General features: G+C 53.4%; 45 protein-coding genes and 3 pseudogenes (2 of these 48 only partly in view). 24 read left to right on the top strand and 24 right to left on the bottom strand.

The window, feature by feature from the left end:
- The 6 genes in view from ACQG1K_RS23725 to ACQG1K_RS23700 are tightly spaced (at most 10 nt apart) and all read right to left on the bottom strand, a layout consistent with a single transcriptional unit that may run on beyond the window.
- Positions 1–13, bottom strand: the start of a protein-coding gene (locus tag ACQG1K_RS23725; RefSeq protein ID WP_000506888.1) for a DUF4236 domain-containing protein. 1196 nt of this gene lie to the left of the window's left edge; the window shows 13 of its 1209 coding nt (coding positions 1–13); its start codon is at positions 11–13; the stop codon falls past the left edge of the window.
- Between the two features lie 10 nt (positions 14–23).
- Complete coding sequence (locus ACQG1K_RS23720) at positions 24–980, bottom strand: HpcH/HpaI aldolase/citrate lyase family protein (protein ID WP_015062984.1); 957 nt, start codon at positions 978–980, stop codon at positions 24–26.
- Positions 980–2059: a cysteine protease StiP family protein gene (locus ACQG1K_RS23715; protein ID WP_426759511.1), complete on the bottom strand. Its 1080-nt coding sequence runs from the start codon at positions 2057–2059 to the stop codon at positions 980–982. Before ACQG1K_RS23715 ends, ACQG1K_RS23720 begins: the two co-directional genes overlap by 1 nt.
- Before the next feature lies 1 nt (position 2060).
- Positions 2061–2834 carry a hypothetical protein gene (locus tag ACQG1K_RS23710; RefSeq protein ID WP_032610456.1) on the bottom strand — a complete coding sequence of 258 codons (774 nt, stop codon included), beginning with the start codon at positions 2832–2834 and terminating at the stop codon, positions 2061–2063.
- Positions 2827–3969 carry a phosphoribosyltransferase domain-containing protein gene (locus tag ACQG1K_RS23705; RefSeq protein WP_032610455.1) on the bottom strand — a complete coding sequence of 381 codons (1143 nt, stop codon included), beginning with the start codon at positions 3967–3969 and terminating at the stop codon, positions 2827–2829. The genes ACQG1K_RS23710 and ACQG1K_RS23705 overlap by 8 nt, the downstream gene beginning before the upstream one ends.
- Positions 3970–3978: 9 nt before the next feature.
- The gene (locus ACQG1K_RS23700; protein ID WP_015062980.1) at positions 3979–5037 is read right to left on the bottom strand and encodes an ATP-grasp domain-containing protein; all 1059 of its coding nucleotides are present in this window, start codon (positions 5035–5037) and stop codon (positions 3979–3981) included.
- Between the two features lie 322 nt (positions 5038–5359).
- On the opposite strand from ACQG1K_RS23700, the gene ACQG1K_RS23695 reads away from it, so the two are divergent.
- The 8 genes from ACQG1K_RS23695 to ACQG1K_RS23660 all read left to right on the top strand — a co-directional run bounded on the left by ACQG1K_RS23695 (position 5360) and on the right by ACQG1K_RS23660 (position 11877).
- A complete protein-coding gene (locus ACQG1K_RS23695; protein WP_015062979.1) occupies positions 5360–5941 on the top strand; it encodes a TerD family protein in 582 nt (193 codons plus the stop codon).
- Positions 5941–7098 (top strand): TerD family protein, encoded by a 1158-nt coding sequence (locus ACQG1K_RS23690; protein ID WP_015062978.1) that lies wholly within the window; start codon positions 5941–5943, stop codon positions 7096–7098. Before ACQG1K_RS23695 ends, ACQG1K_RS23690 begins: the two co-directional genes overlap by 1 nt.
- Before the next feature lie 22 nt (positions 7099–7120).
- Positions 7121–7576, top strand: a complete 456-nt coding sequence (locus tag ACQG1K_RS23685; RefSeq protein WP_000007448.1) for a tellurite resistance TerB family protein — start codon at positions 7121–7123, stop codon at positions 7574–7576.
- A gap of 22 nt (positions 7577–7598) precedes the next feature.
- Positions 7599–8639, top strand: coding sequence for a tellurium resistance membrane protein TerC (gene terC / locus ACQG1K_RS23680; RefSeq protein ID WP_000255079.1), 1041 nt, complete (start codon positions 7599–7601; stop codon positions 8637–8639).
- A 48-nt stretch (positions 8640–8687) separates the two neighbouring features.
- A complete protein-coding gene (gene terD / locus ACQG1K_RS23675; protein ID WP_015062976.1) occupies positions 8688–9266 on the top strand; it encodes a tellurium resistance membrane protein TerD in 579 nt (192 codons plus the stop codon).
- A 69-nt stretch (positions 9267–9335) separates the two neighbouring features.
- Entirely contained in the window at positions 9336–9911 is a 576-nt protein-coding gene (locus ACQG1K_RS23670) for a TerD family protein (protein ID WP_015062975.1), read from the top strand.
- A 58-nt stretch (positions 9912–9969) separates the two neighbouring features.
- Positions 9970–10620: a hypothetical protein gene (locus ACQG1K_RS23665; RefSeq protein ID WP_032610453.1), complete on the top strand. Its 651-nt coding sequence runs from the start codon at positions 9970–9972 to the stop codon at positions 10618–10620.
- Positions 10621–10635: 15 nt separating this feature from the next.
- The gene (locus tag ACQG1K_RS23660) at positions 10636–11877 is read left to right on the top strand and encodes a vWA domain-containing protein (RefSeq protein ID WP_015062974.1); all 1242 of its coding nucleotides are present in this window, start codon (positions 10636–10638) and stop codon (positions 11875–11877) included.
- 147 nt (positions 11878–12024) lie between these two features.
- On the opposite strand, the gene ACQG1K_RS23655 is transcribed toward ACQG1K_RS23660, so the two are convergent.
- Entirely contained in the window at positions 12025–12705 is a 681-nt protein-coding gene (locus ACQG1K_RS23655; RefSeq protein WP_032610522.1) for an HAD family hydrolase, read from the bottom strand.
- Between the two features lie 313 nt (positions 12706–13018).
- On the opposite strand from ACQG1K_RS23655, the gene ACQG1K_RS23650 reads away from it, so the two are divergent.
- The 3 genes from ACQG1K_RS23650 (at position 13019) to ACQG1K_RS23640 (ending at position 15498) form a co-directional block, all read left to right on the top strand.
- Entirely contained in the window at positions 13019–13648 is a 630-nt protein-coding gene (locus tag ACQG1K_RS23650; RefSeq protein ID WP_032610449.1) for a hypothetical protein, read from the top strand.
- Positions 13649–13730: 82 nt separating this feature from the next.
- Entirely contained in the window at positions 13731–14150 is a 420-nt protein-coding gene (locus ACQG1K_RS23645; RefSeq protein ID WP_015062971.1) for a hypothetical protein, read from the top strand.
- Between the two features lie 367 nt (positions 14151–14517).
- Positions 14518–15498, top strand: a complete 981-nt coding sequence (locus ACQG1K_RS23640) for an IS5-like element ISKpn26 family transposase (protein WP_426741893.1) — start codon at positions 14518–14520, stop codon at positions 15496–15498.
- A gap of 148 nt (positions 15499–15646) precedes the next feature.
- On the opposite strand, the pseudogene ACQG1K_RS23635 reads toward ACQG1K_RS23640, so the two are convergent.
- The 8 genes and pseudogenes from ACQG1K_RS23635 to ACQG1K_RS23600 all read right to left on the bottom strand — a co-directional run.
- Positions 15647–15937: pseudogene (locus tag ACQG1K_RS23635) on the bottom strand (Tn3 family transposase); the annotation flags it as partial.
- A gap of 378 nt (positions 15938–16315) precedes the next feature.
- Positions 16316–18448: an HlyD family efflux transporter periplasmic adaptor subunit gene (locus ACQG1K_RS23630; RefSeq protein WP_117249906.1), complete on the bottom strand. Its 2133-nt coding sequence runs from the start codon at positions 18446–18448 to the stop codon at positions 16316–16318.
- Position 18449: 1 nt separating this feature from the next.
- Positions 18450–19799: an efflux RND transporter periplasmic adaptor subunit gene (locus ACQG1K_RS23625; RefSeq protein WP_001548176.1), complete on the bottom strand. Its 1350-nt coding sequence runs from the start codon at positions 19797–19799 to the stop codon at positions 18450–18452.
- Complete coding sequence (locus tag ACQG1K_RS23620) at positions 19796–20677, bottom strand: efflux RND transporter periplasmic adaptor subunit (RefSeq protein WP_117249905.1); 882 nt, start codon at positions 20675–20677, stop codon at positions 19796–19798. The genes ACQG1K_RS23625 and ACQG1K_RS23620 overlap by 4 nt, the downstream gene beginning before the upstream one ends.
- A 14-nt stretch (positions 20678–20691) precedes the next feature.
- Entirely contained in the window at positions 20692–22611 is a 1920-nt protein-coding gene (locus ACQG1K_RS23615) for a TolC family protein (RefSeq protein WP_000989158.1), read from the bottom strand.
- Between the two features lie 76 nt (positions 22612–22687).
- Complete coding sequence (locus ACQG1K_RS23610) at positions 22688–36085, bottom strand: Ig-like domain-containing protein (protein WP_117249904.1); 13398 nt, start codon at positions 36083–36085, stop codon at positions 22688–22690.
- Positions 36086–36225: 140 nt separating this feature from the next.
- A protein-coding gene (locus ACQG1K_RS23605; RefSeq protein ID WP_095033700.1) for an IS1-like element IS1B family transposase occupies positions 36226–36923 on the bottom strand; the annotation gives its coding sequence in 2 pieces (ribosomal slippage) (positions 36226–36674 and positions 36674–36923; 699 coding nt in all).
- Between the two features lie 56 nt (positions 36924–36979).
- Positions 36980–37225: pseudogene (locus ACQG1K_RS23600) on the bottom strand (EAL domain-containing protein); the annotation flags it as partial.
- Between the two features lie 436 nt (positions 37226–37661).
- Between ACQG1K_RS23600 and ACQG1K_RS23595 the strand changes: the two are divergent.
- The 9 genes and pseudogenes from ACQG1K_RS23595 to ACQG1K_RS23555 all read left to right on the top strand — a co-directional run.
- Positions 37662–38287: pseudogene (locus ACQG1K_RS23595) on the top strand (transposase); the annotation flags it as partial.
- A gap of 396 nt (positions 38288–38683) precedes the next feature.
- Positions 38684–39664 carry an IS5-like element IS5 family transposase gene (locus tag ACQG1K_RS23590; RefSeq protein WP_064877437.1) on the top strand — a complete coding sequence of 327 codons (981 nt, stop codon included), beginning with the start codon at positions 38684–38686 and terminating at the stop codon, positions 39662–39664.
- A 491-nt stretch (positions 39665–40155) separates the two neighbouring features.
- Positions 40156–40413 (top strand): hypothetical protein, encoded by a 258-nt coding sequence (locus ACQG1K_RS23585; protein ID WP_103216141.1) that lies wholly within the window; start codon positions 40156–40158, stop codon positions 40411–40413.
- Positions 40414–40681: 268 nt separating this feature from the next.
- Entirely contained in the window at positions 40682–42028 is a 1347-nt protein-coding gene (locus ACQG1K_RS23580; protein WP_076611902.1) for an ISNCY-like element ISLad2 family transposase, read from the top strand.
- Positions 42029–42086: 58 nt separating this feature from the next.
- Complete coding sequence (locus ACQG1K_RS23575) at positions 42087–42890, top strand: hypothetical protein (RefSeq protein WP_000589340.1); 804 nt, start codon at positions 42087–42089, stop codon at positions 42888–42890.
- Between the two features lie 13 nt (positions 42891–42903).
- On the top strand, positions 42904–44265 hold the full coding sequence (locus ACQG1K_RS23570; RefSeq protein WP_000482601.1) for an FRG domain-containing protein: 1362 nt from the start codon (positions 42904–42906) through the stop codon (positions 44263–44265).
- Between the two features lie 152 nt (positions 44266–44417).
- The gene (locus ACQG1K_RS23565; RefSeq protein ID WP_016239970.1) at positions 44418–44858 is read left to right on the top strand and encodes a hypothetical protein; all 441 of its coding nucleotides are present in this window, start codon (positions 44418–44420) and stop codon (positions 44856–44858) included.
- Positions 44859–44875: 17 nt separating this feature from the next.
- Entirely contained in the window at positions 44876–45682 is an 807-nt protein-coding gene (locus ACQG1K_RS23560) for a hypothetical protein (protein ID WP_016239971.1), read from the top strand.
- Between the two features lie 294 nt (positions 45683–45976).
- Positions 45977–47380: an ISNCY family transposase gene (locus ACQG1K_RS23555; protein WP_000125668.1), complete on the top strand. Its 1404-nt coding sequence runs from the start codon at positions 45977–45979 to the stop codon at positions 47378–47380.
- 32 nt (positions 47381–47412) lie between these two features.
- On the opposite strand, the gene arsH is transcribed toward ACQG1K_RS23555, so the two are convergent.
- Positions 47413–48117 carry an arsenical resistance protein ArsH gene (gene arsH / locus ACQG1K_RS23550; RefSeq protein ID WP_000130816.1) on the bottom strand — a complete coding sequence of 235 codons (705 nt, stop codon included), beginning with the start codon at positions 48115–48117 and terminating at the stop codon, positions 47413–47415.
- Positions 48118–48203: 86 nt separating this feature from the next.
- Between arsH and ACQG1K_RS23545 the strand changes: the two genes are divergently transcribed.
- The 3 genes from ACQG1K_RS23545 to arsC are packed head-to-tail and all read left to right on the top strand — an operon-like array spanning position 48204 to position 50297.
- A complete protein-coding gene (locus tag ACQG1K_RS23545) occupies positions 48204–48524 on the top strand; it encodes a transcriptional regulator (RefSeq protein WP_000941305.1) in 321 nt (106 codons plus the stop codon).
- A gap of 45 nt (positions 48525–48569) precedes the next feature.
- On the top strand, positions 48570–49859 hold the full coding sequence (locus ACQG1K_RS23540) for an arsenic transporter (RefSeq protein ID WP_000922628.1): 1290 nt from the start codon (positions 48570–48572) through the stop codon (positions 49857–49859).
- A gap of 12 nt (positions 49860–49871) precedes the next feature.
- Positions 49872–50297: a glutaredoxin-dependent arsenate reductase gene (gene arsC, locus ACQG1K_RS23535; RefSeq protein ID WP_000065802.1), complete on the top strand. Its 426-nt coding sequence runs from the start codon at positions 49872–49874 to the stop codon at positions 50295–50297.
- A gap of 59 nt (positions 50298–50356) precedes the next feature.
- On the opposite strand, the gene ACQG1K_RS23530 is transcribed toward arsC, so the two are convergent.
- The 8 genes from ACQG1K_RS23530 to ACQG1K_RS23495 all read right to left on the bottom strand — a co-directional run bounded on the left by ACQG1K_RS23530 (position 50357) and on the right by ACQG1K_RS23495 (position 56880).
- A complete protein-coding gene (locus ACQG1K_RS23530; RefSeq protein ID WP_001066652.1) occupies positions 50357–51184 on the bottom strand; it encodes a universal stress protein in 828 nt (275 codons plus the stop codon).
- Positions 51185–51202: 18 nt separating this feature from the next.
- Positions 51203–52681 (bottom strand): SulP family inorganic anion transporter, encoded by a 1479-nt coding sequence (locus ACQG1K_RS23525; protein WP_000927306.1) that lies wholly within the window; start codon positions 52679–52681, stop codon positions 51203–51205.
- A gap of 491 nt (positions 52682–53172) precedes the next feature.
- On the bottom strand, positions 53173–53448 hold the full coding sequence (locus ACQG1K_RS23520; RefSeq protein WP_000864986.1) for a hypothetical protein: 276 nt from the start codon (positions 53446–53448) through the stop codon (positions 53173–53175).
- Positions 53449–53588: 140 nt separating this feature from the next.
- A complete protein-coding gene (locus ACQG1K_RS23515; RefSeq protein ID WP_001371914.1) occupies positions 53589–53786 on the bottom strand; it encodes a hypothetical protein in 198 nt (65 codons plus the stop codon).
- 986 nt (positions 53787–54772) lie between these two features.
- Positions 54773–55030, bottom strand: coding sequence for a hypothetical protein (locus tag ACQG1K_RS23510; protein WP_000637193.1), 258 nt, complete (start codon positions 55028–55030; stop codon positions 54773–54775).
- 73 nt (positions 55031–55103) lie between these two features.
- Positions 55104–55418 carry a hypothetical protein gene (locus ACQG1K_RS23505; RefSeq protein WP_001005009.1) on the bottom strand — a complete coding sequence of 105 codons (315 nt, stop codon included), beginning with the start codon at positions 55416–55418 and terminating at the stop codon, positions 55104–55106.
- A gap of 47 nt (positions 55419–55465) precedes the next feature.
- Positions 55466–56362 carry a hypothetical protein gene (locus tag ACQG1K_RS23500; RefSeq protein WP_000975181.1) on the bottom strand — a complete coding sequence of 299 codons (897 nt, stop codon included), beginning with the start codon at positions 56360–56362 and terminating at the stop codon, positions 55466–55468.
- Between the two features lie 2 nt (positions 56363–56364).
- Positions 56365–56880, bottom strand: a complete 516-nt coding sequence (locus tag ACQG1K_RS23495) for a thermonuclease family protein (protein ID WP_031942328.1) — start codon at positions 56878–56880, stop codon at positions 56365–56367.
- A 214-nt stretch (positions 56881–57094) separates the two neighbouring features.
- Here ACQG1K_RS23495 and ACQG1K_RS23490 point away from each other — a divergent pair, with 214 nt between their 5' ends.
- On the top strand, positions 57095–57671 hold the 5' end (the start) of the coding sequence (locus tag ACQG1K_RS23490) for a DNA cytosine methyltransferase (protein ID WP_000833382.1). It continues 851 nt past the right edge of the window; 577 of the gene's 1428 nt are visible here — the first part of the coding sequence; the start codon lies at positions 57095–57097; the stop codon falls past the right edge of the window.

Here is a 57671-nt window from a genome sequence, read left to right as displayed (position 1 = left end):
ACCTGAACCCCATTATGATTTCCTTAATGATGCTGGGTCACGGTAAGTAATCTGATTCCATCAGCGCTTTGCTCGTTCTGTAACCCATAAAAACGAGCTCTGTCCAGAATGCCAGCCGCCCAGCGGCGATGTGTGGCGGGTTCACACATTGCTCCCTGCGACTTAAACACGGCCTGGGTAGAGTTCAGGATCCGCAGAGCGTCAGAATGCTCACCCTGAGTGACCATCAGCGCGTTTTGAATGACCTCTATCTGACCCGGGTGAATGGCCGTTTTCCCAACAAGCCCATGTGCCATATCAAGAGCCAGCTCTCTGGCCATTACGGCATGATCGTCAATATGCTCACATACGGGCGCGGTCAGGGCAAAATCACGCGGGCCGAAGACCGAAACGAGCATTTTGATGACGTAGCCCATCGGGCTGTCATACAGCGTCAGGTCCCGGGGACGGCGAAGCGACACAACGTTCATAAGATCGTTGCCGCCGATTCGAAGCGCAATAATGCGGTCGTGGCAGGGATGTTCCACCAGACGGGTGGCCAGCTCCCGCATCTGAGCCACGTCAAAGACGTCTTCTGTTTCCAGCGTTGGCATCATGCACAGGTGAGTCCCGCCCATGATATCCCACCATTCAGCTAACGAACTGAGGGTAAATTTCGGCAACACAAACCCGTCGACAGCGGAAAGATCATAATGCGCTTTTAACCATCTGCCCATGTCGGCATGCCGGGGGCGAATGAACACCAGAGGCCAGTCATTTTTACCCAGGCTACGCATGCTGTTACTGAGCTCGTGCAGCAGGTGCTCCAGATTTTTGAGGGCGATGGGGATGTCTGCTTCACTGACAGCATCCTCAAGGCAAATTACCAGAGAGCGCAAACCCGGGATTTTCCCATGCAGGACGGCATCAGCAATATCTTCCCGTGTTGCAGGCATGTATAGCGTGGCTCCCAGATTCCAGGGAGAAAGACGATTTTTCATCAGAGTACCTTCTTGATAATGGTTACAGCCCGATACTGGCCGAGGGTTCCCCCCATTTCTGTAACAACTATTCCCTTTTCACGAGCAAGCCCTACAAGCAAGGCAACGTCCGGGTCGTCAATAGAACGCACAAATATATGGTCCGGTACCCGACGCAATACAGCCCGGGTTGCTTCAGCAATACCGGGTTTAATACGATTGACGCTGTCCACTTTAAATTCATCGGCCAGGAACGCGATAACGTCGCGACTTGTCTGCCATAAGATCCGGGCTGACTCCGTATTCCAGCTCAGGGGAGCGAGGGATGTCGGTGTTAACTTCTTACGGAAATGAGCGACGGTATCGACAAGCATCCGGCTGCATTCGAATTCACTGAGATGCTCGCAAACCATGCACCCATGTAATCCTTCAGAGGACCATACTGACCGGGAGATCAGGCCTGATACCGGCGCACCCATGATGCCAAAAGGAATGAGCCAGTCATCATCACTGGCAGCAAGCCAGGAGCAGCCACAGGGATCCGCCAGGACAACCAGTCGCGGCTGCTCAGGATAGCCCGGGCGATCTTTCAGTGCGCGTACAAGCTCTCCGGTAATTGCACCTTTACCTGTCCATCCGTCAACAAACACAATACCGCTGGTACCGTGTCGCTCTTCAATGACGTCAAGTGCTGTACTGTCAATTCCGCGATCCCGGATGATACTGATGCCGTAATGCCATGAGGTTTTCCCCATATCACGCAGGGTCTGGTGCAGCATAACGCCGAGGGGCACACCTGCCCTGACAAGACTGGCCAGAATGATGGGCTCATCACCGAAGCGTTCGACCAGAGCAATAGCGAGCTGCGTGACTTCTTTTGCAAGCCGGTCTGCCCCCCGATCCAGCGCCCGGTGAAACAAATCAAGATGCCATTGTGTGGGTGCTGGCTCCTGGCTGAGCATGTCCGAATAATGTTTCTTTCCGGACTGAATCAGCTCTTCTTTTTGCTCAACCGGCGTCATCTCAATGACTACCGGCTTTAGCAGAAACTCCACGTCACCGGGCTGGTATGAGCCAGCGAATGTTTCATGTGGCTGCATTTTATTCTTCTCCAAAAATTCGCTGTGAAATGGCCTCTGCAAACTGACTCTGTCGCGGAATGCCAAACCAGCTGCACAGTTTCATAAAACGGTGATCGCTCAGGCTGTCACCCAGACCTATTACGGGGAAAACCCCGCGCTCAGCGCGAAGCTTTTCGAGCAGCCAACTGACAGCTCGCCCCTTCTCAACCGGCGTGGGGAGCCAGGCTACGTTATTACTGTTTCGATGGATGTAGAAACCTTCCGTTGAGAACACCTTTTCAATTTCATCAGCAATAGCAGTGAGCTCATCGAGGCGTGTGCTGTCCCGGTGTTTCATCACCATATAAACCGGAGTTTCATCATATTCATAGTTAAGCCTTGCCCAGGCCTTGATCCCCTTTGCGTCCATCATTTCAGTGATCAGACGTTGCATAGACTCTAACCTTTCCTGGTAGGGCGCTAACTGGTCGAGCATAAGGGCCTTCCATTCCTCGTCGGGCGTTCCCTCTGGCGTTAGAATGACGGCCCCATGCGTGGTGATTGCCCAGGAGCGGAAAGGGATCCTGACGCGGCTGATTTCTTCAGTTCCCCGAGCGGTAACAGGAATGAGTTCAGCCTGCTCAAGGAGCCAGTCCACCAGCATGGACTGTTCTTCTGTCATAAAACTTCGTGGATTCAGGGTGCGATCAACGGCACCGGTACGAAATGGCTCCAGGGCCAGCTCGTCTACCATTTTACGACGGGTCTGAAAGAGCGTGTCGTCAAGGTCGCTCAGAACAACGGGTTTATTCATAGGTAACAATCTCCACGACGGGCGCAACCTCAGCCAGCGCCTTAAGAAGCTGCGCGTCAATACTTTCTGCGGGTGTCTCAGTACACACAAGAATGCGGTCAAACTGCTGGTGGGCGACGTTATAGACAAAATTGGGGATGCCCAGCCCGTAGTTATCCGTAAAGGAAATGGCGGACTCAATGGCATAACCAACGGCGATAGGGGAGCGGGTGGTCGAACCGTAAAATGCCTTTGCCCCGGCAGCTTCGAGCCGTTCTGCAAGCAGGAACGGCTCCCAGACGAATTCCCCTGTCCCGAGAACCAGAACACGCTCCCCTTTGCGGACGGAAACCTCATGGCCGAGATCGGCCGCAGGTGCGAGCATCCCCAGTCGACCCCATGACTGTTTCCCCTGGATGTCCCATTCTCCGCGTGAAGTTACGTTGACTTTCGGCATGTCCGGGACCGGTGCATCTGGTAATGTGGTCCATCCCCACTGACCGCTTACAAGAGAAACCGAAGTGACGGGTAAGGTGCTGCGCTCGGACAAGGCTTTGCCACTCCAGTCGGTAAGCGTAACGGCGATAACCTGTTCAATATGTTGAAGCTTGCCGGTATTACGCAGGGCAGAAAGCAGGTTAATAAAGGTATTACCGGTGGTTGCCTCGTCATCAATCAAAACCAGCGTTCGCGCGTTGGTAACACGACGTCTTTTCTCTTCATCATCTGGCAGATAGATCAGATGATCAGTGGCGTGGCTGTGTTCTTCCTTGAACTCGCAAAGCAACGTGCCATCAACCGGGTGACGGGTAGAGGTCAGATATACAGATTCACGATGCTGGTGGCGCACTTCATCAAACACACCGGCCCCAAGCCCAACGGCGGTTTCAGCCATACCGATAAAGAGTACGGGCCCTGTCAGCGTTGCGGGGAACTGGCTGGCAAGCTGTCTATAGGCCTGCCGCATGACTGAGGGTGGCACGGGAATGTGTCTGCCGAGTACTTTGCTGACAAACAGAAAGGCGCGTTTCGGGTTACGTCTTTCAGCGATATCAAACAGGTCATCGAGCGAAACTTCACCCTGGTCGCGGGTTACCTGAATCGTACCGCATGAGAGGGTACGGCGATAAATCATATCTTCGAGGATGTCAGACATAAATACACCTTAATTCAGAAGGTTAGAGAGTGATTCCGGGTATGCAATTACATCCGTAATGGATCTCACCGCAACCGGAGAAAAGGTGTTTTTAGCGCTCTGGCGCACCATATCTTCAGACATCAGACCGAGCTTAAAGGCAGCAAATAACCCAGGAAGGTTCACCCCGCTGTGAAGGGTATAACCCACCCCCCCTGACGGACGCATGTTGGTTTCAAGCAGCACCGGGTTGCCATTCACATCGTTTCGCGTCTGAACATTCACCAGCCCGTCGGCCTTCATAACACGGGCGCAGTCACACGCCAGTTCCCAGGCGCTTCCTTCGTTTACCAGATACTGGATAGCCCCTTCCTTACGGCGTCCCACGGCTGCGAGTATTTCGCCCTTATCCGCGAGGATATCGACGGAAAATTCCGGGCCTGGCAGGTACGGCATCAAAACAAGGGGTTTAAACGACTCAGCAGCTGATGCTGCTGCAATATACTGTTGCGGACTGACCAGACGATGTTCGGGATGATTAAAGACGGCCATAGGCGAAGCACTGTCATCAAAGCGCCAGAATCCCATGCCATAGATACCCGTCACCGGCTTCACGCATACCGGGCTGTCAGTGAACGGCGGGGCCGCGAGGTGTGTCTTTAATTCTGCCAGCGTATTCACCCGCCAGGATGGTACGACCGGGAGACCCTTTTGCTCCATAAACTGAGCAAAAGTAACTTTTTCGTCAGCCAGAGTTAACCAGTCGACGCCCGTTGCACCGGTAGTAAGGGTGGCACCGGTCGATTCAATGGCTGAACGGTGTTCTTCAAACCACTGGCTGTTACGGCCAGTATGAATATGGTGGATGCCGTAGGTCTGAATGGTTTCCTGAATAAACTGGAGACGTTTTTGAGGATCTTCAGGTTCAGTCAAAGAATAATCGGCAACGGAAAGGATTTCATTTCTTTCGTTACGGTGGGAGGCAAAAACGGTAATGGCAAAATTATTTTTTTGTGCAAATGATTTTACCCCCTGAATAATATCTCGCTGGGAGGACAAACCTTCCATAAACCAAATTTTTTTGTTCATTTTTTTTAATTATCCGGAACGCCATGCAAATTTATGATTGAGAAGTGAGTCTATGAGTGTCTACGCAACATGTCAATCATAATATGATTAATAACTCCTGGGATTATGGAGTGTGCCAGTGTTTTTGTGTGCCCTGTTAAAGTATTGATATTTAATACAAGTCTAGAGATAAGGACATCCTAAAAAGGATTTCATTTTGTGTTTTTACAGAAAACTACCAAAATTTCCCTTGTCAGAGAACTTCATCATGATATGATTTTCTTCGTCAGTTAATAAACAACCCTTTGATTGTCTCGGTCATTACCATTTTAAGGAATAAAACATGGTTTCATTAAGTAAGAACCAGACGGTATCACTCAGCAAAGAATCTTCAGCATTAAGCCAGCTTCAATTCGGCCTCGGTTGGGATCCGATTAAGAAAAAAGGTTTTCTTGGCGGACTGTTAGGTGGCAACGACTCAATCGATCTCGATGCTGGCTGCGTATTAATGGACAGCACTGGTAAAACAATTGACACCATCTGGTTCCGCAAACTGGAATCCACCTGCAAAGCTGTTGTGCACAGTGGCGATAACCTGACCGGTGAGGGTGACGGCGACGATGAAGTGATTAAGGTCAACCTCTCCCGTCTGCCTGCAAACGTTGAATACCTGGCGTTTACGGTTAACAGCTTCCGTGGTCAGTCGTTCAATGACGTCGAAAACGCATTCTGCCGCGTGGTCGATCAAACCGGCAAAGAGCTGGCTCGCTACAAGCTGACTGAGCAGGGCTCACATACCGGGATCGTTATTTCTTCGCTGCGTCGTAATAACGGCAACTGGGACTTTACCGCCCTTGGCCATGCCTGTCGCGGCCGCACAATTGACGATATGCACTCCGATATCGTTTCAGCGGTTATTCGCTAATGAACCTGACGCCGGGGGGCAATGCCCCCGTTCCAGCCCAGGAGTTGCGGGTCCGGATCACCTCGGGCGGTCAGGTGGATGCTTCGGCGTTTCGCCTGTATGCCGACGGGAAGGTGCAGGGTGATGCGGACATGGTGTTCTATGGTCAGCCACGCAACGATGATGGTACCGTCAGCCTGGTCAGTGAAGGCCAGTACTCAACTTTTACTGTCGCGCTCAACCGGCTGAAATCTGATGTCCAGAAAATTGCGTTCACAGTGACCTGTGACGGTGGGCAGACGGTGTCCGGTCTTCGTAATCTTTCCATCGACGTGGAGCAGGGGGCTACCGGCCTGGTTAGCGGCATTGTCGAACTGAGCGGCCGTCAGGAAGCAGCCTTAATTCTGGGTGAGTTTTACCGTCGTAATAATGACTGGAAATTCCGCTTCGTTGCACAGGGGTTCAACGGTGGTCTTAAACCGCTGGCAGAGCATTTCGGCGTAAATATTGCCGACGAACCTGCTCCCGCCGCCCCGACCCCTCCGGTTGCAACCCCTCCGCCAGCTGAGACAAAAATCAGCCTGAGTAAGGTATCTCTGACAAAAGAGAAGCCAGCAATCAGCCTGACCAAACGGGATAACTTCGGTGAAATCCGGATCAACCTGAACTGGCACCGGGGCAGCGGCAAATCGGGTTTCGCAGGCATGTTCGGCTCCAAAGGAATCGACCTGGATCTTGGGGCATTTGTTGAGCTTCAGGACGGGTATAAATCGGTCATTCAGGCGCTGGGTAATGCATTCGGTAATTATCGCGATGAGCCTTATGTTCAGCTCAAGGGCGATGACCGGACGGGTGATGTATCAGACGGCGAGTGGCTGCATATCAATGGCCGGGAATGGAAGCATATCCGTGAAGTGCTGATTTACGCCTTTATTTATGAAGGTATTCCCAGCTGGGACAAGACTGATGGTGTGGTCACCATTCATGTGCCGGATCAGCCTCCCATTGAGACCCGCCTCACCGAAGGTGAAAACCGTCGCACATTGTGCGCCATTGCCAGACTCGTAAATGAAAACGGCGCGATTAAAGTCGAGCGTATCAACCAGTACTTCAAAGGCCAGGACGAAATGGACCGGGCATTTGGCTGGGGATTTCGCTGGAGCGCCGGTTCTAAATAACACAGCAACAAAGGAAACAGGTATGAGCTTTTTCGACAAGGTAAAAGGTGCCATTAACTCTGGCCGGGACGAACTGACCCGCCAGGTTGGTCGTTTCAAAAACAAAAAATTTATGCACGGCACCGTTGCTGTATGTGCCCGTATTGCCGTATCGAGTGACGGCGTGAGTTCGGAAGAAAAGCAGAAAATGATGGGCTTTCTTCGCTCTTCAGAAGAGCTGAAGGTCTTCGATACCAATGAGGTGATCGAGTTCTTCAATAAACTGGTTTCAAGCTTCGATTTCGATGTTGAAATCGGCAAGGGCGAAACCATGAAATACATCCTGGCGCTGAAAGATCAGCCTGAGGCCGCTCAGCTGGCCTTACGTGTTGGTATTGCCGTTGCGAAAAGTGACGGTAACTTCGATCAGGACGAGAAACTGGCCTCCCGCGAGATCGCTATCGCGTTGGGCTTCGACCCGGCTGAATTTGGCCTCTGATCCACATCCCTAAGGGTAAAATATGGTTTCCACACACATCGGCTTCCCGACTGAAACGGTCATTGTTTTCATTGCGCTTTCAGTCGGTGCCATCTTTATTGACCTGTTTATGCACCGTGATGACAAGCCCATTTCCCTGAAGAGTGCGGCGCTCTGGTCCGTATTCTGGGTTGTGGTTGCGATGGCATTTGCCGGTTTCCTCTACATCCACCACGGTGCTGAGGTTGCCAGCCTGTTTGTAACGGGTTATGCGCTGGAGAAAGTGCTGTCGGTCGACAACCTGTTTGTCATGATGGCCATCTTCTCCTGGTTCGCCGTTCCTGATCGTTACCGCCACCGTGTTCTCTACTGGGGGATCATTGGTGCCATCGTCTTCAGGGGCATCTTTGTCGCCATCGGTACGAGCCTGCTGAGTCTGGGGCCGTATGTTGAAGTTGTCTTCGCTATCATCGTCGCCTGGACGGCGGTCATGATGCTTAAAAGCGGTGATGACGATGATGAAATTGAGGATTATTCCCAGCATCTGGCTTACCGCATGGTTAAACGCTTCTTCCCTATCTGGCCGAAGCTCAGAGGTCATGCTTTCCTGCTTAACCAGAAGGAAGTGGATGCCGAACTGGCGAAACCAGAAAACAGCGATGTCACCATTGGCCGTGGTAAAAAGGCGGCGCTGTATGCGACCCCTCTGTTCCTGTGTGTGGCCGTGGTTGAACTATCGGATGTTATGTTTGCGTTTGACTCGGTACCGGCAATCATTGCCGTCAGTCGTGAACCGCTTATCGTCTATAGTGCCATGATGTTTGCTATCCTGGGCCTGCGTACTCTGTACTTTGTCCTTGAAGCACTGAAACAGTACCTGGTTCATCTGGAGAAGGCCGTTATCGTGCTGCTGTTCTTCATCGCGGCAAAACTGGGCCTGAATGCGACCGATCACATTTGGCATCATGGTTACAGCATCGCGGCCACAACCAGCCTGTATGTTGTACTGGGTGTTCTGGCGCTGGGCATTCTCGCAAGCGTCATGTTCCCGGGCAAACCTGAATCTGAGGAAAAGGGGAGCTGATCCCCTGAAGTGTTAACCTGAACAATTACTAATCGAAGAGGTTATTTTATGAGTGTTTCTCTTTCCAAAGGCGGGAACGTCTCCCTGAGTAAAGCAGCTCCGTCAATGAAAAACGTCCTGGTGGGCCTTGGCTGGGATGCGCGTTCAACAGACGGTCAGGACTTTGACCTGGATGCTTCAGCTTTCCTGCTGGCCGCAAATGGCAAAGTGCGCGGCGATTCAGATTTCATCTTCTATAACAACCTGACGTCATCGGACGGTTCCGTAACGCACACCGGCGATAATCGGACCGGTGAGGGCGATGGTGATGATGAATCGCTGAAAATTAAACTGGACGCCGTCCCGTCTGAAGTTGACAAGATCATTTTCGTTGTGACTATCCACGATGCTCAGGCTCGTCGCCAGAGCTTTGGTCAGGTATCCGGTGCGTTTATTCGCCTGGTAAATGACGATAACCAGACTGAAGTTGCTCGCTACGATCTGACCGAAGATGCGTCCACTGAAACCGCCATGCTGTTTGGCGAGCTGTATCGTCACAATGGTGAGTGGAAATTCCGCGCAGTAGGCCAGGGTTATGCTGGTGGTCTGGCATCTGTATGTGCTCAGTACGGTATTAACGCGTCCTGACCGAAAAGTTACTTTTCTTATCCGGGGCTGTTTATTCAGCCCTAATTCAACTGTTTGCAGGAGCTTAAAATGGCAGTTTCTCTCGTAAAAGGCGGCAACGTATCTCTGACCAAAGAAGCACCAACCATGAATGTCGCTATGGTTGGCCTGGGCTGGGATGCCCGTGTAACCGACGGTCAGGGTTTTGACCTGGACGCTTCCGTATTTGCAGTAGGCGAAGACGGTAAAGTGCTGTCAGATGCCCATTTCATTTTCTTCAATAACAAAACCAGTCCTGATGGCGCGGTAGAGCACCAGGGTGACAACCGTACCGGTGAAGGCGACGGCGACGATGAGCAGGTCAAAATCGATCTGACCAAAGTCTCAGCAGACATCAAAAAACTGGTGTTTGCCGTTACCATCTATGATGCAGAAGCGCGTAAACAAAACTTCGGCATGGTGAGCAACAGCTTCATGCGCGTGTACAACAACGACAACGGCGCGGAAATTGCTCGTTTCGATCTGTCTGAAGACGCCTCAACCGAAACTGCAATGGTCTTTGGCGAACTGTACCGCCATGGCGCTGAATGGAAGTTTAAAGCTGTCGGCCAGGGCTTTGCTGGCGGGTTATCTGCACTGGCAACCCAGCACGGCGTGAATATTTAATAATAAAAATAAACTCAACCCCGGTGCTGTCACCGGGGTTTTTTATAGGTGTTAGCACATGGCAAAGAAAAAAGATGATGGTTCAGCAGTAATACTACTTTTTATTGTGGCTTTTTTTGTGTTCCTGCCGTTTCTGATATTCGGGATGTTTTTCTACCGAAAGCTAAAAAGAAAATATTCAGCTATCCCCAACATTCAACGTGTATATGATATTGGCGTCATTTTTAAAACGTTAAGTGCCTCTATCGCAGTTATTGTGGTTTCAGCAGTGCTCGTTCTGCAACTCAGTGCGCTTCCCGTCAAATTTGTATCGCCAGAAATATCACATTATATAGCAAGAGTTATGTTCGTTCTCTATCCACTTGTAATGATCTGGCCAATGAAAAAAATGGCGGAACGCATCGCCATAGAATATTTCGGTATAATTTTTAACGACAATGACAGAACGATAATTCTTCCAGCAGATTTAGGCAATATGGGATTGGGTGACTGGCTTCGTCTCAAGTTTCTGAGCAGGATGGGTGAGCAAGACAGCATTGAGATTCGAAAAATATCGAATATCACACGCGAGAAAGGTGTCAACTTCTATATCCATGGTGATTTCGGATCCCGACGCATCAACTTTTCGAACAAGCAAAAGCGCGATGAGTGTATTTCAGCACTTCAGGCCAGAACCCGGGTAAAGGGTGGCAGAGACTACGGTTACTAAACAAGGAACAGAGTCATGCAATTACAGTCAGGTCAAAATATCCTTCTATCTTCATCATCAGTCACTCTTAATTTGCGATACCCGGTACGTCCCGGTTTTAACGGCGAACCCGACACCTGCGTTTTCATGCTCAACGCACAAGGTAAGGTGAGCGGTGATAACGATTTCATCTTTTTCAATAACCTGAGTTCACCGGAGGGGGCTTTAAAACTGACGGCAGGGACGCAGCAATCAAGCGTACATATTGATCTTAACCGCGTTTCCTCGGCTGTTCAGAAAATCGCCATAACCCTCGTGATAGACGGAAGCGATACTATTACAGGCTTGCAGAATCTGAATTTGCAGGCCTCCGGTATTGCATCGTTTGATCCCGAAACAGCAGGGCGCAGCGAGAAAGCTATTATCGTGGCGGAGGTGTATCGCCATAACGGCAGTTGGAAGCTACGGGCGCTTGGCCTCGGTTTCAACGGTGGGCTTGAGCCCCTGGCGATGAGTTATGGTGTTGATGTTGCACAGACAGCTCCGCAGCCAGCACAACCTGCTCGTATCAGTCTGGAAAAGAAGCTCGAAACAAAATCTCCGCGACTTGTAAGTCTCGCTAAAAAGGCCTCAGTCAGCCTCACTAAAAATAAACTGGAAACCCTGGAGGCAGCAGTTGCGTTTGTTCTTGACGCGTCCGGCTCAATGAGTGGCCAGTTCAGTAAGGGTAACGTTCAGTCCGTGCTGGATCGCATCGCCGTCCTTGCCGCCCAGTTCGATGACGATGGCGAAATGGATGTCTGGGGCTTTGGAGAGAAGCATAAGAAGTATCCAAATGTCACTCTGGATAACCTTGACGATTACATTCAGACCATTCGTGGATCCGGAAAGCGTTCAGCCTGGGAAAATTTGCCGGGGCTTGGTGGGACTAACAATGAACCACCGGTAATGGAAGAAATTGTCGACTACTTCAAAGACTCAAAAATCCCGGTTTACATAGTGTTTATTACCGATGGCGGGATAAGCAAGACCGGAGCAATTAAGAATGCTATCCGGCGCTCAGCCAACTTCCCGATCTTCTGGAAATTTGTCGGCCTCGGTGGATCTAGCTACGGAATCCTGAAAAACCTGGATGATTTTACAGACCGCCGCGTTGATAACACCCATTTCTTTGCAATGGATGACTTCGGCTCTATCAGCGATGAAAAATTATACGATAACTTACTGGAAGAATTTAGACCGTGGATAGATGAAACAAAAAGGTTAAATATCCTTTAGCTTGCTTCCTGATAAAGCTTAATTAGAGGGCTCTGGCGAGAGACCCAGCCAGCTGGGTCTTAAAGGTATCAACGGCCAAACACTGGTCATGGACAACTGTGAAAGCTAGCCCCGGTATATTATTTAAAACGTTCATGTTGTGCGATTTTAGACCCTGAACGACTCCTTTTTTAAGCGGTGTATAAAAGCTTTTTTTCTGTCCCAACGAGGATGGAAGTGCCGCCAGTGGGCATCTTTGGCGGCTGCCAGCAATTCATAATCGCCCCGAGTGTCCCCCCAGGCTCGAAGATGATACTGATCTAATGGTCCGTAAATAGACTCCAGCCGGTTAATTTTCTGTATGCAACGACAATTGTGCCCTGTAATGCGCCCGGTCAGGATACCATTAACGCTTTCCAGCTCTGTACCGATGAGCTTGATCCCCAGTCGTTCAGCAAACGGAGCAAGTACAAGCCTCGGTGAGGCTGAGCAGAGTGTCACCTCAACATTGTTAGAAACTTCCGTTGCCACGGCCAATAGGCCTGATGCTCTCATCAGACGCCCCCAATAAAGGTTGCAATAGGCTTCAGCTTTCTCCTTGACCCACTTTTCCTCGATACCAGTGAGAAACGTTGATATTAAAATTTCTTTGAGTTCATCACGAGTTAGTTTGCGACTCAAACACCGCAGGGTAGGAAGAGCGAGTTTAACCAACCGGCGGGTGAAGACACTGTTACCGAAGGCAAAGCGCAAAAAGGGGATAAAGCTGTCATGTCGGGTAAGAGTTCCATCAAAGTCGAAAACGGAAAGAACCTTTATTTCTGCACGAAATGAATTATCCACAAGCAGCCCTTTTTGAATTAGATAAATTTTCCATATTTTATCATCTGACGAGGGTGACTCAAAGCATGTCAGAATTGGATTGGACCATGAAGATCTCGCAGTCTTACACTGCATCTTGTTATCCATGCCGTGGTCAACTAATTGTGGCCCACAACCTGGCTGTTCGTGGAACAGTTGTTCTGATTCATTTGGCGTTTAGCAACTGTTCTCTCTGGCGCTGCATTTAGGAAAGATATAATGGCGCTAAGCCATATTTTATGTAAGGGTATGATATGGTTCAGCGGATTTTCATTCACGATACTGACAACAGGATTTACCTATGACTATCGATACCGACGATTTCGATCCGGTAGATGTAGATGTAGAGGTTGCAGAGGCGTTAGAGAAGCACATGGCACAGTTACGGGACCTGGAAGCATACTGGCCGTACAGCACGACAGCCGTTATTGATTGTTTTTTTGACCAGGCTACCCGGGCAACTCACGCTGAATTGTGGTTGGCTGCCTGTACAACTTTCCTGAACGGGATTGAAACCTCACTGAGGGTGACGCTTGAACTGATGGAGTCACAGGCGCATTCGCAGCCAGCCGCAACGCTGGTGGATTTAAGTGATATGGCCACACTCAGTAATGCCCTAATGAGAAGGGCGCACATGGCTGGTATGCCGGTGACGCTGCTGGCGTTTCCCGAGGAGCAGGATCTGCTGACCAAGATTGCTGAAGGTGCCCCGAAAAGGCCCTATGCGGAAATCGTGAGGGTTCGTCACAATTTATGTCACGGGAACATCCTGGAGCACATCATCACTGTGAGTGACGATTTGGGGGAGCCAGTCCGGTTATTCACACCTGAATGTATGCGTGTCCTGGCAGAGACGATGTCGGCAATCTCGAAACAATGGGTTGCAGGCATGCATCAATATTGGCGTGATAACAATTTATCTATGCCTTGAAAATTCCGGCCGGATTCTGTTCCCGGCGTCAGTTTAACGCCGGGATGAAATAATTATGATCCACAACCAGAAATAGCTGTTTATGGTTGAGAAAATATTGTGGTATAAAAATTATGTTTTTAACTTGGTGATAGTCATGGAGAAACAAATGAAAATTAAATGCATCGTATTGGCAGGAATATTTTCACTGGTATTTTCTGTTCATGCCAGCGAAACACAGAATAAAAAAAGTGATCCAGTACCTGTCTTTGGGCACGCAACAGCTGTTTCAAAAATGTGTGGTGAACTTCTCGGAGAAACTAATCCAGTTAAGATGAGAGATGGGGCTACTAAGATACTAAACGAGACTCTTAGAAGATTACCTGATGCCGAAGTGTCAGATGAAGGGAAAAATGTAATCGAGGCATTTGTTACTCGATCAAGATCCCCGTCTGACATACCTTCTCGCTGTGAAACCAGTGTTAACGAGAGATACTGGGAAATCGTTCAGTCCAAAAAATGATCTGACGTTGGTTGACTGTAAAAAAACATTTCGCCCGTTAAGATTCTGTCTCTAAAATATATGACTTAATGGGCTATTCAACTCCTTCCTATGTAATATATGAAGTCATTCCCCGATGATTTAATTAACGAAGGTTTAATCCACATGTTCAAAACTGATAAATTGGACAGGCTCAATTTTAATTATTTTACCTCTTCCCGTACTTCAGGTTATTTGGCTGACAATCCAATCTGGTATGATGCTTATAACAAACAAATTCGGAGGGTATAGTGAATGGGTGGCCTGGTCAGCAAAACTAAGGAAGGTGCGAACAAGTTCCTGATATGAGATCATCATATTCATCCGGAGCGCATCCCAGAGGGACATCATGAGCCATCAACTCACCTTCGCCGATAGTGAATTCAGCACTAAGCGCCGTCAGACCCGAAAAGAGATTTTCCTCTCCCGCATGGAGCAGATTCTGCCATGGCAGAATATGACCGCTGTCATCGAGCCGTTTTATCCCAAGGCGGGCAATGGCCGACGGCCCTATCCGCTGGAGACCATGCTGCGTATTCACTGCATGCAGCATTGGTACAACCTGAGCGACGGTGCCATGGAAGATGCCCTGTACGAAATCGCCTCCATGCGCCTGTTTGCCCGATTATCCCTGGATAGCGCCCTGCCGGATCGCACCACCATCATGAATTTCCGCCACCTGCTCGAGCAGCATCAACTGGCCCGTCAATTGTTCAAGACCATCAATCGCTGGCTGGCCGAAGCAGGCGTCATGATGACCCAAGGCACTTTGGTGGATGCCACCATCATTGAGGCACCCAGCTCTACCAGGAACAAAGAGCAGCAACGCGATCCGGAGATGCATCAGACCAAGAAAGGCAATCAGTGGCACTTTGGCATGAAGGCCCACATTGGTGTCGATGCCAAGAGTGGCCTGACCCACAGCCTGGTCACCACCGCGGCCAACGAGCATGACCTCAATCAGCTGGGTAATCTGCTTCATGGAGAGGAGCAATTTGTCTCAGCCGATGCCGGCTACCAAGGAGCGCCACAGCGCGAGGAGCTGGCCGAGGTGGATGTGGACTGGCTGATCGCCGAGCGTCCCCGCAGGGTAAAAACCTTGAAGCAGCATCCGCGCAAGAACAAAACGGCCATCAACATCGAATACATGAAAGCCAGCATCCGTGCCAAGGTGGAGCACCCGTTTCGCATCATCAAGCGGCAGTTCGGCTTCGTGAAAGCCAGATACAAGGGGCTGCTGAAAAACGATAACCAACTGGCGATGTTATTCACCCTGGCCAACCTGTTTCGGGTGGACCAAATGATACGTCAGTGGGAGAGATCTCAGTAAAAACCGGAAATAACGCCAGAAATGGTGGAAAAAATAGCCTAAATAGGCTGATTCGATGTGTTTGCGGGAAAAAAATCGGCCCAGATCCGCGAAATTTTAATCAGCGAGTCAGCTTGGGAAGAAATGACCTGCTTATTCGCACCTTCCCTAACATTTTCATTATCAGCGATGCGGTGACAATCCCCTGTTTAATTGAGGCTGCCAGGTACAATATTTTATCCCTGCGCGCCTCAATGTCTTTGAGATTCAGGCTGGTTGTTGATATGACGGACTGTTTCCCGGAATAACGCTCGGCCTTTTGATGAATAACCAGCCGCTTCTCATGAATATCCCGGATCCTTGGCGAAAAAGCGAATCCCAGCAGATGCATCAGGGTGAAAACATGCTCAGTGAAGCCCGCTGTATCGGTGTAATGTTCGGTAATTTTCAGATCACTTTCGCATTGCCGCCCGCCGTGACAATATCGGCGGCGAGCGCCTCCAGTTCCGTCTGGCTGCCAGCATGGCGTTGGCACCTATCTCCGCCAGCCGCAGGGCGGCCTCGTGGCCGAAACAACTCGACATGCCAGTGATGACAATCGTGGCGTTTTGCAGACAATTTTTTGCATAACCACACCTCCGGAAACAGAAACCAACGAGTCTTGCGAGCATCAGCTGCACGCCTGCAAGTAATATAACCTCCGGGTCCAGTTGCAGAACACCGAACAGACTAACAAAACGTAGGTGCCAGTTTGCTCTGGCGAAACGGGGTTTAACCTAAAACCGCGGTGGGGAGAAAACCTGCGCCAGGCCAGGCGGCCTGGCGCGAAAATCGCACGCTAACCCTCTTTACCAAAGCCAGTTTGCTGGATAAGCATCAGCATAACGCTGTTGACCCAGCCGTGAGCCAGGCTCTGGCGGTCACTCGCCACGTCAACACGTACCAGTTGCTCTTTGCTGACCGGCGCGGCGGAGATGCCTTCGATCACTACCCGGTACCAGACGGCGGCGGGACGGAGTTCGTTGGCGGGCGCAACCGGGTTCAGCGCCACCGGGCCGCCGTGACTCTGCGCCAGCATCAGATTAGGCAGACGGCGGATGGCGTCGTGGTCGATGGTCACTACCGCGCCTGCGAGCGGCTGCCAGCGGCCCTGCTGATAAACCCGCGCCGTCGCGCCGTCGCGCAGGCGGGCCAGGTCGGTTTCGCTGACCAGCGCCTTCACGCGCCAGCGGTGGGTGTCGATCACGCTTGCGATGCGGGTGCCAGACGAGACCCAACTGCCGGGGCGCAGGGTCTGCTCAACGTCATGCACCACGCCATCCTCCAGCGCCACCAGCTGGAGCCGCTGAAGCTCAACGGCGCTGGCCCGCTGTTGAATGGCGTACTGGCGCGCCATCTGGTCGGCGACCACCTGCTTCGCCGCGCCGTTTTTATCGAGCGCCATCGCGCCGCGGGCGCTGGTCTGCCACGCCTGGCTTAGCGCCAGCGCCTTATCCTGCTCGTCCGCCGGGACGGGGGCCACCAGTTCAAACAGCTTCTGGCCCGCCTTGACCTGCTGGCCTTCCTGCACCAGCACCTTGTCAAGCTGGGCGGCATAGGGCGTGTAAACCGGCTGCGCCACGCCCGCCTCCATCACGCCGTGCAGGGAGACCTGCCCGGACCAGGGCAGAAAGACCGAAAGCCCCAGCGCGAGTGCGACGGCGACAAGGCGCAGCAGGCGCGCCGGAGCGATTTCCCGGCGGCGCGCGCGCCAGATTTTGAGTTCGCGAAACATCGGTTGCACCACAAAAGTGACTATCTCAATAAAAAACAGCACCAGCCCGAGCGCCTTAAAAAAGGCGTTGTAGACCACCAGCGCGATGCCGACGAACAGCAGTAGCCGGTAAACCCAGGTGGCGAAGGCGAAAAGGGTGAGGAAGCGGGCAAAGGCGGGCGAGACGTTATCCGGGATCGGATCCTCAAGCCCCAGCAGGTGCCAGCGCAGCCAGCGCTTCGCCCAGTTGCCCGCCCGTTCGTGCAGGCCAGGGTAGTCCAGCGTATCGCTGAGAATAAAGTAGCCGTCAAAGCGCATAAACGGGCTGGCGTTCACCGCCACCGTCAGCACCCAGGCGGTGGTGGCGAGAAAGAACAGCGCGCCTTTAACGTTGCCTTCCGGCGCGAAGCTCCAGAACAGCGTCGCCCAGGCCGCCAGCATCAGCTCGGCCATAATGCCCGCGCTGGCGATGGAGAGCCGGTGGCGGGACTGCGACAGCTTCCAGCTCTCTCCGGTATCGGTGTAGGCCATCGGCCACATCACCAGCAGCGCCACCCCCATATGGCCGACGCGTACGCCGTAGCGGGTCGCCATAAAGGCGTGCCCCAGTTCGTGCCAGCATTTGGAGAGGATCAGCGCCACCGCGAAGGCCAGCGCCCCGTTCCAGCTCAGGGCGCCGTGCAGCGCGGCCGCGACGTTATCCCACTGGCGCGCGGCCAGAACGACGCCTGCCAGCGCGGCGACGGCGGTCAGCAGTAGAAACGGCGCGCTGAAAAGCCACTCCACCCACGGCAGCATGCGGCGCAGGGCTTTCTCCGGGCGCACCAGCGGCAGGCGGATAAACAGGTAGCCGTGCAGAATACGCCGCCAGAGCGAGCCGCGCGCTTTGAACGCGCCGCGGCGCAGCAGCTGTTGCTGCTGTAAAAAGCCCAGGAACTGCAACACATCCTGTTCGTCCACCGTCATGGTGGTCTCCTGGCTGATGCTGTCGGCAATCGCCTGCGGCGCGCCGAGCGGCCAGCGGCGCAGCATCTCCAGCTCCAGCCAGCCCAGGCGGAAATAGAGGTTGCGCACCGGGTCGGCCAGATGCCAGGCGGGCGAGCCGTCGCGGTTGTTGCCCGCCGGGTGAATTTTTAGCTCGTCGCGCAGCGGCGGCAGCGGCTGCGGCTGCGCAAGAGCTGTCCCGCCCGCAGGCGGGAGCGTCGCGGCTGTTTGCATATCAGAATCCACACCAGGCGCGCAGCGTCGCCAGCGGACGACGGAAAATCAGATAACCGAGCAGGCTCCAGTCGCCGGAGACGCGGGCCGTGCCCTGCAAGCCGATACGGGCGGCGCTGGACGGGTCGGTTACGGTGCCGCGCAGCAGGTAGCTCGCGACGCCGTTCGGCGCTTCCACCGTCTCGTAACCGGCGTAATCCAGCCGCGCGGTCAGCGGGTGCAGCGGGGCGACCTTAAGAAATACGGTCATCGCCGCGTGCGGGTTCAGGTTGGTGGATTCCGCCGCAGGCGCCCAGGCGCGCACGCCGAGCTTCGTCGGGTCCGCCAGCAGGCCGATGCGCTCGCCGGTCTGTACCGGACGGCCCGCCCAGTCGTCCGGGTCGGTGTAGACAAACACGCCGCTGCTGCGGGCGCGGATCGACAGCTTCTCCAGCTCGCGCTGCAACGAGGCAACCTGCACCTTTTGCTCGCGCCATTTGCCTTCGGTCAGAGCCAGTTCCGCACGGGCGTTCGGGTCTTCAATCGCCTGCTGAGACGCCTGATGCATATTGACGGTGGCGGTCGCCAGCTCCGCCTGAGCAATGGCTAGACGGTTTTTTAGAGTCGTATCATCCAGCTCCGCCAGCACCTGTCCGGCCACGACCGGCGTGTTCGGCGGCACCTTCATCTGGTGAATCACCCCGTCGCTCGGCGCGGCGATCACTTCGCTGTTAAGCGAAATCACCTCGGCGGGCACCAGCGTGTATTCCCGAATCGGGATCAGCATAACCAGCAGCAGAAGCAGCAACACGAGACCCGCGCGTCGGCGCACCGTGGCGGGCAGCAGCCGTTGCAGGCGAGAAGGCCGCGCCACCAGCGCCCACCAGGCGTAGCCGTACAGGTTCGCCAGCTGGAGCAGGGCGTATTCGGGGCTTTCGACGCCAAGCTGCGTCGGCCACGGGGTATCGCGGGCCAGCAGCAGCAGGGCGTGCAGCTTGCCGTCCGGGCCGGTCAGCGCCAGCACCCAGACGTGGCCCGGCAGCCATTCGTCCCACTCGCGCGCCAGCGACTCGCTCAGCATTTCCGGCGACAGCGGCATCACGCGGGCAGTTTCCGGCAGCGCGGCGCAGCGCGGCGCGATGTCGCAGGCAACGGCGGCAAGCCACAGCGCGTAGGGGGTATTGCGGTCGGTGTCGCTCAGGCCGGAGTGCGCCGCAAGCTGGGCGCGCCCGGTGGCGGAAACGGCGAGCAGCGCCGCCTGGCGATACTCCACCAGCGAGCGGGTATCGTTACACATCACAAAACCCAGCTCTTCGGGGCTGCGCGCCGCTTTCACGCGCGCCGCGAGAGAATAGAACAGGGCGATGCTCACGAGTTGGTCGTCCCGCTCTGGCACTGCGCCGCCGCTTTCGGGCAGACTGGCGTCGCGCGGCCGCTCATGCCGGGCAGTACGTCCTGGGCGTCGCTGCCAAATTCCGCTTCAATCTCAATCGTCTGGCTCACGGCGTCCACGCGGCCGCTGATGTGGGTGACGGTCATCGGGTAATGCTTGCCGGTTTCACCCACCACCGCGTCAAGCTGCGCGCCGCGCGCAAGCCAGGTGGTCCAGCCTGACGGCACGTTGAGGCGCGCCTTGCGGGTGCCGTTGCTTACAAGATCGATAACCTGCGCGCCTGCGCCGACGCCCTGGCCCTCTTTGACGTAAATACGCGCCACGCGGCCGTCGAACGGCGCGGTAAAGCGGCACTGCGCCAGCTGCGCTTCAAAGATTTTGATCTGGCTGCGGGTGCGGTTCACGTCGGCGGCGGCAAGGCCAACCTCCAGCGCGCCTGCGGAATGCAGACCCTGCAATTTCGCCTTCGCTTCATATTTGATCTGCGCGGCGCTGTACTCGGCGTCTGCCGCGTCGCGACGGGCTTTCAGCTCGCTACAGTCCAGCGTCACCAGCAGTTTGCCTGCCTTGACCGTATCGCCCAGCTCAACGTTGACCTGCGACACGCGCCCGGCCACCACGCTTGATAGCGGGCTTTCCTGGTTGGCCATCACCAGAAAACGCACCGGCGCGGCGCCGTTGTCGGCGGTGGCGTCAGGCGCGCTCTCAGGCGCTGCGGCAACGGCCGCATCCGGCGTTGCGACTGCCCCCGCCGCAGCGGGGGTTGGGTCGGCGGCGAAGGCGCTGGCGCACAGCGCCAGGCCCGTCAGCGGCATGAGCGCGCGGACGCTGCGCCAGCCTTCTTTCACGTTGTTCATACCTGTTCCTGTTATTAAGGGTTACTTGCCGTCATCACGCCGGTGTCGCCTGCCGCTTTATGCAGGTCGGACACCACGGAGAGCGCGGCGGCTTCTGCCAGCGCGCTGACCGAACGGGTGTTGACGTCATTCGGCAGATAGCTGGTGTATTTCTGGTAGGCGACCTGCGCGCCCTGGGCGTTATAGACCGCCATTTCCCACACGCCGCGCTGCGAGCCTGACGCGCGTTCAAGGTTGAGGTTCATTTGCAGTTTCACGCTGTCGGCGCCGTTGCCCTGCACCAGCTGGTTGGCGGCCAGCACATGGGTGACCGACTGATAAATCGCGCTCTTGTTGACGCCCGCTGGCAGGCGGCCCAGGGTGACGCTGACCGGATGGCGGGAAACTACCGCGTCGGCGCTCTGGGTGAAGACCTGCTTCTCGCCCGCCACCAGGCTCTGGTTGATTTCACGCGACAGGGTCGGCAGATCGCTGCTGGTCACCTTTTCCGGCAGCAGGTCGATGCCTACCGAGTTCAGCACGCGGCCATAGGCGGACTGCGCCTGCGCGTAGGAGGCGGCTTCCTGGAAGCGGGAGACGATGGAGCGCGCCTGGGTGCGCAGGGATTCCAGGTCGCTTGAGAGCGAGTTGTCGGAACCGGCGCGGGAGATGCTCGCCAGACGCTGGTCGACGCGGGCGGACTCCTGGGCTATCTGGTAGTCGTACACCGCGAGCTTGTAGCGCTCAACCGAGACGCGCACCTGAGTCAGCACCGCCATGCTCAGCGCCATACGGCGGGCATTGTCGGTGGCCAGGCGCGCGTCGTTGGTGCGGCTGATGGCCGGCGCGCTCAGCAGCTTGAACAGGTTCATGGAAACGCCCACGCCGCCCTGCACCCAGCTGTTGTTGTAGAGGTAGCTGTTGGAGTCGTAGCTGATGCCGCCGAACAGATTCAGGTTCGGGAACAGCGAGGCGATCTGGCGTTTGGTTTCCAGCACGTCGATGCGGGTTTTGTAATCTTCTTCACGCAGCTCTGGGCGGCGTTCCAGCGCCATCTGCTCAAGCGTATCAAGCTGGCTTGGCACGCCGGAAAGCGCCGGATTGGCGACGTCCTGTAAGGTGAAGTCGGTGGTGGACGGCAGGTTCAGCAGGGCGGCCAGCTCGCTTTTCGCCATCTGCATCTCCTGGCGCTTCTGGTTCAGCAGCGCCACCGCGTCGAGCAGGGCGCGCTGGTACTCCAGGCCCTCGACCGGCGGCAGAATGCCTGCGCGCTCCGCTTCGCGGGTTTTCTCAAGCGCGGTCTGGATCTCTTCGGCCAGCGGCTGCGCTTCGCTCAGCAGACGCTGTGCGCCCAGCGCGCGCCAGTACGCGTCGCGCACCTCCTGGACAATATTCTGCAATACCTTGCGGCGACGCTCTTCGGCGATGTTGACGTTATCCGCCTGCTGCTTCGCGCGGTAGTAGCTCATGCCGAAATCGAGCACGTCCCAGGAGAAGGTGGCGTCGGCCAGCAGGTGCTCGCGCTCTTCAGAGGTGGACGGACGCAGGCTGACGACCCGGTCTTCGATACCGACGCTGGTGCCGCCGGAATCGTTGTCGCGCCAGCGGTAGCCGGCATCGGTCATCAACTTCGGCAGCATATCCTGCTGGGAGATATCCAGGATGCCGCGCGACAGGGCGGTTTCCATCATCTTCAGGCGGTAGTCGAGGTTGTATTTCAGCGCGCGGGCCATGGCGTCTGACAGGGTCAGCGGACCAGAGACCGGCTGCTGGTCGCGGTACATGGCGGCGCGGTCGGCGCTGACGCGCGCGCCGATTTCATCCTGGGTCAGCGGTTCAGGTTTAATGGTGCCGCAACCGCTTAACAGCAGCGCGGAAACCAGTGCGGCGACAGGGGCGAGCAGAGGCGCAGAACGTACGGCAGTCGGGGTTACGGCAGTTAAAGTCGTCATCATTGTTATGCTTAAAGTGTTGAGTTAACAATCCGGCGGCGCGGCGCCGCCGGTGTAAAAGGTTTTTGGAGTTGCGCGATTAACGATGCGGTGTGGCGCCTCCCACGGTGACCGGTTCCGGCGCGGCGACGCGGTTACGGGCCAGCGCGTCGACCTGCGCCGCCAGTGACGGCGCGCCTGGTCGGGCGGCGGCTTGCGGCACGATCACCACGCCCGGCGCGGCGGCGTGAGCCTGCTTCGCATCAGGGGTTTTCTCGCCGCGCTCCTGCTGCACGGTGGTTCTTTCGTTGATGCGCTCGTTAAGCGGCGGACGTTCCGGCGCGTTTTCCAGCACGGGCGCAGGCTGTACGGATTTATTCAGCGAGAAGTGGCTGAAGTGATCGCCCAGCAGCTGCGAACCGATACCGGTGGCGGCGAAGGTGTTCACCACGCTGCGTTGCAGCGTGGTGTTTACCCAGCGGGTAAAGAGAATGCCGTCTTCCAGCACCGGCGTGCCGTTGTCATTCATGCCGCGGCCCAGCTCGGTAATTTTGCGGTTCAGCTCCACCTTGCGAGAGAACTGGTCGCTGTACAAGCCGTAGATTGCGGGCAGGATAAACAGACCCGGCGAATACGGCTGATCGAGCGACAGCTCGTAGTTGGTGTAGTAGCTCGGGAAGTGCTGATCGCCTGTGCGTACCGACTGCGGCGGCGTCACGCCGTGAATAACGATGGTCAGCTGCGCCTGGCTGGTATTGCCGTCGGCGTCGGTAATGGTGTAAGTGAACACCTCGCTCAGGGTGGCGTTGGCGTCCAGCGACGCCACGCGGCTGTTGCTGCGGTTCAGCACATAGCTGTAGTTGCCGCGGGCGTCGAGCGTCAGGGCGCCGAACTCGCCCAGGCTTACGCCGCCGACCGCGCCCGCGCGGTTGAGGTTCACGGAGGAAATCGCGCTCACCGGGCCGCCCGCCGCGGCGCCGTCTGCGCCGATAGCGTCGTTGCTAAAGACGTTGCCCGACGCCGCCTGCTGGCCGCGATCCTGGTCGATGCTGTTGTCGTCCGCTGCCGCGACCGGCGCGTCGTTGAGAATATTGACGCGCAGCAGGCCCGGCGCGCGGGTCTGCTGGCCGTTGACGGAGAACCGAATCTCTTCGCGGGTGGTGGATTCGCCCGGCTGGTTAACCGCCTGGGTCAGCGTGAAGCGGTATTGCAGCGTCGCGCGGCCTTCGCCGTCCACCTGGAAACCGGTGAGCGACAGCACGCCGTCCGGCGTTGCGATATCCACTGGCGCCTGGGCGCTCAGCGCCTGGAGCTGCGCAAGCGTCAGGGTCTGGCCGCCAATGGTCAGGCTTTCCACCGGCTCCAGCGACAGTACGGCCATCGCGCCCGTGGTGGTTTGCGCGCCGCTGGCCGTATCGACCAGACCTGCCTCTTTCACCCACGCCTCGGCTACGGGGTTCACCAGCAGGCGCAGTTCGCCCGTGGCGGTGCCGCCGTCGTTGCCGTCGCTCAGGGTGTAGTTCAACACTGGCGTAAAGCCGGACCAGCCGCTTGCCGGGGTAAACAGATAGCTGCCGTCGCGGTTAACCACCAGCGTGCCCTGGCCCGGGATCGTAATGATGTCCCCCGGCGCGTAGGTCGCGCCGCCGACGGTGATCTCCGCCACGTGCAGCGGGTCGCTGTCCGCGTCGCGGTCGTTGGTCAGCAGATTGCCGCTGACCGGCGTTTCCGGCAGGGTGCTCGCTTTATCCGCCACCGCGACCGGCGGGGTGTTGGTGACCTCAAGCGTGACCTGGGCGGTTTCGGTGACGCCGCCGCTGGTGACGGTATAGGTGAAGGTATCCTGGCCGACATAACCCGTATTCGGCTGGTAGACCACCTTGCCGTTTTCAATGGTCACCGTGCCGTGCGCGCCGTTGGTGACGCCGGTAATAGCGCGGTCGGCGTTACTGAAGCTGTCGTTGCCGAGCGCGTCAACGGTGACCGGGTCGCCTGCATGGGTGGTGGCGCGGTCATCTTTCACATCCACGACCGGCGTAACGGTGATAACGAGCAACGCGGTAGCGGTGCCGCCGTCGTTGCCGTCGCTGACCGTATAGGTCACCACCGGCGCCGTGCCGTTCCAGTCGGCGACTGGCGTGAAGCGGTAGCTGCCGTCGCGGTTAACGGTCAGCGCGCCGACGCCCGCCAGCTGGACGGTGTCGCCCGGCTGAGCAGTCTGGCCGCCGACGGTAAAGCCCGCAATGTGCAGCGGGTCGCCGTCCGGGTCGCGGTCGTTGGTCAGCAGTTCGCCGCCAATAGCGGTGTCTTCCGGCGTGGTGACGATTTCACCGTCGGCCACCGGCACGGTATTGGTCATCACGACGCTCACGGCGGCGGTTTCGGTGACGCCGCCGCTGGTGACGGTATAGGTGAAGGTGTCCTGGCCGACGTAGCCCGCGTTTGGCGTATAAACCAGCTGCCCGTTTTCAATAGCGACGGAGCCGTGCGCGCCCTGGGTCACGCCGGTAATGGCCTGGTCCGGGTTAACGAAGCGGTCGTTGCCGATCGCATCAATCGTCACCGGCACGCCTGCGTGGGTGGTGGCGCTGTCATCTTTCACGTCCGCTACCGGGGTGACGGTGATGGCGAGCGTCGCGGTAGCGGTGCCGCCGTCGTTGCCGTCGCTGACCGTGTAGGTTACTACTGGCGCCGTGCCGTTCCAGTCGGCCACCGGCGTAAAGCGGTAGCCGCCGTTGCGCTCAATGGTCAGCTCGCCGACGCCCGGGAGCCGCGCGGTATCGCCCGGCTGATAAGTCTGGCCGCCGACGGTGAAGCCCGCGATAAACAGCGGATCGCCGTCCGCGTCACGGTCGTTGAGCAGCAGGTCGCCGCGCGCCTCGTAATCTTCCGGCGAAGCCACTGTCTCGCCCGTTGCGACCGGCACGCTGTTGGTCAGGGTGACGGTGACGTTGGCGGTTTCGCGAACGCCGCCGCTCTCCACGGTGTAGGTGAAGGTATCCTGGCCGACATAGCCTGCCACAGGACGATAAACCAGCTGGCCGTTTTCAATGGTCACCGAGCCGTGCTGGCCCTGATCCACATCGATAATCGCTTTGTCGGCATTGCTGAAACTGTCGTTATGCAGCGCATCGATAGTGACCGCAACACCCGCATGGGTGCTGGCCGTATCGTCCTTCGCGTCCGCCACCGGCGTTACGCTAAAGGCGAGCGTGGCGGTGGAGACGCCGCCGTCTTTGCCGTCGCTGATGGTGTAGGTCGCGGCAGGCGGCACGCCGTTCCAGTCGGCCACTGGCACAAAGGTGAAGCTGCCGTCGGCGCGGATCGTCAAATCGCCATAGCCTGCCAGCGTCGCGGTGTCGCCCGCGAGGTAGCGGGTGCCGCCGACGGTAAACTCCGTCACGGCGAGGGCGTCGCCATCGTCATCGTGGGCGTTAGTCAGCAGGTTCTGCGCCGCAGTGCTGTTAAGCGTGGTGTCTTCCGGCGTGGAAATCGTCGGTACGCTGGTCAGACGCGGCGCCACGTTGGTGACGTCCACGGTAACGGTCGCGGTTTCGGTTTTGCCGCCGCTGGTGACGGTGTAGTCGAAGGTGTCGCTGCCGACATAGCCCGCGTTCGGGCGGTAGACGAGCGTGTTGTTCTCAATCGTCACCGTGCCGTGGGCGGCAGCGGTGACGCCGGTAATCGTCTGGTCGCTGTTGCTGAAGCTGTCGTTGTCGAGCGCGTCGATCACCACCGGCACATCGGCATGGGTGCTGACGCTGTCGTTGACCGCATCCGCGATCGGGTTGACGGTAAGTAAGAGCGTCGCCACGCTAAATCCGCCGTTGCCGTCGCTTACCTGGTAAAGGATCGGCTGCACGGCGCCGTTCCAGTCGGCGACTGGCACAAAGGTATAGCTGCCGTCGGCGTTAATGGTCAGGTCGCCCATGCCTGCAAGCGTCGCGGTCTGGCCCGCCGCGTAAATCTGCGTACCGGTACTGAACTGCGTGATGGCAAGAGCATCATTGTCATCATCGCTGTCGTTAGCCAGCAACCCGGTGGCGGCGCTGCGCGTCAGGGTAGTGTCTTCCGCAGTCCACGTAAAATCATCGTGCGCCACCGGCGCAATGTTGGCGATGGTGACATTAACGGTCGCGGTTTCCGTTACGCCGCCGCTGGTGACGGTATAGGTAAAGCTGTCAGTGCCGTTAAAGCCCGCGTTCGGGGTATAGCGCACCTTGCCGTTTTCAATCGCCACCGAGCCGTTATTGCCCTGGGTGACGGCGGTAACGGCTTTGTCGCTGTTGCTGAATCTGTCGTTCGCCAGCACGTCGATGACTTTCGCCACGCCCGCGTGGGTGGTGGCGTTGTCGTCAACGGCGTCAGGGATCGCATTGTACTGAATGGTGAGCGTCGATGTGACGCTGCCGTTATCCCGGCCGTCCGTTGCCGTGTAGGTCACCACCGGTACGTTGCCGTTCCAGTCAGCCACCGGAATAAACGTCACGCTGCCGTCAGAAGTAATAGTCAGGCTTCCGTACCCCGCCAGATTGGCCGTCTCGCCTGCCTGCCAGGTGGTACCGTTGACGGTAAAATCGGTCACCGTCAGGGTGTCGCCGTCGGCGTCGCTGCTGGTATCTAATAAAAGGCCAGGGATACCGATCGGCGAGTCTTCACCGTTAATCGCTGTCCAGTGGGGCAGCGTCGGCGCGCTGTTGGTCAACGTCAGATAAACCGTGGCGGTCTCCTCGATACCGCCGCTGGTGACGGTATAGGTGAAGCTGTCGTTGCCGACGTAGCCGCTGGTCGGGGTGTAAACCACCTGGCCGTTGCTGATGCTAACCGTACCGTGCGCGCCGTCGGTGACGCCGGTAATCGCTTTGTCGCCGTTGGTGAAGCCGTCGTTGGTCAGGACATCGACCGTGACCGGGGCGCCCGCATGGGCTGTCCGGCTGTCGTCATGGGCGTCCTGCACCGGCGTGACGGTAATATCGAGGGCGGCGGTTTGCACGCCGTTGTCGCGCCCGTCGGTGACCTCATAAGTGACCTGCGGCACGCTGCCGTTCCAGTCGGCGACCGGAACAAAGGTATAGCTGCCGTCGGCGTTGATGGTCAGCGCGCCATAGCCCGCAAGCGTCGCGGTCTGGCCTGCGGCCCACGTCGTTGCGCCCACCGTAAATGCGCTGACTTTCAGCGTATCGCCGTCCGGGTCGCTGGCGCCGTTCAGCAGATTCTGCAAAGCCGTGCTGGTCAGCGTCTGGTCTTCCGCTGTGCTGGCGGTTTTGCCGACAACCCCGGTCGGCGCACCGTTCGTTAACGTTACGGTGACGTTCGCGGTTTCGGTTTTGCCGCCGCTGGTAACGGTATAAGTGAAACTATCGGTGCCGACATAGCCGTCGTTCAGGGTGTAAACCACCTTGCCGTTGCTGACGGTTACCGTACCGTGCGCGCCGTTGGTGGTGGCGGTAATGGCTTTGTCGCTGTTGGCGAAGCTGTCGTTATTAAAGACATCAATCACCAGCGGGTCGCGCCCGTGGCCGGTCTGGCTGTCGTTAAACGCATCCTGCACCGGCGTAACGGAGATATCGAGCGTCGAGGTGACGTCGCCGTTGGTGCGACCGTCGGTGATGGTGTAGGTCACCTGCGGCACGTTGCCGTTCCAGTCGGCGACCGGAACAAAGGTATAGCTGCCGTCGGCGTTGAGGGTCAGCGCGCCGTAGCCCGCAAGCGTGGCGGTCTGGCCGGCGGCCCAGGTGGTATTGCCCACCGTAAACGATTTCACCGTCAGCGCGTCGCCGTTCAGGTCGCTGGCGCCCGTCAGCAGATTTTCGCCGTTGGTAAGCGTTGTGTCTTCCGCCGTGCTGCCGGTTTTAGCCAGGCCGACCTGCGGCGCGTCGTTGACCAGAGTGAGGGTGACCGTCGCGGTTTCGGTTTTGCCGCCGCTGGTGACGGTATAGGTGAAGGTATCGGTGCCGACATAGCCGCTGGTCGGCGTGTAAATCACCTGGCCGTTGCTGATGCTAACCGTACCGTAAGCGCCGTTGGTCTTGCCGGTAATCGCTTTATCGCCGTTGCTGAATTTATCGTTGGCGAAAACGTCGATGGTCACCGGCGTACCCGCGTGGGTCGTCAGGCTGTCGTCAAAGGCGTCTTTTACCGGCGTGACGGTTATCTTCAACTGCGCCGTGGTCGCGCCGTTGGTGCGGCCATCAACCACCCGGTAGGTCACCGTCGGCACCGTACCGTTCCAGTCGGCGACCGGGACAAAAGTATAGCTGCCGTCGGCGTTGATGGTCAGTTTGCCATACCCGGTGAGGTCGGCGGTCTGGCCTGCGGTAAACACCGTGCCGACGCCGCTGACGGAGTAGTTAAGAATGCTCAGCGTATCGCCATCAGGGTCGGAATCGTTCAGCAGCAGGTTTTGCGCGGCGGAGCTGGTCAGCGTCGTATCTTCCGGCGTGCTGACGTTTTCACCCTGGGTGACCGGGGCGGCGTTATTCATCTGAATCGTGACCGTCGCGGTTTCGGTCACGCCGCCGCTGGTGACGGTATAGGTGAACGTATCGCTGCCGACGTAGCTCGTGGTGTTAGGGGTATAAATCACCTTGCCGTTGTCGATAACCACGGAACCATAAACGCCCTGGGTGACCGCCGTGATCGCTTTATCGCTGTTGCTGAAGCTGTCGTTGCCCAGCACGTCGATGGTTTTCGCCTCGCCCGAATGGGTGGCGGCGGTGTCGCTCACCGCGTCCGCCACCGCTGTAATGCTCATGCTGATGCTCTGCGCCGTGCTCCAGTGGCTGGTCTGGCCGCTGTTGAAGGCGCTTTGCAGATCCTGCGTGCTGCCCGCGGCGCTGACGCCGGTATCGGCGGAACTGGTGCTGTCGGAGACGCGCACCGTCAGGCCGCCCGGCACCGCGCCGTTGTAGTCGGCCAGCGGCACAAAGCGCAGCTGGGTCGAGTCGAGCAGCACCAGCGCGTTGGTTTCGCTGTAGCTTGTGCCAAGCGCAGTCCAGGTCGTGCCGTTGGTAGAGTACTCCCAGTGGCCGAGGCTTGCGTCGGTGGTGTTGCCGACGATCGCCACATAGCCGATAGCGCCGCTGGCGTTGCCGCCGTCAGCAATTCCCGTCTGGTTGTCGGCGGCGTCGCTGTAGCTGCCAAGAATAGAGGTCAGCGTTTTGCCAACTGGCGTATCTTCCTGCATGGTCAGCGGCGTCGCGCTAATCGTCGGACGGTCGTTGACGTTAGTGACGCTGGTTGAGAGGGTGACCATCGCTGCGCTATAGCGTGAACTACTGCCGTTGGTTGCCGTTGATACAGTCTGGCCGCTGGTCAGCGACCCTGTCGTTGCGGTGGTGTCGCCGTTGTTGTTGGTTTCCACCAGACGTACTTTCAAGGCAGCAGGCGTCCCGAAGAAGTCAGCGGCAGGTACAAAGCGGACTTTGGCCGTTGCATCCAGCAGCAGGGCGTTGGCGTCGGTGCGGCTGCCAATGGCAGCCCAGGTCGTGCCGCCATCGGTGGAGTATTGCCATTCGCCCTGCGCGCTGTTGACTGACAGGTTAGTGATAGCCACGCCCCAGAAACTGTCAGCGCTGGTGCCGCCGGTTGCCGTAATGGACGCATTGTTGACCTGATCGTTCGGGTCCGAGAAGTTACCGGCAAACAGGTTGGCAATGGTGTCGCCGGTAATCGCTGCGGCGCTGGTGTCTTCGCTCACCGGGGCCAGCGTCTGGGTAGCGCCGACCAGCACGACCGGGGCATCGTTCGACGGTTTCACGGTCACGCTAAAGGTACGGGTGGTGACCAGCGCGGCGGAGGTGTCATCGGCGTAGCTGATGTCGCCCGGGTTCGCGTTCGGGTTATTGCTGTCGCCGGTAAGCGTGGTCGGGCGGCTGCCGTGGTTGGCGTTATCGTTCACCACTACGGTGACGTTAAAGGTGCCGTTCCAGTCGGCGGCGGTGACGCCCGCGTTGGTCGGCAGGTTCACCGTCAGGTTAGCGAGGCGGCTGTTGATCTGCGAAAGCGTGCCGGTAAGTGTGAAGCTGGTGGTGTTGACGCCGCCCGCATCAACGGTGCCGCCCGTCCCGCCAATCGTTTTAAAGGTAAAGCCGCCCGGCAGAGTGACCGTCACCGTCAGGCTGGCGCTGTCGGCGTCCGGGTCCGCCACGGTAATGGCGGGCAGGGCGACGGTCGTTGAGCCTTCGTTGACTGACTTGTCCGTCACCGTGATGGTCGCCGGATCGTTGACGTCGCTTGTGAAGACGCTGCGCCATGCGGTACTGACGTTCTGGCTCAGGCCGGAAGGCAGCGCGCCGTAAGGGTCGATAGCCGTGGTCGGCACCGCCGCGACGCCGGTGACGGCATCGTTCTGGCCGCCGTTGGCGCTGTTGGCGCTTGTCAGGTTGCCAGAGGCGTCGCGCAGGCGATCGTCGGCAATCACTTCCACACGCCAGGCGTTATCGGCGTTCGACAGGGCGGAGCCGGTCATGGCGACGGTCAGCGCCGCCAGGTACGCGTTCACCTGGCTCAGCGTGCCGCGGATCACCAGTGCGGACTCGCTGCCGTTATAGACGCTGTCAATCGTCACGCCGGACGTTGTGTTGCCGGAGCTAATGGTGATGTCGGATACGCCGGCGTTACTGTACTGCGCGGCGGTCATCGGCACGCCGCTGGCGTCGGTGATGCGCACCGTCACCTGCATAAAATCGGTTTCGCCGTCGGCGATATTGCCGCCGTCGGCGATATTGCCGCCGTCGGTGTAATCCGGGTCGGAAATCACAAAGCCGCCGACTTTGGTGCCGTCGACTACCGCCGGATTGCTGTTGAGGTAAACCGTACCGCCCGTTGCAGAGACAACCGGCGCGTCGTTCACCGGCACAATGGTGAGGTTCAGCGTCTGGTCGGCCGGGTCGGCCTGCACGGTGTCGCCGATATGCGAGTCGCCGTCGTCCAGATGCAGGGTGATGGTGACATCGCCCGCCGCTGCGACGTTCAGGTCGTGGTTGACGTTGGCGCCGCTCTGCCAGGTGAGGCCGAGCGCCGCGTCGTTCAGCAGCGCTTCAATGTCGCTGGCGCGACCGGTCAGCGTCAGCGTGCCGGAGTTGTCGCCGGAAATCGTAACCGGCTGGCTGCCGGCGGCGCTGGCGGTGGCGCTGGTGTTCACGTCCGCGCCGCCGATGCCGAGGGTGCCGGACGGCGCGGTGATGGTGACGGTCACCGGCGTGCCGAAGGCGGCGGATTCGGTGTCCTGCACCACGATATTGCCGCCGATAAAGCTTGCCTGATCTTCATAAACGGTACGGTCCAGGTTGGTCACGGTCAGCGTGCCCGGATCGTTGATTTCCGAGGCGCGAATGGTGACGGACGCCGCGCTCAGGTTGCCGCTTTTTTCCGGTACGGAGGCGCTGTACCAGTTGTACTCGGTGGCGTCGACGGCGGTGGCCGCCGCGCCTCTGCCAGGCGTCGCGGGCTGGTTCAGCGTGCCGCCGTTAGCGCCTGCCGTCAGCGTGCCGCTTGCGTCGCGCAGGCGGTCATCGGCGATAGTCTGCACCTGATAGGTGGCGTTGCGGTCGGTTCTGAAGGTCACCGTCAGGCCCGCCAGCGCCGCGTTCACCTGGGCGCGGGTGCCGCTCAAGACCAGATAGTCGTGCTGGCCGCCGTGGGCGGTAGAGATCGTCGCGCCGCTGCCGGTCGCGTAACCCAGGGTCACGTCGCTGTATTCGCTGGCCACGAAGGCGCTGCCGTCCGCATGCAGCAGACGCACGGTCACCTGCAAATAATCGCTCTCGCCATCGGTCACGCCGTCTGTCAGATCCCCATCTTTGACCGAGAAGCCCGGCAGGGCGTTGCTCGTCGCCGTGGCGCTGGCGATGTTCTTGATGCCCGACGGCGCGGTCACTTCCGGCGCGTCGTCGGTCGGGCGGGTGTAGATCCAGAACGCGTTGCCGGTCTGCTCTTTGTCGCCGTCAGAAATCGTGAAGGTGAACTTATCGTCCGGGGTGGCGGGTTCGCTGTTGCCGCTGCCTTCGGTGCCGTCGTTCAGGTAGTAAATGTACCCGTTCGCCACATCCTGCTGGGTGAAGGAGGAGCCTTTGCCGATGGGGCTGAAGTTCACACCATCTTTGGAATAGGCCAGGGTGCCGTGGGTCGGCGCGCCGGTGATGGTGTACTGCACCTGCATTGAGCTGCTGTCGGAATCGTAGGCTTGCAGCATGGCGCTGGTTATCTGGCCATAGCTTCCTTCGGTGACGTACGGCGGGTTGTTGACTGGCGTGCCGCCAATCAGGTTCGGCGAGCCTGCGGTCACCGTCGGGTCGGCCTGGGTCGGGTCTTTGGCGATCTGCGGCGCGTCGTTGACGTTAGTTATCTGGATTTTCACCGTCGCGTCGCTGGCGGAGGTGGCGCCCCAGCGGTCGGTGGCCGATACGGTAAAGGTGGTGGAGCGCACTTCCGAGCCGTCGCTGACGAAGCGCAGCCCGGTGGTCGAGGCGCTGGCGGTAAGCAGCGAGGCGTTGAGCGTCTGGCCGACGGTAACGTCAACCCACTGCGAGCCGTTGTAGTATTGCAGCGTGCCGCCGTCCGGCAGCGTTTTGATGGTGAACTTCAGGGCGTTGGCGTCGGTCGCGTCGTTGTTATAGGCATAGTTGTTGGCGCTGGCGCTGCCGTCTTTGATCGTCGCGCTCTCTTCCAGCCCGTTGCTGCTGTTGGCGTCGTCCGGGTCGCTTATCGCTATCTGGCCGGTGGTCAGGTAAGCGGTTTCGCCTTCGGCGATGACGGTGGAGGAGGAGCCGGTCACCACCGGCAGATCGTTCACTGGCGTGACGTAGATGTTCAGCGTCGGCGTCCAGATATTGGTCACCGGGTTGCCGTTGGCATCGAGCGTGGTCAGACCCGCCGAGACAGAGAACGCCGCGGCGTAGACAAAGGTCTCTCCGCCGTCGTGCTGGAAGCGAATATTGCCGCTGTCGAGGTCGGCCTGCGTAAAGGTGGCATATTCGCCGAGCGTCACCCAGCTGCCGCCGACATTTTTTTGCAGCTCGCCGCCTCTTGCGCCGTTCGAGAAACCGAGGAAGGTATAGACCACCTGCGAGGCGTCCACGCCCGTGGCGGTGTAGCTCAGGCCCGGCACGCTGGAGAAGTCGCCGCTGGTGCCGTTCAGCACGAGGGTGCCGCCTTCTTCTACTTCGCCGCGGGCGTTGCCGGAGGTGAAGTCCACGCCCGCCCAGGTGGAGTCGCGGTTGGTGATGGTGGTGACGCGATCCGGGATCGTGCCGGGACCGCCGCCCGTGACCACCGCAAGGCCGATGGTAAAGGTAAAGCTGGTCAGCGTTTCGGTGCCCGGCGTGTACACCCCGCCGATGCGGCTGTAGGTCGTGCCGTCGGCGTTCCAGCGCAGCGCAGCGGTGTTGTCCACCACCACAAAGTTGAAGCTGTCGGTGTCACCCGACGCGCTGGCGCTGGCGTACTGCACGTACTGCACTTTGCCGTCGACGATATCCTGCATGGTGAAGGTGCCGCCGTTTTGCAGGCGGTAGCCGTCCAGCGTCAGGTAACCGTGGGTGAGCTTGCTGTCGTCAACGATAAAGCTGAGGTGGTTATCGGTGGAATCCACGTCGCTTGCGCCGATCATCGCAGACGTAAGGGTGACGGCGTTCGCCAGATCGTCCACCTGCGCGTGCAGCGTTACGTTGTCCAGAGTCGGGTCGTCATCCACCGGGCGCACGGTCAGGGTAATGGTGCCGTCGGTGCTGGCCGGCACGCCGGTACCGCCGCCCTGGTCGGTGACGCGTACGCCAAAGCTGTCGGTGCCCTGGTTTTCACTGCCGTCGTTAGCATAGGTCAGCAGATTGCGATCGGCATAGTCAAAGGTCTGGCCGACGGTGACGGCGACGCCGTTAAACCAGAGCGTGCCGTGGGTCGGCAGGGCGGTAATGGTGAGAGTCAGCGTTGTGTCGCCCGGATCGCCGCCGCCGTCCGCCTCTATATACTGGCCGACGTTGCCGGTGTTGACCGCATTGTTGGGCTGGCCTTCAAAGACCACGCCGCTGCCGCTAAGGGTCGGCGCCTGGTTCTGCGGGGTAATGTTCAGCGTGACGTGGACGGTATCGGACTGCGCCTTCGGCGTCGCGCCGTCGTTGATGACCGCCGTAAAGCCGTCGGCGGCGTTCTGGTCTGCGCCCGTGGCGGTGTGGACATACTTCACCTTGCCGTCGATCAAATCCTGCTGGGTAAAGATAGAGCCGACGCCCATCCGGTCGCCGTTCAGCGTCAGATAGCCATACTGCGGCAGGTCGGTCAGACCATAGACAATCTGCACGGGCTGCTGGGTGCCCGCCGTTACTTCCGCATCGATGGCGTTAAGGGTCACGGTGGTGATGACGCTGCCGCCCGATTCGATCTCCGGCACGTTCTGGGTGGCGTCGGCCACGCTTACCGGGTCGTTCGACGGGGTCACGGTCACATCGATGGATTTGCTGGTGCTGACGCCCGCGCTGTCGCGCACCGTGACGTCCAGCTTGCCGCTGGCGGCGGTGTTGCCAAGCTCGACGTCAGCGGAGGTAAAGGTGATGCTGTTAAGCCAGGCCTGCGCTTTGCTGGCAGTGCCGGTCATGGTCAGCGAAGCGTTGCTGGTCTGGCTGTCGCTGAGTTTGCCGATGGCGCTGTTGCTCAGGCTCACCGTGACGGTGACGGTTTCGCTGGCGTCCGTGGTGCTGACCTGCCAGCCGCTGAGCGTGGCGGTATCGGCGCCTGCGGCGTTAAGGCTGCTCGGCTCGGCGACGGTGATGCCTTTTTCCGGCGCGGTGACTTCCGGCCCGGCCAGCAGACCGTCGTAATCAAAGGCGAAGGTTTTCGCTTCAATGCTGCCGGTATGGTTTTCCAGCACCCAGTCGCCGGAAAGCGCCGCGCTGCCGGTCATGTCGCTGGAGGCCGCCACGTCCGCCTGAGTCACTTCGGCGAAGCGGGTGATAAAGGCGTTATCCTGGGCGGAGACGTCGCAGCCGTAAAGCAGGATGTCGCCGCTGTCGCTAAGGCTTGCGCCGATAGCGCTGAGCTGTGAAGACCACGCCGAGAGGTTGTCCGCCGTCAGCACATCGGTGCCAAGCGTAATGGTGTCGGACGCGCCGTGGCTCAGAATATGAATGGCGGAAATATTGGTTTCGCCTTTCAGCGCGTCGGCAAGCTGGCTCAGACCCGAGCTGTTTTCATCGATAATCACCACCTGGCTGCCCTGCGGCACCTGGTCCACCAGCGACTGCCAGCCGGAGATATGCTGGTCTATTACATAGACTTCGCTGGCGGCGCTGCCCGGTTTTTCGCTTGCGGCGTCGGCTGTGGCGGCGTGGGGAATATCCAGCGCCTTCGCGGGTTCGGTGGCGCTTTCATGGTGCACCAGATCGCTTGCCGATGCCTCATGGATGGCGGTTTCAGCCAGAGCGGCTCCATCAAAAAGCTGGCGAGACTCAAGAGCAAAACGATGCGCACGCGGACGTAAACGACGGTTCTTTATTGTAGTCATAGGTTTACTGCTCTTAAAAAATAGAGTGACTGGATAAATATTCTGAGTTCAGCGTTGCCAGGAGTGTACACCATGTCGCCAGGCCAGAGGAGGGCAAACAGGGGATATATTCATCGAAATTATCGGGTAATGACTCCAACTTACTGATAGTGTTTTATGTTCAGATAATGCCCGATGACTTTGTCATGCAGCTCCACCGATTTTGAGAACGACAGTGACTTCCGTCCCAGCCTTGCCAGATGTTGTCTCAGATTCAGGTTATGTCGCTCAATGCGCTGAGTGTAACGCTTGCTGATTACGTGCAGCTTTCCCTTCAGGCGGGATTCATACAGCGGCCAGCCATCCGTCATCCATATCACCACGTCAAAGGGTGACAGCAGGCTCATAAGACGCCCCAGCGTCGCCATCGTGCGTTCACCGAATACGTGCGCAACAACCGTCTTCCGGAGCCTGTCATACGCGTAAAACAGCCAGCGCTGGCGCGATTTAGCCCCGACGTATCCCCACTGTTCGTCCATTTCCGCGCAGACGATGACGTCACTGCCCGGCTGTATGCGCGAGGTTACCGACTGCGGCCTGAGTTTTTTAAATGGCGGAAAATCGTGTTGAGGCCAACGCCCATAATGCGGGCGGTTGCCCGGCATCCAACGCCATTCATGGCCATATCAATGATTTTCTGGTGCGTACCGGGTTGAGAAGCGGTGTAAGTGAACTGCAGTTGCCATGTTTTACGGCAGTGAGAGCAGAGATAGCGCTGATGTCCGGCGGTGCTTTTGCCGTTACGCACCACCCCGTCAGTAGCTGAACAGGAGGGACAGCTGATAGAAACAGAAGCCACTGGAGCACCTCAAAAACACCATCATACACTAAATCAGTAAGTTGGCAGCATCACCCAGAAAGCGGTATAAATACTTCAGGGTTAATATTCCCGAGTCTTTCATCTTTCCATCTGAGCAAGGCCTCAAATCCGCAGATCTGTCCGTCTTCAATTCTGTAAATAGGTTGATAGACCAGCGACAGGGCTTCATTTTTCAAAGCCTTTACAAACCTTGCAGATAGTGAACTATTGAGTTCTGCTCTGTTCATAATGAGAATATAAATCATTAAACCGGAAAGTAGTGACACTGTTACTAATAACATTTGTATGCTCCAGTGCTCTGAAAATATCCCCGTAAAATACCCACCTCCTGCAACACAGAGATCATAATGTAGGCTACATGCCCTAAACACTCTAAACCTTAGTGGAACGCTATCATGCCGATCAAGAAGAGGAGCATCAGGTCCTATATTGAAGTAATGCCTGTCATGCTTACTATTTCCGACAACAGCGCTAAAGTTTTTTGAATACATATCAGTTTCGAATCGTCTGAAGACAAATGGTGATAGGGTCACCATAATACCTTCAGAAATATATCCATTGACGGATATATCATCCATAAGCTTAATACCAAAAAGCCACACTCCTTCCCGCGAAGTGGATTTGCCTGATGTAGCCCCCTGAAACACCGGACAGTAGCTGTATCTCCAGATAAGAGGTAGGCTTGAATATATGTCTAACACTAACGCCAATTTTGAGATGACCGGGATCCTGTTAGGGCAAGAAGTCCGTAAACGTAAAACTCCTCAGGAGAAGATCGCCATTATCCAGCAGACGATGGAGCCGGGTATGAATGTCTCCCATGTCGCCCGCCTGCATGGTATCCAGCCCAGCCTGCTGTTTAAGTGGAAGAAGCAATATCAGGAAGGCAGCCTCACCGCCGTTGCGGCTGGAGAGGAAGTCGTTCCTGCTTCTGAGCTTACTGCTGCTCTGAAGCAGGTCCGGGAGCTTCAGCGCCTTCTGGGCAAGAAGACGATGGAAGTTGAGATCCTGAAAGAAGCCGTGGAGTACGGTCAGTCGCGAAAATGGATAGCGCACGCGCCCTTGTTGCCAAAGGACGGGGAATAGCCATGGTCAGCCGGACCATGGGCGTGTCGCGTGCGCAACTGTCACTGCGGATTAACCGTTCTGCCGACTGGCAGGACAGGCGCTGTAACCGGCGTAATGAAGAAGCAGACGCAGAAATACTGTCGGCTATCCTCAACATTATCAGCGATATGCCGAGTTATGGTTATCGACGCGTGTGGGGCATCCTGCGCAAGCAACGTCGCACAGAGGGACAGCCACCTGTGAATGCCAAACGGCTTTACAGGATAATGAGCGAGCCCTGTGTAGTACGCCGTCTGCGTTTCTCCGGCCCTAAGACATCAATCATCTGTTCTCCAATGACTAGTCTAAAAACTAGTATTAAGACTATCACTTATTTAAGTGATATTGGTTGTCTGGAGATTCAGGGGGCCAGTCTAAAAACAGCACAATGCATCTTTCTGGGCCGTCAGTCAGGGATATGCTTATTCGTTACGCAGAGGAAAATGATGTCGATTTGATAATCATGGGGTCTACGGCCATTCCAGATTGCGGCGATTCTTAATCGGTAGCCATACCGCTGGAATGCTGCAAAATACCTCACAACCGCTTCTGATCATCCGTTAGGGAAGGTGCGAACAAGTCCCTGATATGAGATCATGTTTGTCATCTGGAGCCATGGAACAGGGTTCATCATGAGTCATCAACTTACCTTCGCCGACAGTGAATTCAGCAGTAAGCGCCGTCAGACCAGAAAAGAGATTTTCTTGTCCCGCATGGAGCAGATTCTGCCATGGCAAAACATGGTGGAAGTCATCGAGCCGTTTTACCCCAAGGCTGGTAATGGCCGGCGACCTTATCCGCTGGAAACCATGCTACGCATTCACTGCATGCAGCATTGGTACAACCTGAGCGATGGCGCGATGGAAGATGCTCTGTACGAAATCGCCTCCATGCGTCTGTTTGCCCGGTTATCCCTGGATAGCGCCCTGCCGGATCGCACCACCATCATGAATTTCCGCCACCTGCTGGAGCAGCATCAACTGGCCCGCCAATTGTTCAAGACCATCAATCGCTGGCTGGCCGAAGCAGGCGTCATGATGACCCAAGGCACTTTGGTGGATGCCACCATCATTGAGGCACCCAGCTCTACCAGGAACAAAGAGCAGCAACGCGATCCGGAGATGCATCAGACCAAGAAAGGCAATCAGTGGCACTTTGGCATGAAGGCCCACATTGGTGTCGATGCCAAGAGTGGCCTGACCCACAGCCTGGTCACCACCGCGGCCAACGAGCATGACCTCAATCAGCTGGGTAATCTGCTGCATGGAGAGGAGCAATTTGTCTCAGCCGATGCCGGCTACCAAGGGGCGCCACAGCGCGAGGAGCTGGCCGAGGTGGATGTGGACTGGCTGATCGCCGAGCGCCCCGGCAAGGTAAGAACCTTGAAACAGCATCCACGCAAGAACAAAACGGCCATCAACATCGAATACATGAAAGCCAGCATCCGGGCCAAGGTGGAGCACCCGTTTCGCATCATCAAGCGACAGTTCGGCTTCGTGAAAGCCAGATACAAGGGGTTGCTGAAAAACGATAACCAACTGGCGATGTTATTCACGCTGGCCAACCTGTTTCGGGCGGACCAAATGATACGTCAGTGGGAGAGATCTCACTAAAAACTGGGGATAACGCCTTAAATGGCGAAGAAACGGTCTAAATAGGCTGATTCAAGGCATTTACGGGAGAAAAAATCGGCTCAAACATGAAGAAATGAAATGACTGAGTCAGCCGAGAAGAATTTCCCCGCTTATTCGCACCTTCCCTAACGCATTGAAATCATAAAATCTGCTCATTTATTTCGCCTGCATAGTAATTTTAATCACTAAAAGCTATTAAGCTTTTTCCTTTTTTAAACATACGAAAGCCTTTAGAAACACGATTTATACTAACGGGGCATCTAAATTCGTGATCTGTTCAATGTATTCAAAAGAGTATTGAACGCCTCATATGATATTTTCGCTCTGAAAGCGATTCCCCTAGCTTCATTAAGAGCCTTTCTTCCGGAAGCAGATTCAGGCGATTTAAGGTACTTTAAAAGTAACTTTTCAATCTCTATAGTTTTGTCATTCTGAAGTAACTGAGAGGCCATGATGGCTCCGAGCCTAAATTGAAGCTGAATATTCACTTCTTTGTGAAACTCCAGGTGCTGACGGTGGCGGTCAGCCAGCTGGCTTCCACGGACCCTGGCACGATACAAACGCATATAGTCGGCCATTTCGGCGGTATGGCGTTGACGATACCGGTTCTTGGCTGCATTGACTACATTGCGGTTATTCAATTTATACAACCGGTTTTCGCCAGCTACGCACTGGCGGCAGCGAGTCTTATGGCCATCCTTACTTTTACGGTCAATTCCGAAGTCTAACAAGCTCTTCAGAGTCTTGCATTTTCGGCACAGCTTACTTTCAACGAGTTCAGTCATGGGTATATTATGAATTGAAGTACTTCCCGAAAGTATACCCAATTCGACTATCCATTACAATTAAACGTTTTTGGGTTAACATAATCCTGATTATGCGCACTTAAGTTGTTAGAACCATTTAGTAATGTCACTTTTTATCCAGATAGAAACGTCACCTTAGAGTAAGCTAAACTGAATGCAATTCTAAGGGGCTCAACGCATGTTGGTGACCATGTCAGATAAAGAGATCCACCGCCTACCGGTGATACAGGCAGTTTGTGAAAAGCGTCTACGCCGTCGTGATGCAGCATCACAGCTTGGCATTTCAGAACGTCAGGCGCAACGACTTATCAATCGTTACCGAGTTTCTGGTGCTGAAGGACTTGTCAGCCGCAAACGCGGCCAGCCCAGCAACCGCCGGTTGACCGAATCTCTCAAACTACGAGTACTCACGCTGATACGTGAAAACTACAGTGACTTTGGGCCCACACTGGCCGCAGAAAAACTCAGAGAGCGCCATAATATCCGGCTTTCAATCGAGACCGTCCGCAACTGGATGACGTCTGACGGACTCTGGGTCCCGCATGCTCGCCGTAAGTCACGGGTTTATCAACCCCGACATCGGCGTGATTGTCTGGGTGAACTTATCCAGATCGACGGCTCCCACCATGACTGGTTTGAAGGCCGTGCGCCAAAATGCTGCCTGCTGGTCTTTATCGATGATGCCACCGGGCGTCTGATGCATTTGCGGTTCAGCGAGTCAGAAACAGCCTTTGACTACATGCTGGCAACCCGGGAATACATCGAGCAGCATGGGAAGCCGGTATCGCTGTACAGTGACAAACACGCAATATTTCGCGTCAGTGGTCCGGAGAAACGCAATACCACCGTTACCCAGTTCGGACGTGTGCTTTATGACCTGGCAATCGAGCTTATTTGTGCCAACAGCTCTGAAGCTAAAGGCCGCGTGGAACGTGCGAATCAGACACTTCAGGATCGGCTGATCAAAGAAATGCGTCTGGAAGGTATAACCGGCATTGAGGCCGCAAATGCCTGGCTTGCCACTTTCATCGCTGACTTTAACAGCCGGTTTTCACGACCGGCTAAGTTCCCCAAAGATTTGCATCGTCCGGTGCAGGAAAGCCCCGATGAATTAAGAGACATCTTTGCCTGGCATGATGTTCGTACCGTGTCGAAATCACTGACCTTCCAGTACGATAAGATCCTTTATCTCATGGACACCACAGAAGAAAATAGCCGTCTTGCCGGTGAAAAAATTAAAGTACTGGATTATCCCGATGGCACCCTCGCCTTCCTCTATGGGCACCGGAGCCTTAAGTGCCAGGCATTTGATAAGCTGGCCTGTGTCGACCAGGGGCAGATTGTTGATAACAAACGTCTCGGGACTGTACTCCGACTGGCTCAGGTAAAACAGGATGAGCGGGAAAGCGAAGGCAAACGGGAACGAAGCAAAAAATCGCCCAGCCGTAAGGCTCAGGTGCGCATCCAGGAACAGCTCCGGGCTATCAATCCCGTTCTGGCAGACCCGAGCTTGTTTGTGGCAAGTTCAAAGCGATAGAATCGACCATCAGTGCTGCAAAGTACCGGAACAGTGAGTCCCCAAAAGGATACTTGAGATGATTAAATTCCCGACTACAAAGCGCGTTGATTTGTATAAAACTGCTGTCAGCTCTGAGCAATTACATCTAGATCTGGTTGCGGCTCAGGAGTTCATGTTCGATGCCTGGGAAAATGATGACCTGGAAGTTGTGCTGAAACTCATCAGAAAAGCTATCAAGAAATCCCCGCTCTGTGCTGACGCATACTCATTCTACTGCGAGATATCTCAAGAACCTCCTGAGTCAAAAATCGGGAAGCTGGAGACTGCTTTGTACGCAGCCAGCATTGCACTTGGCGAGGATTTTCAGGAGTTCGCAGGACGTTTCTGGGGATTTGTCGAAACACGTCCATATATGAGAGCAAAAGCAGCTTTGGCTGAGGCCTTATGGGAGTCTGGTAATTTTTATCCGGCTATGGCTCATAGCCGCGAAATGCTGAAGCTCAACCCGAACGATAACCAGGGGATTCGTCATTTATTAGCGAACTATTACCTTGAGCTTGAAATGGTGGATGATCTGGCCTTGCTACTGGACGATTATCCTGGGGATATGCGTTCGTTTTTTCAGTATACACGCGCCCTACTCGCCTACCGACAGTCATCCCCGGATGCCGATGATATCGCTAAAGCTGCGATTGATTCTAATAGACACATCCCCGGCTTGTTATCGAAGTGCAGATTACAGATCAAGTCTAACAGTGGATATATCACGTTAGGTGGAATGGATGAAGCCATTTATTATGTGAATCATAATATAAAGCCTTGGATTCGCACCTCTGGCGCAATTGATTGGATTGTAAATAATTCATTAAGTAAAATATAAGGATTTAGTTTTAATGTTTAATCTAATTATGGGCGGAGAACCTGACTATTTTGAACATTGGCCCATGTATGAACGGGTTAGTGGGAGTTGTGATTTTCCTATATCACGTATGTTAGAAGGCACCTCTGATGACATCCGGTTGAAGTTAACGCCTTTGAATGATAAAGCATTATCTTATATTGAGAAATTACCTACGCTTTTTATGTCAGAACTTTATTCCCGAGACAATGTTGAATACATTACTTTGCGACTTGGTGTAATTTCAAATCTACGAACAGTTAACAAAAATGTTGAGTTTGATTTCAGAATCACTCACTCACAAGATGATGTCGTAGTGATAAACAAAGAGTTATATCAAACAGCTTTAGAATTAGGTGCATATGGGCTGAAACGGACTCACTGGGGAATAAAAGCACGTGATTTAAATCAAACATTAGCACTTCTAAATATAACGACAAGAAGTACACCACTTCCTCCTACTGAAGCACTTCCTGATGAAGTTGATAACTACCCAATAATAGATAATGTTCAAAGTTTCATGGCGCGTGTTTTAGAACAAGATCATGAAGAAGATGCAGAAATATTTTATCGTGGACATTCTGATGTATCTTACGAGTTGGCTCCATCAGTTTTCAGGAAAAACAAAAAAGGTAACTTCAAGCATTTGCACAGTGAATCAAATTTAGTCCGTGAAGCCCTAACAGCAAGGCCAACTGAGTTTGTTGATGATAAAACAATGCTAGACAAGTTAGTAAGGATGCAACACTACGGACTACCAACTCGTTTGTTGGATATAACATCAAATCCACTAATCGCTCTGTATTTCGCTTGTTGCGACATTAGTAATAATGAAAATACAAATGAGGTTGATGGACATGTTATTATTTTCAAAACAAAAAGGGATCGTATAAAATTCTTTGACTCTGATACAGTAAGTTGCATATCAAATATATCAATGCTAAGTCAAACACTGAAAGATCAGCTGGATTGTAAAATGGACAAGGAGGCTTTCAATAAAACTGAAGCTTGTCAAAAACTCATACATTACATTAAAGATGAAAAACCTTATTTTAAAGATGTAATTATACCATCAGATTTGGAAAGGTTAATTTTCGTTAAAGGAAGAAATAATAATGAAAGGATGTCATCACAGTCAGGTGCATTCTTATTATTTGGGAATAATGCTGTTTATCCCGATTTAGTTTCAAACCCTGATGATGCTATGCAAGAGTTTAAAGTAGAAAAAATAGTGATCAGAAACAAAGCTAGAATACTTAAGGAACTCGCAAGGTTAAACATTACAGATGCGACAGTTTATCAAGGCATGGAAAGGACAATGAAACTAATTGCGGCCAAATTTTCCGCAGGAGATTGATCTTCATGTGGTTTTTTGACACACTAGCCTGTCGCTACTGGCATTGGTCCCTTGTATGCTAAGCATATGAACTCTGGTGTGTGTTGGACAGGAGCAATTAACCAGTCGTATAGTAAAATTTGAATGTAAAAATATAAAACAAGGAGTTGAGAATGAACCCCATTACTTTGAGTGAAATGAGTGATGAAGATGAAGAGGTAAAAATCATTTCTTCATATGAACCTCAAGATGATGAGATTGCGATCGTTTTTGATAGTTCAAAAATTACTGGAGGTAATGCACTGGATTTTTTCCAGTTCACCAAGCAATCACATTCTAATGTTAAAGTGTACGGAGATTCTAATGGTGTTTCGTACCTGCAATTAAACAGTATAACGTTAGCGTTAGGCACTTTCTTTGCCACATCAGTAATGATACCTTTTTTAGTAAATCTTGTTTCAAATTATATTCAGAAAAAAATTGATAACTTTGGAACTAGAGATATAGACGTTAAAGTCTCTATAATTAAAAAAAATAAATCAGGAAAACATGTGAAATACACTGTTTCTGGAAAAGTAGACGATGTTTTAAAAGTAATTAACAAAATCAAATAAAAATCTATATAGATATTATGAATATTCACGAAAAGTTAAAGCGTTGGATGTGTATTACTCAAGAAGATAGTGCTATTCTTGATTATCTTAATGCTGAGTTAAAAAAAGCTCAATCCTTGAGCTTGAATAATGAATCAAACAGATTGTTTTTATACAAAACAATTTTACTAGCCCATTTAAAATATATTCAAGTCATTAATTTACTTACAAGAGGTGATTTTTATGAAGCATGGGTAGAACTTGAAAGGATAGAAATAGATTTAATACATATTAAAGAAAATAATGAGTTTCTGCCTGAGGTTAATTTCTATGGTGTTAACTTCTTAGCGAGAATGGTATGTAATTGGCAGGCGTTATTCCCATATAAAATCTTCGGTAGTTCTCGTGAAATAATAAAAGAAGTGAAATGTTCAGTATGTAATACAACCCGTAGTTTTATTAATGATTGTGGTCATGTTAAAAATAAACTTTATAATGGAGTTCTTTGCTTTGATGAAGTGATCGATTTTGAATTAATTACTTATGACATAGTTAGTAATCCCGTTAACAAATGTAGTGTTTTTTTCTCCAATGATGGTGATCATTATAACTATTCAACTTTAATTAGTGTTGTCAAATACATACAATCCCCACATCAAATTTTCAATATTACGACCTGGAGATTTAAGGCGAAAGAACATGATGGAGTATTATCGCCAGAAAATATTTGTCCATGTGGAGATTCTTTAAAAAAATATGCAGATTGTTGTTTGCCACGTAATGGTATTTATAAAAAACATATAGATATTTGGTTTCCCTTCCCGTTGAATGTAGAACCTATTTAGAACCAGATATTCAATAACTAAAGATCCCGTTGACACAGATATTTCCATATTAAGATGTTTTCGTTATATTTTTATTCCAGTCTTTCATATTTAACTTTTGCTTTATTAATTGGTTGAGTGGGATAACGCAGCAGTCACATTAATATGATTACATAGGCTGAAAGTGCCCTTTCTATCTTGCACAAAGAGGTGACATTTTAAACTTGCTTTGACATAAGTTGTAGTAGCAAAGTTGTAATGTCCGATAATGGCTAAGTTAAGATGTCCGGCGTGTATAATCAAGTAAGGATTACCATGACGGCTCTCGCAGCGGAGTTTTTCACATTGGATGAAGTTAACCGACTCAAAATCATTCAGGATGTCATCGACCGGCGTCTGACAACACAAATGGCAGCTCAGCGGCTTGGTATCTCCGACCGTCAGTGCCGTCGTCTGCTTGCGCGTTATCGTGAAGATGGTCCGATTGGCATGACCAGCCGCCGTCGTGGTAAATCCAGTAACAACCAGTTGCCTCAGGGACTGGCCGCATACGCGCTGAACATTATTCGCGAACGCTATAACGATTTCGGTCCGACGCTGGCCTGTGAAAAACTGTCTGAGGTGCACGGTGTTCATCTTTCCAAAGAAACCGTCCGTAAGCTGATGACTCAGGCCAGTCTGTGGGTCCCACGTAAGCAACGTGCGCCAAAAATTCAGCAACCTCGTTACCGCCGTGCCTGTGCCGGTGAACTCATACAAATCGACGGCTGCGACCACCACTGGTTTGAAAATCGGGGACCTAAGTGTACGGCACTGGTTTACGTTGATGACGCAACCAGTCGTTTAATGCAGCTTCTTTTCGTGAAATCTGAGTCTACTTTCACCTATTTTGAAGCGACCCGGGGCTATATTGAAAAACATGGCAAACCGCTTGCGCTGTACAGCGACAAAGCCAGCGTATTCAGGATCAACAATAAAAATGCAACCGGCGGCGACGGCGATACCCAGTTTGGCCGTGCGATGCATGAACTGAACATTCAGACCATTTGTGCAGAAACCAGTGCTGCCAAAGGCCGCGTTGAACGGGCGCACCTGACGCTTCAGGACCGACTGGTCAAGGAGCTCAGGCTCCAGGGCATCAGTTCCATGGAAGCTGCGAACGCATTTGCCGAAGAGTTCATGAACGATTACAACCGTCGTTTCGCAAAAGCGCCTCGCCAGGCGTTTGATGTTCATCGGGAACTGGATGTCGATGACGATCTTGATATGGTATTTAACTGGCGTGAAGCTCGTAAAGTGTCGAAATCACTCACAGTGCAATACGACAAAGTCCTTTATCTGATTGAAGACAGCGAATTCAGTCGTCGGGCGATTGGTAAATACATCGATGTCTGGCATTACCCGGATGGACATAAAGAGCTCCGGCTTAATGGCGTATCACTTCCCTACTCCACCTATGACAAGCTTTCTGAAATCGATCAGGGGGCCATTGTGGATAACAAACGTCTGGGGCGGGCCCTGGAAATGGCGCAGCTGGTCCAGGCCGAGCGGGATAATAACCGGTCGCAATCCGTACCATCCGGAGACGGCCCTTCTCGCAGGCGTAAAGCTCCCACGACGAAGAAATCCCAGCGTTCCCTGGATCAGGACGATATGTTCAATGCCCTGGTGAAACTTCAGTCACGCTCTGAAGAGATATTTGGGAAGAAACCGATTTAAAGCCCGGTAATCCATCCGGGCATGCCTGGCTGTCAGATTTTGGCCTGATTGACCCGTGCCGCGAGCTCCTGATGACTCTCTTTCCTTTCGCTGTAGCGGTCGGACAGGTAGGCTGTGTGCCCTTTCAGGAGTAACGTCATTTTGAACAACTCTTCGGTAACGTCGACAATCCTGTCATACCAGGGTGAGGGTTTCATGCGCCCTTCATCATCAAATTCCTGCCATGCCTTTGGCACTGACGACTGATTGGGGATGGTGAACATCCGCATCCAGCGGCCAAGTATCCGCATCTGATTGACCGTGTTAAACGACTGTGAACCACCACAAACCTGCATGACGGCCAGCGTTTTACCCTGGGAAGGACGAACAGCACCTTCACTCAGGGGTATCCAGTCAATCTGGGCCTTCATCACCGAGCTCATGGCGCCATGTCTTTCCGGAGAACTCCAGACCATTCCGTCACACCACCTGACCAGCTCGCGGAGTTCAAGCACTTTGGGGTGACTTTCGGGCGCATCATCGGGTAACGGCAGACCGGATGGGTTAAATATTTTCACCTCAGCCCCCATCTTTGCCAGCAACCGCCCGGCCTCTTCCGCTGCAAAACGACTGTAGGACCGCTCTCGTACTGAACCGTACAGGATGAGAATTCGCGGCATGGTTTCGTTGTTGCCCGTAAGTTTGCTGGCAAGCGCATCATCAAAATAAGCCGGTTCGATTGCTGGTAAGTCGGTCATAAAAAATCTCCATTTCATAAGCTATGCTTTAAAAGTTATCACATATGAAATACCATATGTATTGTTATTTTTTTACGAGGTTAAGCATGCTACAGCCTGTTCAGCTTTTTAAACTGCTCGCCGACGAGACCCGTTCAACTATCGTGATGCTTCTCAGGGAGTCCGGTGAAATGTGCGTCTGTGACATCTGTGCGGCAACCGCAGAGTCTCAGCCAAAAATTTCTCGCCATATGGCCCTTTTACGTGAAGCCGAGCTGGTCATCGACCGTCGCGAAGGAAAATGGGTGCATTACCGACTGTCGCCACACATGCCAGCATGGGCTGCGGGTATTATTGATACAGCCTGGAACTGTGAACGAGAAAACATACGCAACAAGCTCAGTAGCGTGGCATCTGTCTCCTGCTGATGGCGATATATATATCCGAATAAACAAATGTGAATGGAGTTTCTGATGTTACTGGCTGGTGCTATCTTTTTATTCACGCTCGTCCTGGTTATCTGGCAACCCAGAGGGCTGGGGATTGGCTGGAGTGCCTCACTGGGCGCAATTCTGGCATTGCTGACTGGCGTCGTTCATCTGGGGGATATTCCGGTGGTCTGGCAGATAGTGTGGAATGCGACCGCCACCTTTATCGCCGTGATCATCATCAGTCTTCTGCTCGACGAATCCGGCTTCTTTGAATGGGCCGCGCTGCACGTTGCCCGTTGGGGGAATGGCCGGGGGCGGCTGCTCTTCACCTGGATCGTCCTGCTTGGTGCGATGGTTGCGGCACTGTTTGCCAACGACGGTGCGGCACTGATCCTGACACCTATCGTTATCGCGATGCTGCTGGCGCTGGGATTCAGCCGGGGAGCAACCTTAGCGTTTATCATGGCCGCAGGGTTTATCGCTGACACGGCAAGCCTGCCACTGATTGTCTCAAACCTGGTGAATATCGTCTCGGCGGATTTCTTTAAGCTTGGTTTCTCAGAATATGCCGCCGTGATGGTCCCGGTTAACCTGGCCGCGATTGCGGCTACGCTGGTGATGCTGCATCTGTTTTTCCGTAAGGACATTCCCGCCGTTTACGACGTTTCTCTGTTGAAAGAACCGAAAGACGCTATACGTGATGTGAATACCTTTAAAACCGGCTGGCTGGTTCTGGTGTTGCTTCTGGTGGGATTCTTCGGACTGGAGCCGCTGGGCGTACCGGTCAGTTTGGTCGCAGCCGCTGGTGCATTGCTTCTGTTTGCTGTTGCGAAAAAAGGGCATGCCATTAACACCGGTAAGGTGCTGCGTGGTGCGCCCTGGCAAATCGTTATCTTCTCGCTGGGGATGTACCTGGTGGTCTACGGCTTACGAAATGCCGGTCTGACCCACTATCTCTCTTCCTTGCTGAATCAGCTGGCAGAGCAGGGATTGTGGGCGGCAACGCTGGGTACGGGCTTCCTGACGGCCTTCCTGTCATCAGTGATGAACAATATGCCGACCGTGCTGGTCGGGGCGCTGTCGATTGATGGCAGCACAGCGACCGGTGTTATCAAAGAAGCGATGATTTACGCCAACGTCATCGGCAGCGACCTGGGGCCAAAAATTACCCCTATCGGCAGTCTGGCAACGTTACTGTGGCTGCACGTTCTGTCGCAGAAAAATATCAAAATTACCTGGGGATATTACTTCCGGGTGGGCATTGTCATGACAATCCCCGTGCTGTTTGTCACGCTTGCAGCACTGGCGCTTCGTCTGTCTTTCACTTTGTAATGAGATACTGATATGAGCAACATTACCATTTATCACAACCCGGCCTGCGGCACGTCACGCAATACCCTTGAAATGATCCGCAACAGCGGTACAGAGCCGACCGTTATTCATTATCTTGAAACCCCACCATCACGAGCTGAGCTGGTAAAACTCATTGCGGATATGGGGATCACGGTACGAGCGCTGCTGCGTAAGAATGTCGAACCTTTTGAAGCGTTAGGGCTGGCGGAAGACCGCTTTACTGACGAGCAGTTAATCGATTTTATGTTGCAGCACCCTGTTCTGATCAATCGCCCTATCGTGGTAACGCCGCTGGGTACCCGGCTATGCCGCCCTTCTGAAGTCGTGCTGGATATTCTTCCCGATGCGCAGAAAAGCGCGTTCACGAAAGAGGACGGTGAGAAGGTAGTTGATGAAAAAGGTAACCGGCTGAACTAAACGTGTTCTTGTGACGAAGGGCGAGAGAACTCGCCCTTTTTTATTTAAGATAATCAGTGCTAACGGAGGATAAGAAGCGGTTGTTGCGTCTTTTGCAGCATTTCGGAGGTATGACTACCGATAAAGAACTGCCGCAACCTGGAATGACCGTAGGCCCCCATCACTATCAGATCGACAGCATTTTCCTCGGCGTAACGAATAAGCGCGTCCCCGACTGATTGCCCGGTAAGATGTGTTGTGCTGTTTTCTATATCCGCGTCACGTAAAATTTGCTGTGCGGTCAGCAGCTCTTCCTTCTTACCGTTTACCATGACAAGGTGGCACTCCAGCCCCCTGAGTAAGGGACTCATCGTCAGACGTTCCAGGTTACTCCTGCTTTCTTCACTGCCATCATAAGCCAGCATGACTCTGGAAGGCACTGAGTAGTTCTCCGGAACAACCAGTAGGGGTTTCTTTTGCAGACGAATAACGCTTTCCAGATGAGAGCCTACCGGATGCTGGCTACCCCGACGCCCCAGCACCATGAGACGAAGGTCGCTCAGCTCTGCCAGAACTTCATCCGGTGTACCGTGTTTTTGCATCAAAAGCACATCCGGGCTTCCCTGTTTTTGAAGCAGTTCAGCACAACTTTCCAGTATTGCTTTCCCCTGGGCCATCAGCAGGCGATTACGTTGCCCTTCAATTTCTACCAGCTCATCGGTCAGCAATTGCTGACTGTCTATGCCGAGAGTGCCGGTCAGGTCTGACACTACCGGGGTGCTGTCTTTTTCGATAACGTGCAACAGTGCTAGCTGTGATTGCAAAGTGCGGGCTGCCCACGCCGCATATTCACACACTGACCGCGTTGAAAGTGAACCGTCCACACAGGCTGTAACAGTATTATTCATAGTTTTCCCTCCAGTCTGTTAATGACCGCCCATCAGTTTTTCGACTTCTTCAGGTTTATCGTGAACACCAAACCGGTCAACGATGGTGCGGGTGGCTTCATTCATCCCACGTATTTCAACCCCGGCGCCCTCTCTACGGAACTTAATGACCACCTTATCCAGGGCGCTGACGGACGTGATGTCCCAGAAATGGGCATGTGAAACGTCTATCACCACATTCTCAATCGCTTCACGGAAATCAAAGTGGCTCGTAAAGCGGTCTGCTGATGCAAAGAATACCTGGCCGGTGACGGTATACGTCCGGCTCGTCCCCTCCAGAACTGAGGTTACACGCATGAACCGGGATACTTTAGTGGCAAAATTGAGCGAAGCAATCAGTACACCGGTCAGCACACCGAAGGCCAGATTATGTGTTGCCACCACAACCGCGACGGTGGCAAGCATGACCACGCTGGTTGAAAGGGGGTGTGTCCGCAGGTTGGCAATGGAGCGCCAGGAGAATGTCCCGATGGAAACCATAATCATCACCGCGACCAGCGCTGCCATCGGAATTTGGGAGACCCAGTTGCGCAGGAACACAATCAGGCAAAGCAGCACCACGCCCGCCGTGAGGGTTGAAAGTCGTCCGCGTCCACCGGATTTTACGTTGATAACAGATTGCCCAATCATCGCGCAGCCTGCCATTCCTCCGATAAAGGATGTGCAGATGTTCGCGATGCCCTGAGCTTTGCACTCCCTGTTTTTGTCGCTTGGCGTGTCGGTCATGTCATCCACGATAGTGGCGGTCATCATCGACTCAAGCAGGCCAACCACCGCAAGCCCCGCAGAATATGGCAGGATGATGAGCAGCGTCTGAAGATTTAAAGGCACGTCCGGGAGCAGGAAGACCGGCAGACTGTCGGGAAGTTTCCCCATATCCCCGACGGTTCGCACATCCAGATGCAGCCACATGGCAATCCCAGTCAGCACCACGATGCACACAAGCGGTGAAGGAATGGTTTTGTTGATATAAGGGAAGAGATAGATGATCCCCAGCCCTGCCGCAGTCATGGCATAAACATGCCATGTCACATTGGTCAGCTCAGGCAACTGGGCCATAAAAATCAGTATTGCCAGTGCATTAACAAACCCCGTGACCACTGAGCGTGAAACAAAACGCATCAGCCCGCCAAGCTTCAGATATCCGGCTATCAGCTGGAATACCCCGGTCAGTATGGAGGCAGCCAGTAAATACTGTAAGCCATGATCTTTCACCAGCGTCACCATCAGGAGAGCCATTGCACCGGTGGAGGACGAAATCATCGCCGGACGTCCGCCAAAGAAGGCCATAACGAGAGGAATACAGAACGCCGAGTAGAGGCCCACCTGGGGATCAACACCGGCGATAATGGAAAAGGCGATCGCTTCTGGAATGAGTGCGAGCGCGACAACAATACCGGCCAGAACGTCACCACGGACGTTACCCAGCCAGTCCTTACGCGTCGAGGACAGCAACATAGTAATTTCTCAGTTTTTAGATACAGTCAGCCCTGGAGGGCTACATTTTTACGTACGGTAAAGCACATCCGCAGACGGGATGTTATTGAGTGCGTGCTGAGGCTTGCTCAGTACGACAGAGGAAGGAAAAACTCAGGGTGGCGTAATACGCATAGCGGTTGTCAGATTCTCCATAGCGGATGTGTATATATTGTCGGCTCTGTTGTCAGGAAGAACTTACAGAACACGTCGCGTTTGAACATGAAACACTTCAAAGCAGCCCAATACTACAAATAAAGCGAATACGGGGTCAACCCAACAAGGTACTCAAACGAAGAGGTTAAGATGCGATTTTTATCCAGGAATTCAATATTATCAAAGGACATTTGAACTTTGCCCCACCCCGGACATCTCTACTTAGCTTTGACATAAGTTATTGATTCATATGTGGTTATTTTTTAACATTTACGTTTCACGTACTGATAGATTGCCTTTGAAGCCAACGCTGACCGTCATTCATCTTGATCAGGAATTTGGGCATCTTCTAAAAACACCTTTGTACGGTAATCATCTTTCCAGCCTAACCAAACTGAATCTTCACCACCGGAAGAAACAACTTTACGGTTTCCTGTGAGATTATCAGCCTGTTCTAAGCATATTGACTGCATATCAATGAGCAAATCAGCTTCTGCGACTTCCGTGCCGCCGATCGTTTCATAGCCGGAAATCAGAACAATTGCCTCAGGGTCTCTTTCGTTCAGCATGGCGATCAACTCTTTCACTTTCATTTTAAGATACCAGTAGTTTATTTGTGTGCATTGCTGATGGATTTTATAGTGCTGCCGACCTTTTTCAAGGTGCTTCCGTTGCTTCCAACGATCATGCTAACGACCTTGTTGTCTGACCTGGTATTGCCGTGGTCATCCTTTTAGAGAAATGCTCCAAAGATCAACATGGCGGCATAGGTTTTCCAGCTTGACCAATCAATCGTGGAACCAAGCAACAGATAGAATGCCAGGGCTACCAGCCCCAGCTTTACTACTAGCGCGATTATTATGGTGAAGATAGACTCATCGCGTTCGCCTTTAAGTATTTTATACCGCGTAATTAAACTGTCGTTTTTCATGTAGCATCCGTTATAGTTATTAAAGTCCTGCATTAGAAGTTGTTATTTGCCGAAGTTACCTTGTATGAGTTAACTGTGGATCCAAAAATACAAAATATAAGCTGTGCCAATTGAAAGGATTAGAAAAGCACAGTTACTAATAAAATCTACTAATGCTTGTAGCTTCTTTATTCTCACAATTGCTGGACCGTGTTCAGTAGAGGTACTACTCAGCCCTTTTGTTCTGGCACTCTCTGCTTTTCTGAAAAAATTGTAATGCAATCCTGACCGCAAGCAAAACCATGCCAAACCAGTCGTTATTACGATATTTATGTAGAAAGCATATTGAATCATTTGTTCAGTTTCGAAGCTTTCCATTGAAAACCCTTTGTTGAAATGTTGAATAAAATTATTTTTAGTAAATGTAAGCAATAAATAGAACGAATATTAATAGTGAAAGATGCAATGCCAACATCTGCTTATGATGCCTTATGAGGATTTCTTCCTTCGCATTCATTAAATCGTACATCTCATCAATATTTTTATTGCTGGTATATTCGAGACGTTCATCACGAAGTAATTTGAACTTTACCAATACGACAAGTGATTTAATAATAAAGCTCGTAAGCATAACAGTTATAGACAAAAATAAAAAATAGGCCAAATTCATATATCACTCCATGGAGATTAATAGAAAAATTTATAATAAGTAATCTCATAGAGCATTACTTGAATCTTCTTCCCATACTAAGGACTCACCGAGAAACTTAGTTAAAGATGATTTGGCATACTGTGGTTCGGAAAAAAAACGTGGGAACCAGCCGTCAAAGCTTTGGGTACCATTGTGACGATTTTCAGGCGAGACTGATAAGCGGTACCCGTCTTCGTAAGGTGAAATGCTAAATGTGTATCCATCATCTGTCTTTGAGATCAGCGTTTTGCATGTCATATGACTGTTTGCTCACAAAGTTACTTTTCTAAGATATCGAAAAGTGTGGATTAGATCATCATTCAGATAGTCTTTTCATCACAAACTTTCCTGCCCACATTATCACAATTATAAAGGTAATAAAACCGATCTGCTCCCAACGTAAATTGGTTTGCTGTTCGGAATCATCCAAATGAATTGCATAAATGTAACATCCGAAGGTAAGCGTGAGTGGAACAACAAGCATCCCTACCTTTTTAGTAATATTTCCAATAAACCACCAATAAAGAACCCAGGAAATAATAGAAGAATAAAAAATTGCTTCTGAAACTATCATATGTAACCTCTTGAATTAGTCGATGCTGTGGGTAAATAAACCCGGACCGTCAAATGATGCAATTGCAAAATATTTAGTAACCATGAATCCTTCGGTTATCTATTTCAGCCATGTATGCAGTAGGCTTTTTTAAGAGATAGATTGGTGAAACGACATTCGTTTTGACTTTATAAGCCAGAATGAAAACACCTGCGGAGCTTGCCATAAGTACCGCAAGAAGAATAGATACCGTTAACTCCTTTGGTGTTTGTATCACCGAAAGAAGAAACAATGCGCTTATGGCTGCAAAAATCCAGCAATATAATGATGCATCCATAAAACCAGCTACAACACTCGATCCAAAAAAAAACCAAAATAAACTTATTAAGATTACTGAGTTTTCATTCATGTCTGTTCCTTGTTATTACTAATTATATTATGCTTTATAGTTGACCGTCAGACTACCCACGGGTTTTGACGAACAAAGTCACGCACTCCATTTATACATGCTTTTGAGATGACTTCAAAATAAGGATGGTTTGATGGAATCATATTCCCGGTATTATCAAGAAGCATAATAGTCCCTAAAGACCGAACCAGTTGATATTCATTGAGCTTACGCTTTAGCAAAGTTTGCAATCTATAAATTGTCTCACCGGAACTGTTACCTTCGATACCTACAACAGAGACCGTACAGTTCACTTCCTGATTATCAGATTGATAATCGAACCAGTAATTTTCGTTGCAATTTCCTTTTTGCGCATGCTCAATTTTGCCAGGCCATTTTACCCATAAAGAAGAGTTGTTTTTAGATCGTAAGATCTGCTTCAGCGTTTCCAATGGATTTTTTTCATCAACCTCAGACCAGGCCGAAATAAATTCTTTCTGCATTGCCTTAGGGTCTATAACGGCAATGAAATCAAATTCCTCTTTATTGATAGAGTTGGCTCGATCTTTGAGATAAAACAGACCGAGTTTATATCCCTTTTCACTTTTCCAGTTTGCTCCCACAGGCTGATAGTCTGTATTTATAAACGGTTTGAAAGTGTGAGTGTCGGGAGAAAAAATTACTGAGGGTGCCAGCACCCGGCCTCGGTATCGTATTGGATTTACAAATATTTTTTCCCCGTCACATAACATTTCAATAATTGCTTTTGTCACAACTACTGAAATAGAAGGTCTACATGTATTTTGATTTATTTCCCCGAGGTGCGCCAAACTTCCATCCTCACTCTTCAACACCTTTGTAAGGCAAGTCGGGCAATACTGTTGATCTCTATAATAAACAGGCATGGTTAGACGACCGGAATCGTTTAGTACCAACTGAAGTAACGGATGAGGCTCTTTCATCATGGTTATTTCTTCCCTTTCACCTTTCTGGGCTTTTCGTTTGCCTGTCTCCACTGCCATGGTGGGACAGGGTTGGTGTCTGCCCATAACCCTTTTGCCTCCTTTTGTGCTGCGGATTCATATTTGATATAGCCAGGGACAATGGCGTTATCTTCGAACCGATAAACCCACGCATATCCACTGTCCACCATAGAGGCATTGATATCATATCCATCTAACCAGATGGTACCTAACATACGGCCATAGATATCCGTACCATGGTCTATCACGGTAACGATTTTAGTTGCTATAGCTGTGGTTAAGGCCTGTTTTGCTTTTTGGCCAAAAGCCTGTTTAGATTCAGGAGCGTCTATACCATACATCCGTATTTTGATGGTTGTGTTTTGAGCATCCAACGCAGTTATGGTGTCACCGTCAACAATCTTAACCACCTTTGCCTCAAAAGTTGTTGAGTTCCCCCAGGACGCCACTGGGAATACAACAATCATGATGGGCAAAAGTAACTTTGTTAAAAAAAACATCATTTCACCTTGATTTGTTGAGTACAGACATGTATCCACAAGCCTATTTACAGGCAGTATTTTAACAAGTCATTATTTCATGGGCGGGCTTAAAACCAATCTTTTTGCAACTTAAAGGCAGAATAATCACAATAAATTTAGAACCTGAACCAAAAAATAATCCAAATTAAGCGTGTTAATCTATCTCAAAGATATTATTCCTGAGAGAGTTTGGATGAAACGTTACACTCATGATCTTGAGACAGACCTGAATGATGTGGATAAAACACCATCTCTGATCCACAAAACTTTGTTAACAGCTTCGACCATTTATGACCTGAAATATCTGGCTCAGGTATTAAATGATGAAAATGGCAGTAATTGGTCCCGTGCATCCCTTAAACGTCAGGTTACATGCATACCTGAGCATTGTGAGCTGAGTATCGCAGATGGACGCTATCTACAGACTTTAATACCTTCACGACCTGCTGATTATGAGGACAGGCACTTTAGCTTTATCGATCTGTTTGCAGGGATAGGTGGACTGCGAAGCGGATTTGATGCCATCGGTGGTAAATGTCTTTTCACGAGCGAATGGAATACTTATTCCAGCCGTACTTACCGGGCGAACTGGTATTGCGATGAGAACGAGCACCGCTTCAATTCAGACATCCGTGACATCACTCTTAGCAACCGGCCCGAGGTTACTGATGACGAGGCATACAAATTTATCGATGCCTCTATCCCGGATCATGATGTTCTTCTTGCGGGATTTCCATGCCAGCCATTCAGCATCGCCGGTGTCAGTAAAA

Origin of the sequence: Enterobacter cloacae complex sp. 402C9, assembly GCF_050030745.1 — a bacterium.
GTDB classification, from domain to species: domain Bacteria; phylum Pseudomonadota; class Gammaproteobacteria; order Enterobacterales; family Enterobacteriaceae; genus Enterobacter; species Enterobacter intestinihominis.
Note: the sequence above shows the minus strand (reverse complement) of the source record. Positions and strands in the feature narration are given on the sequence as shown.

Excerpts from the sequence above, each read along its gene's own strand:
- ACQG1K_RS23590 (WP_064877437.1), top strand. The coding sequence starts at position 38,684 with ATGAGTCATCAACTTACCTTCGCCGACAGTGAATTCAGCAGTAAGCGC.
- terC (WP_000255079.1), top strand. The coding sequence starts at position 7,599 with ATGGTTTCCACACACATCGGCTTCCCGACTGAAACGGTCATTGTTTTC.
- ACQG1K_RS23515 (WP_001371914.1), bottom strand. The coding sequence starts at position 53,786 with ATGAAAAACGACAGTTTAATTACGCGGTATAAAATACTTAAAGGCGAA.
- ACQG1K_RS23610 (WP_117249904.1), bottom strand. The coding sequence starts at position 36,085 with ATGACTACAATAAAGAACCGTCGTTTACGTCCGCGTGCGCATCGTTTT.
- ACQG1K_RS23500 (WP_000975181.1), bottom strand. The coding sequence starts at position 56,362 with ATGATGAAAGAGCCTCATCCGTTACTTCAGTTGGTACTAAACGATTCC.
- ACQG1K_RS23510 (WP_000637193.1), bottom strand. The coding sequence starts at position 55,030 with ATGATAGTTTCAGAAGCAATTTTTTATTCTTCTATTATTTCCTGGGTT.
- ACQG1K_RS23540 (WP_000922628.1), top strand. The coding sequence starts at position 48,570 with ATGTTACTGGCTGGTGCTATCTTTTTATTCACGCTCGTCCTGGTTATC.
- ACQG1K_RS23685 (WP_000007448.1), top strand. The coding sequence starts at position 7,121 with ATGAGCTTTTTCGACAAGGTAAAAGGTGCCATTAACTCTGGCCGGGAC.
- ACQG1K_RS23560 (WP_016239971.1), top strand. The coding sequence starts at position 44,876 with ATGAATATTCACGAAAAGTTAAAGCGTTGGATGTGTATTACTCAAGAA.
- ACQG1K_RS23520 (WP_000864986.1), bottom strand. The coding sequence starts at position 53,448 with ATGAAAGTGAAAGAGTTGATCGCCATGCTGAACGAAAGAGACCCTGAG.
- ACQG1K_RS23580 (WP_076611902.1), top strand. The coding sequence starts at position 40,682 with ATGTCAGATAAAGAGATCCACCGCCTACCGGTGATACAGGCAGTTTGT.
- ACQG1K_RS23720 (WP_015062984.1), bottom strand. The coding sequence starts at position 980 with ATGAAAAATCGTCTTTCTCCCTGGAATCTGGGAGCCACGCTATACATG.
- ACQG1K_RS23660 (WP_015062974.1), top strand. The coding sequence starts at position 10,636 with ATGCAATTACAGTCAGGTCAAAATATCCTTCTATCTTCATCATCAGTC.
- ACQG1K_RS23495 (WP_031942328.1), bottom strand. The coding sequence starts at position 56,880 with ATGTTTTTTTTAACAAAGTTACTTTTGCCCATCATGATTGTTGTATTC.
- ACQG1K_RS23650 (WP_032610449.1), top strand. The coding sequence starts at position 13,019 with ATGACTATCGATACCGACGATTTCGATCCGGTAGATGTAGATGTAGAG.
- ACQG1K_RS23615 (WP_000989158.1), bottom strand. The coding sequence starts at position 22,611 with ATGATGACGACTTTAACTGCCGTAACCCCGACTGCCGTACGTTCTGCG.
- ACQG1K_RS23505 (WP_001005009.1), bottom strand. The coding sequence starts at position 55,418 with ATGAATGAAAACTCAGTAATCTTAATAAGTTTATTTTGGTTTTTTTTT.
- ACQG1K_RS23545 (WP_000941305.1), top strand. The coding sequence starts at position 48,204 with ATGCTACAGCCTGTTCAGCTTTTTAAACTGCTCGCCGACGAGACCCGT.
- ACQG1K_RS23555 (WP_000125668.1), top strand. The coding sequence starts at position 45,977 with ATGACGGCTCTCGCAGCGGAGTTTTTCACATTGGATGAAGTTAACCGA.
- ACQG1K_RS23700 (WP_015062980.1), bottom strand. The coding sequence starts at position 5,037 with ATGAACAAAAAAATTTGGTTTATGGAAGGTTTGTCCTCCCAGCGAGAT.
- arsH (WP_000130816.1), bottom strand. The coding sequence starts at position 48,117 with ATGACCGACTTACCAGCAATCGAACCGGCTTATTTTGATGATGCGCTT.
- ACQG1K_RS23715 (WP_426759511.1), bottom strand. The coding sequence starts at position 2,059 with ATGCAGCCACATGAAACATTCGCTGGCTCATACCAGCCCGGTGACGTG.
- ACQG1K_RS23710 (WP_032610456.1), bottom strand. The coding sequence starts at position 2,834 with ATGAATAAACCCGTTGTTCTGAGCGACCTTGACGACACGCTCTTTCAG.
- ACQG1K_RS23705 (WP_032610455.1), bottom strand. The coding sequence starts at position 3,969 with ATGTCTGACATCCTCGAAGATATGATTTATCGCCGTACCCTCTCATGC.
- ACQG1K_RS23575 (WP_000589340.1), top strand. The coding sequence starts at position 42,087 with ATGATTAAATTCCCGACTACAAAGCGCGTTGATTTGTATAAAACTGCT.
- ACQG1K_RS23640 (WP_426741893.1), top strand. The coding sequence starts at position 14,518 with ATGAGCCATCAACTCACCTTCGCCGATAGTGAATTCAGCACTAAGCGC.
- ACQG1K_RS23530 (WP_001066652.1), bottom strand. The coding sequence starts at position 51,184 with ATGAATAATACTGTTACAGCCTGTGTGGACGGTTCACTTTCAACGCGG.
- ACQG1K_RS23525 (WP_000927306.1), bottom strand. The coding sequence starts at position 52,681 with ATGTTGCTGTCCTCGACGCGTAAGGACTGGCTGGGTAACGTCCGTGGT.
- terD (WP_015062976.1), top strand. The coding sequence starts at position 8,688 with ATGAGTGTTTCTCTTTCCAAAGGCGGGAACGTCTCCCTGAGTAAAGCA.
- ACQG1K_RS23690 (WP_015062978.1), top strand. The coding sequence starts at position 5,941 with ATGAACCTGACGCCGGGGGGCAATGCCCCCGTTCCAGCCCAGGAGTTG.
- ACQG1K_RS23630 (WP_117249906.1), bottom strand. The coding sequence starts at position 18,448 with ATGCAAACAGCCGCGACGCTCCCGCCTGCGGGCGGGACAGCTCTTGCG.
- ACQG1K_RS23670 (WP_015062975.1), top strand. The coding sequence starts at position 9,336 with ATGGCAGTTTCTCTCGTAAAAGGCGGCAACGTATCTCTGACCAAAGAA.
- ACQG1K_RS23570 (WP_000482601.1), top strand. The coding sequence starts at position 42,904 with ATGTTTAATCTAATTATGGGCGGAGAACCTGACTATTTTGAACATTGG.
- ACQG1K_RS23620 (WP_117249905.1), bottom strand. The coding sequence starts at position 20,677 with ATGAACAACGTGAAAGAAGGCTGGCGCAGCGTCCGCGCGCTCATGCCG.
- ACQG1K_RS23645 (WP_015062971.1), top strand. The coding sequence starts at position 13,731 with ATGGTTGAGAAAATATTGTGGTATAAAAATTATGTTTTTAACTTGGTG.
- ACQG1K_RS23565 (WP_016239970.1), top strand. The coding sequence starts at position 44,418 with ATGAACCCCATTACTTTGAGTGAAATGAGTGATGAAGATGAAGAGGTA.
- arsC (WP_000065802.1), top strand. The coding sequence starts at position 49,872 with ATGAGCAACATTACCATTTATCACAACCCGGCCTGCGGCACGTCACGC.
- ACQG1K_RS23695 (WP_015062979.1), top strand. The coding sequence starts at position 5,360 with ATGGTTTCATTAAGTAAGAACCAGACGGTATCACTCAGCAAAGAATCT.
- ACQG1K_RS23665 (WP_032610453.1), top strand. The coding sequence starts at position 9,970 with ATGGCAAAGAAAAAAGATGATGGTTCAGCAGTAATACTACTTTTTATT.